Source organism: Halobacillus shinanisalinarum (assembly GCF_022919835.1).
In the GTDB taxonomy this organism is placed as follows: domain Bacteria; phylum Bacillota; class Bacilli; order Bacillales; family Halobacillaceae; genus Halobacillus_A; species Halobacillus_A shinanisalinarum.
In genome coordinates this window covers 4,198,314-4,255,704 of record NZ_CP095074.1, presented here as the reverse complement: position 1 = coordinate 4,255,704, position 57,391 = coordinate 4,198,314, and the positions used below count along the sequence as shown (strand labels likewise).

General features: G+C 38.7%; 58 protein-coding genes, 1 tRNA gene and 4 pseudogenes (2 of these 63 only partly in view). 20 read left to right on the top strand and 43 right to left on the bottom strand.

The window, feature by feature from the left end; genetic code table 11:
- The 7 genes from codA to MUO14_RS21115 form a co-directional block, all read right to left on the bottom strand.
- A protein-coding gene (codA, locus tag MUO14_RS21145) for a cytosine deaminase (protein ID WP_244752486.1) crosses the window boundary here: on the bottom strand, nucleotides 1-675 show its 5' portion. The gene continues 591 nt to the left of window position 1, outside the view; 675 of the gene's 1,266 nt are visible here — the first part of the coding sequence; its start codon is at nucleotides 673-675; its stop codon lies off the left edge, out of view.
- Between the two features lie 89 nt (nucleotides 676-764).
- The gene (locus MUO14_RS21140; protein ID WP_244752485.1) at nucleotides 765-1,694 is read right to left on the bottom strand and encodes a nucleoside hydrolase; all 930 of its coding nucleotides are present in this window, start codon (nucleotides 1,692-1,694) and stop codon (nucleotides 765-767) included.
- A gap of 23 nt (nucleotides 1,695-1,717) precedes the next feature.
- Nucleotides 1,718-2,899, bottom strand: a complete 1,182-nt coding sequence (locus MUO14_RS21135) for a NupC/NupG family nucleoside CNT transporter (RefSeq protein WP_244752484.1) — start codon at nucleotides 2,897-2,899, stop codon at nucleotides 1,718-1,720.
- Nucleotides 2,900-3,033: 134 nt separating this feature from the next.
- A complete protein-coding gene (locus MUO14_RS21130; protein WP_244752483.1) occupies nucleotides 3,034-3,951 on the bottom strand; it encodes a pseudouridine-5'-phosphate glycosidase in 918 nt (305 codons plus the stop codon).
- Nucleotides 3,935-4,909, bottom strand: a complete 975-nt coding sequence (locus tag MUO14_RS21125) for a carbohydrate kinase family protein (RefSeq protein WP_244752482.1) — start codon at nucleotides 4,907-4,909, stop codon at nucleotides 3,935-3,937. Before MUO14_RS21125 ends, MUO14_RS21130 begins: the two co-directional genes overlap by 17 nt.
- 82 nt (nucleotides 4,910-4,991) lie before the next feature.
- On the bottom strand, nucleotides 4,992-5,903 hold the full coding sequence (locus tag MUO14_RS21120) for an EamA family transporter (protein WP_244752481.1): 912 nt from the start codon (nucleotides 5,901-5,903) through the stop codon (nucleotides 4,992-4,994).
- 389 nt (nucleotides 5,904-6,292) lie between these two features.
- Nucleotides 6,293-7,387, bottom strand: coding sequence for a carbohydrate kinase (locus tag MUO14_RS21115; RefSeq protein WP_244752480.1), 1,095 nt, complete (start codon nucleotides 7,385-7,387; stop codon nucleotides 6,293-6,295).
- 197 nt (nucleotides 7,388-7,584) lie between these two features.
- Here MUO14_RS21115 and MUO14_RS21110 point away from each other — a divergent pair, with 197 nt between their 5' ends.
- Nucleotides 7,585-7,977, top strand: coding sequence for a hypothetical protein (locus MUO14_RS21110; protein WP_244752479.1), 393 nt, complete (start codon nucleotides 7,585-7,587; stop codon nucleotides 7,975-7,977).
- A 155-nt stretch (nucleotides 7,978-8,132) separates the two neighbouring features.
- Here the strand turns inward: MUO14_RS21110 and MUO14_RS24900 are convergent, their stop codons facing one another.
- Nucleotides 8,133-8,318: a DUF4372 domain-containing protein gene (locus MUO14_RS24900; RefSeq protein WP_396265859.1), complete on the bottom strand. Its 186-nt coding sequence runs from the start codon at nucleotides 8,316-8,318 to the stop codon at nucleotides 8,133-8,135.
- Nucleotides 8,319-8,815: 497 nt separating this feature from the next.
- On the opposite strand from MUO14_RS24900, the gene MUO14_RS21105 reads away from it, so the two are divergent.
- The gene (locus MUO14_RS21105) at nucleotides 8,816-8,959 is read left to right on the top strand and encodes a YjcZ family sporulation protein (protein ID WP_244752478.1); all 144 of its coding nucleotides are present in this window, start codon (nucleotides 8,816-8,818) and stop codon (nucleotides 8,957-8,959) included.
- 174 nt (nucleotides 8,960-9,133) lie between these two features.
- On the opposite strand, the gene MUO14_RS21100 is transcribed toward MUO14_RS21105, so the two are convergent.
- Entirely contained in the window at nucleotides 9,134-9,709 is a 576-nt protein-coding gene (locus tag MUO14_RS21100; RefSeq protein WP_244752477.1) for a ferritin family protein, read from the bottom strand.
- Between the two features lie 632 nt (nucleotides 9,710-10,341).
- Nucleotides 10,342-10,608, bottom strand: coding sequence for a hypothetical protein (locus MUO14_RS21095; protein ID WP_244752476.1), 267 nt, complete (start codon nucleotides 10,606-10,608; stop codon nucleotides 10,342-10,344).
- A gap of 291 nt (nucleotides 10,609-10,899) precedes the next feature.
- On the opposite strand from MUO14_RS21095, the gene MUO14_RS21090 reads away from it, so the two are divergent.
- The 3 genes from MUO14_RS21090 (at nucleotide 10,900) to MUO14_RS21080 (ending at nucleotide 14,086) form a co-directional block, all read left to right on the top strand.
- Nucleotides 10,900-11,394, top strand: a complete 495-nt coding sequence (locus MUO14_RS21090; RefSeq protein WP_244752475.1) for a DinB family protein — start codon at nucleotides 10,900-10,902, stop codon at nucleotides 11,392-11,394.
- Nucleotides 11,395-11,615: 221 nt separating this feature from the next.
- Nucleotides 11,616-13,328 (top strand): beta-N-acetylhexosaminidase, encoded by a 1,713-nt coding sequence (gene nagZ, locus MUO14_RS21085; RefSeq protein WP_244752474.1) that lies wholly within the window; start codon nucleotides 11,616-11,618, stop codon nucleotides 13,326-13,328.
- A 287-nt stretch (nucleotides 13,329-13,615) separates the two neighbouring features.
- Nucleotides 13,616-14,086, top strand: coding sequence for a hypothetical protein (locus MUO14_RS21080; RefSeq protein ID WP_244752473.1), 471 nt, complete (start codon nucleotides 13,616-13,618; stop codon nucleotides 14,084-14,086).
- A 289-nt stretch (nucleotides 14,087-14,375) separates the two neighbouring features.
- Here the strand turns inward: MUO14_RS21080 and MUO14_RS24895 are convergent, their stop codons facing one another.
- From MUO14_RS24895 to MUO14_RS21055, 5 genes and pseudogenes are all read right to left on the bottom strand, one after another.
- Nucleotides 14,376-14,639 carry a hypothetical protein gene (locus tag MUO14_RS24895; protein WP_396265740.1) on the bottom strand — a complete coding sequence of 88 codons (264 nt, stop codon included), beginning with the start codon at nucleotides 14,637-14,639 and terminating at the stop codon, nucleotides 14,376-14,378.
- Between the two features lie 1,120 nt (nucleotides 14,640-15,759).
- Entirely contained in the window at nucleotides 15,760-16,302 is a 543-nt protein-coding gene (locus MUO14_RS21070; RefSeq protein WP_244752472.1) for a hypothetical protein, read from the bottom strand.
- Nucleotides 16,299-16,729 (bottom strand): annotated as a pseudogene (locus MUO14_RS21065) (Holliday junction resolvase RecU). The gene MUO14_RS21070 and the pseudogene MUO14_RS21065 overlap by 4 nt, the downstream one beginning before the upstream one ends.
- A gap of 1,264 nt (nucleotides 16,730-17,993) precedes the next feature.
- Nucleotides 17,994-18,179: pseudogene (locus tag MUO14_RS21060) on the bottom strand (response regulator); the annotation flags it as partial.
- A 286-nt stretch (nucleotides 18,180-18,465) separates the two neighbouring features.
- Nucleotides 18,466-20,214, bottom strand: a complete 1,749-nt coding sequence (locus tag MUO14_RS21055) for an amidohydrolase (RefSeq protein ID WP_244752471.1) — start codon at nucleotides 20,212-20,214, stop codon at nucleotides 18,466-18,468.
- 602 nt (nucleotides 20,215-20,816) lie between these two features.
- Between MUO14_RS21055 and MUO14_RS21050 the strand changes: the two are divergent.
- A pseudogene (locus tag MUO14_RS21050) lies at nucleotides 20,817-21,525 on the top strand (response regulator).
- Nucleotides 21,526-22,115: 590 nt separating this feature from the next.
- Here the strand turns inward: MUO14_RS21050 and MUO14_RS21045 are convergent.
- The 4 genes from MUO14_RS21045 to MUO14_RS21035 all read right to left on the bottom strand — a co-directional run bounded on the left by MUO14_RS21045 (nucleotide 22,116) and on the right by MUO14_RS21035 (nucleotide 24,478).
- On the bottom strand, nucleotides 22,116-22,523 hold the full coding sequence (locus tag MUO14_RS21045; protein ID WP_244752470.1) for a hypothetical protein: 408 nt from the start codon (nucleotides 22,521-22,523) through the stop codon (nucleotides 22,116-22,118).
- A gap of 402 nt (nucleotides 22,524-22,925) precedes the next feature.
- Entirely contained in the window at nucleotides 22,926-23,612 is a 687-nt protein-coding gene (locus MUO14_RS21040) for a DUF421 domain-containing protein (protein ID WP_244752469.1), read from the bottom strand.
- Between the two features lie 290 nt (nucleotides 23,613-23,902).
- On the bottom strand, nucleotides 23,903-24,037 hold the full coding sequence (locus tag MUO14_RS24435) for a hypothetical protein (RefSeq protein ID WP_255822140.1): 135 nt from the start codon (nucleotides 24,035-24,037) through the stop codon (nucleotides 23,903-23,905).
- A 285-nt stretch (nucleotides 24,038-24,322) separates the two neighbouring features.
- Entirely contained in the window at nucleotides 24,323-24,478 is a 156-nt protein-coding gene (locus tag MUO14_RS21035; RefSeq protein ID WP_244752468.1) for a DUF1540 domain-containing protein, read from the bottom strand.
- Between the two features lie 1,267 nt (nucleotides 24,479-25,745).
- On the opposite strand from MUO14_RS21035, the gene MUO14_RS21030 reads away from it, so the two are divergent.
- Nucleotides 25,746-26,162, top strand: a complete 417-nt coding sequence (locus tag MUO14_RS21030; protein ID WP_244752467.1) for a site-specific integrase — start codon at nucleotides 25,746-25,748, stop codon at nucleotides 26,160-26,162.
- A 101-nt stretch (nucleotides 26,163-26,263) separates the two neighbouring features.
- Here the strand turns inward: MUO14_RS21030 and MUO14_RS21025 are convergent.
- A tRNA-Val gene (locus MUO14_RS21025) sits at nucleotides 26,264-26,336 on the bottom strand.
- A 229-nt stretch (nucleotides 26,337-26,565) separates the two neighbouring features.
- Here MUO14_RS21025 and MUO14_RS21020 point away from each other — a divergent pair.
- The 4 genes from MUO14_RS21020 to MUO14_RS21005 all read left to right on the top strand — a co-directional run bounded on the left by MUO14_RS21020 (nucleotide 26,566) and on the right by MUO14_RS21005 (nucleotide 29,060).
- Entirely contained in the window at nucleotides 26,566-27,288 is a 723-nt protein-coding gene (locus tag MUO14_RS21020) for an alpha/beta hydrolase (RefSeq protein ID WP_244752466.1), read from the top strand.
- Between the two features lie 47 nt (nucleotides 27,289-27,335).
- Nucleotides 27,336-27,851, top strand: a complete 516-nt coding sequence (locus MUO14_RS21015; RefSeq protein WP_244752465.1) for a YjcG family protein — start codon at nucleotides 27,336-27,338, stop codon at nucleotides 27,849-27,851.
- The gene (locus tag MUO14_RS21010) at nucleotides 27,851-28,279 is read left to right on the top strand and encodes a GNAT family N-acetyltransferase (protein WP_244752464.1); all 429 of its coding nucleotides are present in this window, start codon (nucleotides 27,851-27,853) and stop codon (nucleotides 28,277-28,279) included. The genes MUO14_RS21015 and MUO14_RS21010 overlap by 1 nt, the downstream gene beginning before the upstream one ends.
- Before the next feature lie 106 nt (nucleotides 28,280-28,385).
- Nucleotides 28,386-29,060, top strand: a complete 675-nt coding sequence (locus MUO14_RS21005; RefSeq protein ID WP_244752463.1) for a DUF421 domain-containing protein — start codon at nucleotides 28,386-28,388, stop codon at nucleotides 29,058-29,060.
- On the opposite strand, the gene MUO14_RS21000 is transcribed toward MUO14_RS21005, so the two are convergent.
- The 4 genes from MUO14_RS21000 to MUO14_RS20985 all read right to left on the bottom strand — a co-directional run bounded on the left by MUO14_RS21000 (nucleotide 29,047) and on the right by MUO14_RS20985 (nucleotide 31,184).
- A complete protein-coding gene (locus MUO14_RS21000) occupies nucleotides 29,047-29,952 on the bottom strand; it encodes an MBL fold metallo-hydrolase (protein ID WP_244752462.1) in 906 nt (301 codons plus the stop codon). The two genes, MUO14_RS21005 and MUO14_RS21000, sit on opposite strands and share 14 nt — an antisense overlap.
- A 420-nt stretch (nucleotides 29,953-30,372) precedes the next feature.
- Nucleotides 30,373-30,531 carry a hypothetical protein gene (locus MUO14_RS20995; protein ID WP_244752461.1) on the bottom strand — a complete coding sequence of 53 codons (159 nt, stop codon included), beginning with the start codon at nucleotides 30,529-30,531 and terminating at the stop codon, nucleotides 30,373-30,375.
- A gap of 53 nt (nucleotides 30,532-30,584) precedes the next feature.
- A complete protein-coding gene (locus MUO14_RS20990) occupies nucleotides 30,585-30,911 on the bottom strand; it encodes a DUF1360 domain-containing protein (RefSeq protein WP_244752460.1) in 327 nt (108 codons plus the stop codon).
- Between the two features lie 51 nt (nucleotides 30,912-30,962).
- The gene (locus MUO14_RS20985; protein ID WP_244752459.1) at nucleotides 30,963-31,184 is read right to left on the bottom strand and encodes a hypothetical protein; all 222 of its coding nucleotides are present in this window, start codon (nucleotides 31,182-31,184) and stop codon (nucleotides 30,963-30,965) included.
- Nucleotides 31,185-31,382: 198 nt separating this feature from the next.
- Between MUO14_RS20985 and MUO14_RS20980 the strand changes: the two genes are divergently transcribed.
- Nucleotides 31,383-31,886: a CotY/CotZ family spore coat protein gene (locus MUO14_RS20980; protein WP_244752458.1), complete on the top strand. Its 504-nt coding sequence runs from the start codon at nucleotides 31,383-31,385 to the stop codon at nucleotides 31,884-31,886.
- Nucleotides 31,887-32,502: 616 nt separating this feature from the next.
- Here the strand turns inward: MUO14_RS20980 and MUO14_RS20975 are convergent.
- From MUO14_RS20975 to mgtE, 5 genes are all read right to left on the bottom strand, one after another.
- Nucleotides 32,503-32,892 (bottom strand): spore coat protein, encoded by a 390-nt coding sequence (locus MUO14_RS20975; protein WP_244755711.1) that lies wholly within the window; start codon nucleotides 32,890-32,892, stop codon nucleotides 32,503-32,505.
- A 527-nt stretch (nucleotides 32,893-33,419) separates the two neighbouring features.
- Nucleotides 33,420-33,623, bottom strand: coding sequence for a hypothetical protein (locus MUO14_RS20970; protein ID WP_244752457.1), 204 nt, complete (start codon nucleotides 33,621-33,623; stop codon nucleotides 33,420-33,422).
- A gap of 319 nt (nucleotides 33,624-33,942) precedes the next feature.
- Nucleotides 33,943-34,509 carry a CotO family spore coat protein gene (locus MUO14_RS20965; RefSeq protein ID WP_244752456.1) on the bottom strand — a complete coding sequence of 189 codons (567 nt, stop codon included), beginning with the start codon at nucleotides 34,507-34,509 and terminating at the stop codon, nucleotides 33,943-33,945.
- 251 nt (nucleotides 34,510-34,760) lie between these two features.
- The gene (gene fabI, locus MUO14_RS20960) at nucleotides 34,761-35,537 is read right to left on the bottom strand and encodes an enoyl-ACP reductase FabI (protein WP_304654199.1); all 777 of its coding nucleotides are present in this window, start codon (nucleotides 35,535-35,537) and stop codon (nucleotides 34,761-34,763) included.
- Nucleotides 35,538-35,799: 262 nt separating this feature from the next.
- Nucleotides 35,800-37,164, bottom strand: coding sequence for a magnesium transporter (gene mgtE / locus MUO14_RS20955; RefSeq protein WP_244752455.1), 1,365 nt, complete (start codon nucleotides 37,162-37,164; stop codon nucleotides 35,800-35,802).
- Nucleotides 37,165-37,502: 338 nt separating this feature from the next.
- On the opposite strand from mgtE, the gene MUO14_RS24890 reads away from it, so the two are divergent.
- From MUO14_RS24890 to prpE, 3 genes are all read left to right on the top strand, one after another.
- Nucleotides 37,503-37,862, top strand: a complete 360-nt coding sequence (locus MUO14_RS24890) for a hypothetical protein (protein ID WP_396265739.1) — start codon at nucleotides 37,503-37,505, stop codon at nucleotides 37,860-37,862.
- Nucleotides 37,859-38,674: an FtsW/RodA/SpoVE family cell cycle protein gene (locus MUO14_RS20950; RefSeq protein WP_396265738.1), complete on the top strand. Its 816-nt coding sequence runs from the start codon at nucleotides 37,859-37,861 to the stop codon at nucleotides 38,672-38,674. The genes MUO14_RS24890 and MUO14_RS20950 overlap by 4 nt, the downstream gene beginning before the upstream one ends.
- Nucleotides 38,675-38,763: 89 nt before the next feature.
- Nucleotides 38,764-39,504 carry a bis(5'-nucleosyl)-tetraphosphatase PrpE gene (prpE, locus tag MUO14_RS20945; RefSeq protein WP_244752454.1) on the top strand — a complete coding sequence of 247 codons (741 nt, stop codon included), beginning with the start codon at nucleotides 38,764-38,766 and terminating at the stop codon, nucleotides 39,502-39,504.
- A 193-nt stretch (nucleotides 39,505-39,697) separates the two neighbouring features.
- Here prpE and MUO14_RS20940 read toward each other — a convergent pair whose 3' ends face one another.
- The 3 genes from MUO14_RS20940 to MUO14_RS20930 are packed head-to-tail and all read right to left on the bottom strand — an operon-like array spanning nucleotide 39,698 to nucleotide 42,028.
- Nucleotides 39,698-40,567: an RluA family pseudouridine synthase gene (locus MUO14_RS20940; RefSeq protein ID WP_244752453.1), complete on the bottom strand. Its 870-nt coding sequence runs from the start codon at nucleotides 40,565-40,567 to the stop codon at nucleotides 39,698-39,700.
- A complete protein-coding gene (locus MUO14_RS20935) occupies nucleotides 40,567-41,373 on the bottom strand; it encodes an NAD kinase (protein ID WP_244752452.1) in 807 nt (268 codons plus the stop codon). Before MUO14_RS20935 ends, MUO14_RS20940 begins: the two co-directional genes overlap by 1 nt.
- A 16-nt stretch (nucleotides 41,374-41,389) precedes the next feature.
- Nucleotides 41,390-42,028 (bottom strand): GTP diphosphokinase, encoded by a 639-nt coding sequence (locus tag MUO14_RS20930; protein WP_244752451.1) that lies wholly within the window; start codon nucleotides 42,026-42,028, stop codon nucleotides 41,390-41,392.
- 172 nt (nucleotides 42,029-42,200) lie between these two features.
- On the opposite strand from MUO14_RS20930, the gene MUO14_RS20925 reads away from it, so the two are divergent.
- The 4 genes and pseudogenes from MUO14_RS20925 (at nucleotide 42,201) to MUO14_RS20910 (ending at nucleotide 44,576) form a co-directional block, all read left to right on the top strand.
- Nucleotides 42,201-42,782, top strand: a complete 582-nt coding sequence (locus tag MUO14_RS20925; RefSeq protein WP_244752450.1) for a CYTH domain-containing protein — start codon at nucleotides 42,201-42,203, stop codon at nucleotides 42,780-42,782.
- Nucleotides 42,783-42,837: 55 nt separating this feature from the next.
- Nucleotides 42,838-43,239 (top strand): globin domain-containing protein, encoded by a 402-nt coding sequence (locus MUO14_RS20920; protein ID WP_244752449.1) that lies wholly within the window; start codon nucleotides 42,838-42,840, stop codon nucleotides 43,237-43,239.
- Nucleotides 43,236-44,122: pseudogene (locus MUO14_RS20915) on the top strand (ClpXP adapter SpxH family protein). Before MUO14_RS20920 ends, MUO14_RS20915 begins: the two are co-directional and overlap by 4 nt.
- Before the next feature lie 274 nt (nucleotides 44,123-44,396).
- Nucleotides 44,397-44,576 (top strand): hypothetical protein, encoded by a 180-nt coding sequence (locus MUO14_RS20910; protein ID WP_244752448.1) that lies wholly within the window; start codon nucleotides 44,397-44,399, stop codon nucleotides 44,574-44,576.
- A 119-nt stretch (nucleotides 44,577-44,695) separates the two neighbouring features.
- On the opposite strand, the gene pepF is transcribed toward MUO14_RS20910, so the two are convergent.
- The 3 genes from pepF to mecA all read right to left on the bottom strand — a co-directional run bounded on the left by pepF (nucleotide 44,696) and on the right by mecA (nucleotide 48,518).
- Nucleotides 44,696-46,507, bottom strand: coding sequence for an oligoendopeptidase F (pepF, locus tag MUO14_RS20905; RefSeq protein WP_244752447.1), 1,812 nt, complete (start codon nucleotides 46,505-46,507; stop codon nucleotides 44,696-44,698).
- Nucleotides 46,508-46,570: 63 nt separating this feature from the next.
- Nucleotides 46,571-47,719, bottom strand: coding sequence for a competence protein CoiA (locus tag MUO14_RS20900; protein WP_244752446.1), 1,149 nt, complete (start codon nucleotides 47,717-47,719; stop codon nucleotides 46,571-46,573).
- Between the two features lie 100 nt (nucleotides 47,720-47,819).
- A complete protein-coding gene (gene mecA, locus MUO14_RS20895) occupies nucleotides 47,820-48,518 on the bottom strand; it encodes an adaptor protein MecA (protein WP_244752445.1) in 699 nt (232 codons plus the stop codon).
- A 280-nt stretch (nucleotides 48,519-48,798) separates the two neighbouring features.
- Here mecA and MUO14_RS20890 point away from each other — a divergent pair, with 280 nt between their 5' ends.
- Nucleotides 48,799-49,467, top strand: coding sequence for a TerC family protein (locus MUO14_RS20890; protein WP_244752444.1), 669 nt, complete (start codon nucleotides 48,799-48,801; stop codon nucleotides 49,465-49,467).
- A 42-nt stretch (nucleotides 49,468-49,509) separates the two neighbouring features.
- On the opposite strand, the gene spxA is transcribed toward MUO14_RS20890, so the two are convergent.
- The 8 genes from spxA to MUO14_RS20850 form a co-directional block, all read right to left on the bottom strand.
- Nucleotides 49,510-49,905, bottom strand: a complete 396-nt coding sequence (spxA, locus tag MUO14_RS20885; protein WP_079529418.1) for a transcriptional regulator SpxA — start codon at nucleotides 49,903-49,905, stop codon at nucleotides 49,510-49,512.
- 316 nt (nucleotides 49,906-50,221) lie between these two features.
- Complete coding sequence (locus tag MUO14_RS20880) at nucleotides 50,222-50,803, bottom strand: GNAT family N-acetyltransferase (protein WP_244752443.1); 582 nt, start codon at nucleotides 50,801-50,803, stop codon at nucleotides 50,222-50,224.
- A 153-nt stretch (nucleotides 50,804-50,956) separates the two neighbouring features.
- Complete coding sequence (locus MUO14_RS20875) at nucleotides 50,957-52,165, bottom strand: putative glycoside hydrolase (RefSeq protein ID WP_244752442.1); 1,209 nt, start codon at nucleotides 52,163-52,165, stop codon at nucleotides 50,957-50,959.
- 164 nt (nucleotides 52,166-52,329) lie between these two features.
- The gene (locus MUO14_RS20870) at nucleotides 52,330-53,274 is read right to left on the bottom strand and encodes an ABC transporter ATP-binding protein (protein WP_244752441.1); all 945 of its coding nucleotides are present in this window, start codon (nucleotides 53,272-53,274) and stop codon (nucleotides 52,330-52,332) included.
- A complete protein-coding gene (locus MUO14_RS20865; protein WP_244752440.1) occupies nucleotides 53,271-54,329 on the bottom strand; it encodes an ABC transporter ATP-binding protein in 1,059 nt (352 codons plus the stop codon). The genes MUO14_RS20870 and MUO14_RS20865 overlap by 4 nt, the downstream gene beginning before the upstream one ends.
- Nucleotides 54,330-54,344: 15 nt before the next feature.
- Nucleotides 54,345-55,475 (bottom strand): oligopeptide ABC transporter permease, encoded by a 1,131-nt coding sequence (gene opp3C / locus MUO14_RS20860; RefSeq protein ID WP_244752439.1) that lies wholly within the window; start codon nucleotides 55,473-55,475, stop codon nucleotides 54,345-54,347.
- 8 nt (nucleotides 55,476-55,483) lie between these two features.
- A complete protein-coding gene (gene opp3b / locus MUO14_RS20855) occupies nucleotides 55,484-56,410 on the bottom strand; it encodes an oligopeptide ABC transporter permease (protein ID WP_244752438.1) in 927 nt (308 codons plus the stop codon).
- Nucleotides 56,411-56,570: 160 nt separating this feature from the next.
- Nucleotides 56,571-57,391, bottom strand: partial view of a peptide ABC transporter substrate-binding protein gene (locus tag MUO14_RS20850; RefSeq protein WP_244752437.1) — the end only. 862 nt of this gene lie beyond the right edge of the window; the window shows 821 of its 1,683 coding nt (coding positions 863-1,683); its start codon lies beyond the right edge, outside the window — the gene reads right to left on this strand; its stop codon occupies nucleotides 56,571-56,573.

Here is a 57,391-nt window from a genome sequence, read left to right as displayed (position 1 = left end):
TTCTAAATATCTAGATTGTTCATCATCAATCTCATCGCAATGGATATCAACCAATTTTCCATATTTGTTCGCTAACTCGAGGGCTTTGATCACTGAGCGTACACCGTCTTCACGGGTTAATTCATAATGGGGAATTCCGCCGACGACATCAGCCCCCATTTCGAGCGCTTTTTCTAGCAGCTCCTCTCCTATTGATTGGGTATAAAGCCCTTCTTGGGGAAGTGCTACAATCTGCAAGTCCATCCAAGGTTTGATTTCTTCTTTTACTTCCAGTAATGCTTCTAACCCTTTAAGTGTTGGCTCGCTCACATCTACATGTGTTCGTACATGCTGAATACCATGTTTCATCTGCATTTTCATCGCGCTCAAGGCACGGTTTTTAATATCCTCTTTTGTCTCGTTGACCAGTTTTTTTCTTTCAGACCAAATCTCAATCCCCTCAAACACGGACCCCGATTGATTCCACCTAGGCGTTCCTACAGTGAGTGCATAGTCTAGATGTATATGTGGTTCGACATAAGGAGGCAATACCATTTTTCCATTTAGATCGATCACGTTTTCATTACTCATCTCGCGGGTATTTGTAACCGGCGTAATCGTTTTTATTTGGTCTTTTTCAATTTCAATATTCCATCTGCCTTCTTGGCCGTAAAGCTTTGCATTTTTTAAAAGCATTCGCAATCACTCCTTTATCTTTCTTTTGGAAGGCCTCTGCTCCACTGAAAAGAAAATAGGCTTATCTGACACGATCATCAAGATAGACTTTAGTATTTCTTAAGAGCTTTCATCATGAGTTTCCAAAAACCTTCTACATCAAGGCCTATTCCAAACTTAGCATTGACCTTTCTTCCCGTGACCCCATGTAAATCAATTAGGGTTGTTCCTGCAGTAAACTCCCCTTTCGTTTCCACCGCAATATTGACATCTTTCGTCTCAAACAATTCTGGTGCCACACAATAGGCTACAGTCAATACATCGTGTACGGGTGCTCCGTCAAAATCAAACATTTCTTTATAGGTTGATCTGAAAAATGCTAATAACTCACCAACTATTTTAGCGACGTGATTATCAATTTTATTCACTTGATCGATAACCTCTTCGGTTGCTTGGGCTTGATGTGTGATATCTAAACCCATAACTACTGTTGGAATACCGCTGTCAAAGACCTTTTTGGCCGCTTCCGGATCAGCCCAAATATTAAATTCAGCTGTTGGCGTCCAGTTACCAAATGTTCCGCCACCCATAAGGACAATCTCTTCAATGTTATCTTTAATTTCTGGTGCTTTTGTTAAAGCTAAAGCAATATTTGTCAAAGGGCCTGTTGGAAGAATGGTCACTGGCTCATCAGACTCTTTTAAAAGTCTGATGATGGTATCAGAACCATGTTCCTTACTCCAGCTGCGAGAAGGTTCAGGCATCTCTGGACCATCCAAACCTGAGTCCCCGTGAATACCAGGTGCTGTTTCTCGTATTCGAACCAAAGGCTCACTCGCCCCTTTTGAAACAACGACATCAGTTAATGAAACTAAATCACAGACCTTTAATGCATTCATCGTCGTTTTTTCAATTTCTGCATTTCCAGAAACGGTTGTGATCCCCAAAATCTCTAAATCTGGTTGTACAGCAGCTAAAATCATCGCAATAGCATCATCATGTCCTGGATCACAATCCATAATAATTTTTCTAGTATTCATCACCATCCACCTCTCTATTAAAACTAAATGACTAAACCGATCATTGTACCGGAAATGACCGAAGCTAGTGTGGCACCTAATAATAGTTTTAAAGCAAATTTCGAAACATAATTACCTTGTTTTTCACTGATTGATCTGATTGAACCAGAAACAATCCCCACCGTACCAAAGTTTGCAAAACTAACTAAATAAACGGACACAATAGCTACAGTTTTCTCAGAAAGATTATTTGCAATTTCACCAAAGCTTAACATGGCTACAAACTCATTCGTAACAAGTTTGGTTGCCATGATTCCACCTGCTTGTACAGCTTCCGCCCATGGAACACCCATTAGGAAAGCAATAGGCGCGAAAATATAGCCAATAATCGTTTGGAAAGAAACTTGGAATATACCTAGAAAAATAACATTAATCAATTCCATCAAAGCAATAAATCCCAAGAGCATAGCAGCAACGGTAATCACAATTTTAAATCCATCCATAACGCTGTCCCCGACCATTTGAAAAAATGGAACTCTTTCATCTTCCTCAACCTCAATTAAATCATCATGATCCTCCAAATCGTATGGATTAATAATATTAGCTACGATAAGTGCACTAAAAATATTCAATACAACAGCTGTTACAACGTATTTTGGCTCTAGCATGGTCATATAGGCCCCAACCATCGCCATACTTACTGCACTCATGGCTGATGTACAAATGGTGTAAAGTCTTTTTGGAGGTAATAAAGGAATTTGTTTGATAATAGTTAAGAACACTTCGGGTTGTCCAAAAGTAGCTGTGGAGACCGCAAAATAGCTTTCCAGTTTTCCCATTCCTGTTATTTTACTTAAAAATAAGCCTGTATATTTAATGATAAAAGGCAATACTTTAATATAATTAAGGATTCCTATTAATACGGATATGAAAACAAGCGGTAATAACACTCCGATGAAAAACGTTGTCGCCCCTTCATTCACCAATCCACCGAATACAAATTGAATGCCTGAATCGGCAATCTTCATTAACTTTTCAAAAAACACACCCACACTGGAAATAACCTCTAAACCTATACTAGTATTCATCATGAAATAAACTAAAATGAGTTGAACAGCTAGCATAGTCAGAATACGCTTATATTTAATTTCCTTTCTATTATTACTAAATAAAAAAGCAATAACAAAGGCTAGCAAAATCCCTGTTAGTAAGAAAATAATATTCATGTTTAGCCCCTCCCCTTGGCAGCGTTTTCAAACGTTTTTTAAAAAACAACTCCTACAAAGTATGGTCGTTATCGGTTTTGTAACCATTCACTTTATAGAAGTCGCGTCTACCCGAAATAGGAACGTATCTTATATTACTTAACTTGGTTATTGAAACTAACTGCGATCTGGGTTCCTACTTTAGCATTGTGCTTGACTAATTCTATATTGGCATCAAGGCTTTTACCATCTGTTAATTCTGTAATTTTACCAAGCAAGAATGGTGTACTATCTTTACCTAAAATATGATTTTCTTCTGCTTCTTTAATCGCCTGATTGATAATTCCATTGATATAGTCTTCGTCCATAGCATGTTCTTCAGGGATTGGATTAGCGATGACGGCTCCACCCTTAAGATTTAAGTCCCATTTAGTCTTCAATGTTTCAGCAATCACATCAACTGAATCAGTAGAAGAGTGTAATTGATGTTCACTTGTTCTCGTGAAGAAAGCCGGTAGAACTTCCGTTTCATAACCAATAACTGGAACTCCCTTTGTTTCAAGGTATTCAAGAGTAAGCGCTAGATCCAGGATTGACTTGGCCCCTGCACAAACAACCGCTACATCTGTTTGAGCTAATTCTTCAAGGTCAGCTGAGATATCCATCGTTGTTTCTGCCCCTCTATGAACGCCGCCGATACCACCTGTTACAAAGACCTTGATGTCTGCTAACTCAGCACAAATCATAGTTGTAGCAACAGTCGTCGCCCCTAGTTTTTTAGTAGCAACAATTTGAGCTAAATCACGTCTTGATACTTTCGCAACATCTGAACTATTACCGAATAACTCCAATTCATCATCTGTTAAACCAATTTTAATTTTTCCGTCCATGATCGCAATGGTCGCTGGGACAGCACCGTTGTCACGAACAATTTGTTCAATCTCACGAGCCATTTTTATGTTTTGCGGGTAAGGCATACCATGAGAAATAATTGTAGATTCTAAAGCAACAATAGCTTTCCCTTCTTCTTTTGCCTGTTGTACCTCTTTAGATAATTCAATATATTGTTTCATTTGAAAATTCCTCCATATCTAATTCAAATTGTTTTGGGGATAATTCTTGTCTAACGGTAGATTTTGACAGAATGGTTTTATGTGCGTTAACCAAACCAGATTTTATAATGTGATCTAATTCTCCTCTTTGTAACCAGGAATAAATAACTCCTGAACAAAATGAATCTCCTGCGCCTGTAACATCAACAACTTCAGGTGTTTCAATAGCTCGGTAGCTATGAATCTCTCCATTTGCCCCACCTGCAATGACACCGTTTGATCCATCAGTTACAATAACGTTTTGCACTCCTAACTCTAACCACTTCTTAACTGGGTCTTTCCGATCTTCCTTATCATCAATCGTAATATTCATAAAAGCTTCCGTTTCACTCTTATTTACAATGAGCCAATTTACTCCACTCAAATCTTTTGGAAGCCGATTCATTTTAGGAGTCGAAACAGGGATAATGACTAAAGGAATATGATGTTTAGATGCAAAGGAACAAAGAAAATCAACTGTTTCACTTGGACAATTCAAGTCCAGTACAATACATTTAGCTTTGATAAGAATATCGATATTTTTCGAAAGAAGCTCAGGTGTAAGATGATCAAAAATGTCCATATCCGCTAAAGCAATAGATAAATCACCGTTTTTATCTAAAACAGCTGTGTACGAACCTGTCGATGAGTTCTCAATCTTAGCGACATAGTCTAGATTCATAAAAGGCGAGGATAACTGGTCTATATCCAGCCAGTCTGAATCATTGCCTCTTACTGAAAGCATTATCACTTCTTCGCCTAATCGACCTAAGTTTTCAGCGATATTTCTTGCTACTCCACCAACCGTCTGGGAGGATTTTACTGGATTAGAAGTTTTGCTGACAATTTCATTTTTGGCATATAATTTTTTGTCAACGTTCACTCCCCCTATACAAATAATAGGGGATTTTTGATTTTCCTCATTTAAAACGGTAGTCAAATTTTTCACCCCCCACAAACAAATGTTAATTAATTAAACATATGTTTATTATATGCTTACATTTTTATTTGTCAATGAACTCTTAAACTTCATGAACCACATTTTTTTTGCTTTTCCCCAACAATATATTCTGACTTAATGTTGGTGCACACATCCCCACAATAATGATTAATACACCCATCATTTGGGGCACAGAGACCGTTTCATTTAACAACATTACGGATACAAACATTGCGATTGGCAATTCAACTGCACTCAGTATGGATGAAGTACCTAACCCAACTTTTGGAATAGCAATACTAAATAAGAAAACCGGGACAACCATACCGAATAAGCCCAACGCTAAACCATAGATCCAAAGCCCTTCACCAAACAGTGTCCCATCCCAAATTATTTGTGGAGACTGAAAGACAACCGTTGTTATAAAGGCAAAAAAAGAAACCAATACTAAACGATTAGAAGTTGTCATCTTTGCATTTGATCTGCCATTAAAAAATAAGAATAGGGAATAGCAAAGGGCTGCTACCAATCCCCACAACCAACCTTGAATCGCTATTGTCGATAAATCGACACCAACTAAACCAGCTGCCGATATGGTTCCTACAAACAATAGAGATAGGGAGATATATTCTATCCTTCTCGGAAATTGCCGTTTTGCAATGCATGAGATTAACATACCTATCCACGTAAATTGAAATAAGAGCACGACGGCCAAAGAAGCAGGTAAATAATTTAATGAAAGTCCATACGAAATATTTGTCAGTCCTGTTAGAATACCTGCTGGAATAATATTTTTAAGATCACGTACATTCAATTTTTTCTTTTGGATAACAAAAATACAAACGGCTATAGTAAATCCGAAAACAAACTGGCTTGTGACAGCTTGGGAGGCTGAAAAACCCCCACGCATGGCCAGTTTTATAATGGTTGAAACTATACCGTAGCTACAAGCTCCAATAACTACCAACGAGGGATATAAGTAGACCTTTCTCATTGATTTTTCCCCTTTCATTTCTTAGATATCGACAGTAACTTTACCAGCATAAGTCATGTGTAGTCTTTTTATTTAAATCTCAATTTAATTTAAAACAAAAGTTTACCATAAGGACAATTGTTAGTAAATACTAAATAATCTTTTCCTCAGAACAAAAGCGCAAGCGCCCCGGTAGACACGACAAGCATAAGACAAGCGGTGCAGTGGAGTGGTGTTTCTCCACGAAGGCGATTGACTTATGTCTCGAGTGTCTGGGTGCTGGAGCTGGATGTGGCTAACTTCATGTAAGCTTATCCACATGCAAATATTTTTATAATTTCCTGGACGACAAAAAAACCGATACTTCCTTGAAGTAGGAAATATCGGCTGTTTCTTCATTCTTTTCTAAATTATTCAAAACATTTCTCAACAAGTGAATAAAGTTGATCTGCTGTCAAATCAGCATTTGTCTCCGATGTTTGCCATGTGATAGCTGACGCTGCCATCCCCAAACGTACAGCCTGTTCAAAAGAATCACCATGACTCAAGCCGAATAAAATGCCGCTTACTAAGGATTCCTCTACTCCTGTGCTATCTAGAATATCAGTCTGTAATGGAAGAAGATGCTCCTGTCTTCCATCATGAGCTGTCCACAATACTCCCTGTTTGCCCATTGTGATCATAACCTGATTTACACCTCTTTGTGTGATTAGCTCGGATGCTTGTTTGCAGTCTTCAACTGTTACAATCTCCGTTCCCGACACTGCCGACGCTTCATCACGATTCGCAATCAGTAGATCTACACCATGTAAATTAGATGGGAGCCTTCTCGCTTTTGGTGCTGAAACAGGGTTAACACATAAGGTTAGCTGCTCTTTTTCACACCTTCCAATGAGATAATCCAGGGAGTCTTCTGGCAGATTAGAATCGGCGAATATGATATGAGATGATGCTATATGCGACCAACGTGCTTCCATGAATTCAATGCTGAACTCGTCATAAATTTGCATATCAGCTACAGCCAGGATCATCTCACCCGTATCACTAAAAATAGATGTATAACTTCCCGTCTTTTCCTTGTTCATTGCCAAGCATTGGCTCACATCTACTCCGTAGCGCTTAGTTTCCTCCAACAGCCATTTTCCTTCCTGGTCATCACCGATTAGAGTAATTAATGAGGCTTCGCATCCTAGCCTGCCCAGATTCTCTGCCACATTCCGGGATATCCCTCCGCTGGACTGTTTAACGGATGCAGGGTTGGAAGTGCCATATTGGATCGGCTTCATCGTTTGTGACTTCCGATCTATATTTGCTCCACCAATACAAGTGATGCGTGATTCTTCTTTTACTATGTATGCGCGGCCAACGATTTCCCCTTTTTTCGTTAAAGTGGATATATATCCGGCCACCGCTGATCTGGAAAGGCCAAGTTTTTTTGATAATTCTTGCTGAGAAATAAATGGATTTTCTCTAATTAAAGCCAAAATTTGCTGATCCTTGACCATATACCCCACCCTCCCCTTTATTTTCACCATCTTTTTGTAATATAGAGTATAATACTTACCACTAGTTGTTGGCAACTTGAATTAAGCATGAACATTTAATTGAGGCCACAATCGGCATTAATGAAGTCCAATAGTATTCATACATGCACATCCCCCTTTTAGGTGAATATCTTAAAGAGGTAAAGGAGGAATTTTCAATGCATAATAATAACGTACACGGAATGCAATATGAAAATCAAATGCACCCAGGGGTTCAGGGTGCATATCAGGACGGTGATATAAAAGAAAAATGTAAAAAGTATATGCAATACCATGTTATGGGGCAAATGACAGACGGGTCACATGTTGAAGGTATTATTACAAATATGGACGAAAATAACGTAGAAATGTTGGTTCCTGAAGAGGTGGATGGATCCAAAGTAAATAGGCAATTTGGCTATTGGAATGATTACAACGATTACGACGATTACGACTACGACGATGGATATAATGGTTACCGAAGATATCGTCGATACCGTCGACGTCGTTTCCCCTATCGTTTTTTCAGAAGACTATTTCGCTACCCCTACTATTACCCTTACTATTATTAAATAGGGTATCAACTACATTTTATATATAATAAAAATATATTGAAACAACAAAGCCGATGATCCTTAGGGATCATCGGCTTTGTTGTTTAGTACACATATTTGCAAGGACCAGTTTCATTGCTTCTATTGCTAAGCAATTTGTTTACAATACAACCTTAGCGTTGCATAAATCTATTCTTAATTGTCGAGAGCCTTTTTAGCCTATCCAGTTCATTCAACTGGGCAATGATAAATAACTGAAGAAACTTATGAGCTGTTAACTTTTTAACGTACCGGTCAATATCTGCCACGTTAATAATCTTTAAGAATTTCTTTTCATCTACGACTTTTACGAGTTTGATGAAGTGGGATAATTTTTACCCCACTTCATATTCAACTTAACTCGAAAACCGGGTATGTATTGCATTAATATTAGTATACAGATAGACAACCTTTATAGTGAGTTGATGGGAGTAGAAACAAAGATAAGATCCTACTATCAAAAAAATAAAAAACAAGGCGCCCCAACACCTTGGATACAGAATGAGTTTAAATTAAGCATTACCGTCCTCTTTGATTAAGAAACGCTATCAGCATACCTAAGCTCAACATTATGCTTATCGCTTCAAACGGAGTCACAGTAATCACCCCAATACTAGGTATTACTCATTCTGTGCATAGTACATGCACTTTGTATTGTAACATATATTACAAACTTTTTACCGAATATTACAAAAATATATACAAATTCCCCAGGCGTATTCTCACCCAATTTTCTTTTATGAAGGCTTAGGTCTAAACAATTCCATAAGGTGTTCATATAATATTAATGTAAAACCTCGAAAAGGGAGGGATAGATATGGGCTTTGGATGTGGTGGTTTTGGCGGCTACGGCGGCTATGGTTATAAAAAAGGCGGTAATGACTTTGCGCTAATCGTTGTACTGTTTATCTTGCTTATCATTGTTGGCGCAGCAATGTTTGACGACAAAAAGTTCTGTTAAGAATTAACGAGAAATTCCGTTGTATTCTTATTAATTGTTGTAAAAAACAACTTCCGGAGGATTTATCCTGATCACTCCAGAAGTTGTTTTTTAGTAAATACATAGGAAAGTACTACGTTCGTTAAGGACTAACCCCAATTCTGAGAAATATCACCAAAAAGCTGGCTATTGACGTTAGTCTTGCTTGAACCGGCGTAATGCTTCCTGAAAAAGTTGTAGATGGAAGACATCATCCAGGCCTAATCGTTCCACTAAGTCTATGACAAAGGGATCAGTCAGTTGGTCAACTGTATCTTCATATAGCTGAATAATGGCTTTTTCCGCATCAATATTACCTTGAAGCCGGTCTTTCACATTCGTCCCGTAAATAGCCAGAGATCCGTCCCAGAATGTTTTATTTGAATCAAAGTATTTTGGGTTGCCACCCAGTTCATCAATCAATCTTGCTAACGTTCGAACATGAAATTCTTCATTTAACGTAACACATTCAAGTAATCGACTAAAGATTGGACTTTCATCCTCTGATACAAGAAATTGATAACGAAACGAATTGACCGCGGTAAATTCACTGATCGCACCTGCATAGAGATCAAGTAAAATTCTAGCTTGTTTCTTATCCTCCTCTTGTACCTTTAGGGGAGGGTAGCGTAAACCAGCTGAGCACGTAAAAAAATCGAAATCCTCTCGTCCCTCAATAATTTGGTCTAATTTTCGATCCACACGTTTTCTAAAAGACCCTTCATAAGACATAATGTACACTTCCTTTCCACTGTTTAGTGTATATTATTCTAAAAGTTATGAAGCATGCAGGTTTAAAGTATGTAGTTGTTTAACTTCAGCCCATTTTGATGAAGAATACTTATGTAAATTGTCTCCGTGATCTGAAATTCAAAGTCCTTCTTTTACATATTTTAAATAAATCGTGTATATGAAAAAGAGTTTGAAGACCTTTGGAAAGAAAGCAATCATGAATTTTTGTTTTGTGGCAAACGCTTTTACCATACTCCCCCTACAACTTGGCAGAAACGTTTCACAAAAAAACTGCCGTTCATTTCATTCTATTACAACTGGCACTACTAAAGTGTGAATATCACTTTCGTTAACTTTAAATAATTTAGCGTTTCCATACTCTAAGTCACTGGTATGTACATTTACATTACCTTGATCAATTTTCTTTTGGAACATTTTCTTAAACTTTTTTAATTGTCCAGGGTTAGATACCTCTGTAAAATTTTCAGCTTGACCTTCTATATTTATTTATATTTTTAGAAAGATCTGGACTAGCAAAACTATTGTTTGGTAGAAAGGCAATAGTTAATATTAAGATAATAGTACTTATAATCAATTTTTTACACACAAATCTCATAAAACTTCCCCCTTAATTAATTCCAGTTTGCTACCGCACAACCACCAACTGCTCCAATGTCATAGCCTACTACAGCTGCTAAACAAGCCAAACACCCAACTCCTGCTGTGAAATAGCAAGCAATACCGTATGCACCAGAAATAAAACTAGCGGCAATACCCGTTATACCCATACAAGTCAAGAATCCCTTAAAATCAAGGCCAGCCGTTGATACCATGGAGTCATCTTTACTTTCTTGATATTTTTCAGCTGTTGTAAATGGCTGATCTGTTAGCTCATTCATATAACCCTCACCATTTAAATACATCAATATATGAAATGTGCCTTTGTCAGATTCCTTAACTTGCATGTAATTTCAAGACTATATTAATAGTTTTGGGAATACCTGCTAGACTAATATAACTACAAATAAGAAAGAGTTTATTTAACAAACCAGCCAGATCGTATTGTGAAGTAAGGAAGGTAATTAGATGGTTCATCTTGAAATTGTAAGTTATGCCAGAACAACACGCCGCAAATGAATTTTGACCAAAGGGATTATCTATTAAAGGGATTAAATTGGAGGGAATAGGAAATGGATGTAAAGACACTTTTGTTACAACAATGGGCAAGCTGCTTAGATGAACAAGACTGGTTTCCACCACTTGAAAAAGTGCTAGAGAATATCACTTTTGAACAGGCAATTTGGAAACCAGCTGATGGGGCAATGAATTCCATTTGGGAATTAGTTTGTCATTTACTTTTCTATGAAAAAAGATTTCTGATGCGATTTCTTGGTGAAACAGCGAATGAACCCCAGGCAGAAAATAATAAATCTACATTTCGATTACCAACTGAGACGTTAGAAAATTGGAAGGAAACAAAACAAGAATACTTTTATGTTCATCGTGAACTTGGAAAAATACTAGCAAAATCAGAACATGAAGATTTGTATAGACAGATCCCAGGAGAAGATAATTCATTAGTGCTTGAACTGAAGAGTTTAGCAATGCACGACGCATATCATATTGGACAAATTGTATTCCTAAGTAAAATGCAAGGAGCTTGGGCAGGGAAACGAAGCTTTTAAAAAAGCTTCATTAGCTTTACAGTTATTCCATAGCGCTCGTTTATCGAATAACGCGCCCTTCTGTTAAAGGGGCCAGATCGTGGCATAAAGGAAGGGTCGGATTTTTCAGGTGGATCTTACATATTAAAATGTTATTATTCATTTTGGGGAGTGGAGATATAAATTGGAAATAACACTGCAACCGAATTATGGAATGACTATTCGCGAAGGAAGGAATTACTATGAACAAGCGCATCACCATTATAATCAGCATTGCTATCATCGCTCTTGGGGCGGCTTTCTTTTTCATCCGTTCATTGGGTGATAATACAAATGATAAACAAGCAGACCAACAACCAAAGAATCCATCATCGGGGCATGAAAATGAAGAGGTCCAGGAGCCGGAAGCAGCTTTGGACAACATATTCAACTTAGCCAAACAAGGAAAAATCCCGGACAGCAATATCGTTGTCGGTGAAACGACCACCGATGCGGTGCAAGAAACTTTTGGGGAACCGGACAAGACCACGGATACGGATGTTGGTCGTTTTTTGAACTATCCGTCACATGACATTGATGTCGGTACTACAGACGATATTGTGTCCGATATGCGTTCATCGCAGGATCAATTCACGTCGTTCGATTTTGATACAATTAAATCATATAAAAAATCCGATGATACGCGTTACTACCAAGACGAAGATTACAATCAAATCATTCTTGTCTATGAACTTTCCAACAATTATGTCTTGAAATGGGTGTTGCCGAATCCTACCGGTGATTTTGATAACCCAGATGTGGATCATATTTCATTATCGAAGAAAATAGGTGGAGATGGTGTAAATGGAGAGAAAGGTGATGATTCTGGTGATATTGGCGACGAGGGTATGAGCCTTGATGAAAAAATCGGACAAATGATTTTCAGCGGAGTCGATGGAACGGAAATGACCGCTGAGACAAAAAACATTATTCAGAAGTATCATGTTGGAGGTATCATTTTATTTGCTAATAACATCGAAAGTAAGACTCAAACCGTCAACTTTTTAAATGAGATGAAAACTGCGAATGCTGACAACCCTTACCCATTGTTGCTGGGAGTCGATGAAGAAGGAGGAAGTGTGACACGAATGCCTGATGAGATAAAAAGTTTACCGTCGAGCCGTTCGATTGGAGAGCTGAACGATCCGGGTATGTCCTTCAAGATCGGTACCATCCTCGGTGAACAGATGAAAGCACTCGGTTTCAATTTGGACTTCGCGCCTGTCCTCGACGTTAACAGCAATCCAGATAATCCTGTTATCGGAGATCGTTCGTTTGGCGCCAACCCGAAAATCGTTACACGATTGGGCATCCAGACGATGAAAGGGATCCAGAATGAAGGGGTTATTTCGGTTATAAAACATTTTCCTGGGCACGGGGATACCAGCGAGGATTCCCACTTGGAACTCCCGAAGGTCGATAAAAGCTACGAGGAGTTGTCAAAATTAGAACTTGTGCCATTCAAGAAAGCTATTTCGGAGAGTGCCGATGTTAGCATGGTTGCACATATCTTGCTGCCAAAAATTGACGAAAATTACCCTGCATCCATGTCGAAAAAGGTAATCACGGGCATTTTGCGAGAGGATTATGATTTTGATGGTGTCGTTATTACCGACGACTTGACGATGGGGGCAATTACGGATCATTATAATGTCGCTGAGGCACCAGTCCAGACAGTGAAAGCGGGCGGAGATTTATTGCTTGTTGCTCATAATCCAAATTTGATTTCCACTGTTTTTGATAAATTGAAAGCGGCTGTTGAAGATGGAGAAATAAGCGAGAACAGGATTGACGAGAGCGTCGAACGCATCACACATTTGAAAGCAAAATACCAGCTGTCGGATGAAAAGACGTCAGTACCCAATCCTCAATCGATCAATGAGAAAGTGGAAGCCATTTTGCAGAAAACATCCTGATCGTCGCAAAAGGAGTATGCTGCATTAGTTATATGAAGGGGCGTTTAAGCCTTTACAAAGGATCGTGAAAGCCTTCAATACTATCAACTAGTGGAATATTGCTTATTCAAGAAAACGGTGCATTTCTGGAGTAAGAATTCGCTCTTTATTTATGTATAGGTCCATTTAATGGAGTAACTCCTTGTGAAAAATTTGGAGGTTTGAAATAATTATTGTTAAGTTAAAGGTAAGGTACCCGGAATAAGGATTTTATGTAATTCACAAGTTTATTTAGGGAGGAATTAAATATGTACTTAAAAAGGACTTTAGTATCTGTTCTCTTGTCTTTGTCACTGGTGTTGATCGGTGGATTTGATAATGTGGTCGAGGCAAGTAGCTCATCTACCGAAAAAACGGTCAAGACAAAGGTTGATTTGGAAACTGTTAAGTATGAATTAGAGGTTGATCAAACAAAAAAAGAAGTCATTGAGGTTTTAGGAGAAGACAAAAGCGCTGTTATCAACATGTTGGACGGTTCATCAACATGGCGTTATGATATTAATACCGTTAAAGGATATTCATTTGAAACCAAATACGATATTGTTGACATTGAGGACATACAAAGTGGGGATATTCAACTTCAAGTTTTTATAGGATGGAATAAGGAGAGCAATAAAATAAATAGAATTGCTGCTTATTACTTAAACAAGAAAAATAAAAGAGTCTATGAATATCGAATGTACCCGGACGAAAGTATAAAGGAGAACCCAATCACATAAATTTGGGGCTGGGATCAGCCTTTACTCGAACTTTCAATTAAGCTACCCTGTCTAATCAATACCCAAAACGCGATACTCCGTTTTTTTTGCGATTATTACGGACTTTCTGGATGCTAAGGTAGAGATGAAGTAGAAAAGCCTCGAAGCGTTATAATTATTAAAATATCCCTCTTTACAAGAACCTTATTGTCCTTTTATATCTAAAGAATAAGAGACGCTGACATCATACTCTGTGTAAGTCTTAATAAAGGATTTAAAAAAGCCCTACCTGTTGACCTTCCATTAGCTGTTATTCATGAATAACAATGTTTTGATCTAAATTGCTTAATTCCCGTATGGGCAACAAGGTTCTTTGGGTGATTAAACTGATCGATTTCCCCACTTCGGAGATGAATCTGGCTGCAATCTTTCCGCCGATACCTGGGATCGATTGGATCAATCTATATTCTTCAAGTCCTTCTGCCAGGCATCTATCCCTTTCTCTAGTTTGGATAGATGCTCTTGGTATTGGAGAAGCATGATTATACATGTTTAGACTAACGATATGACTCATGTATAAATTACATTTGATAGGATTGCGCTTAGCTGCATCTTTTAGTTTATGAGCTTTCTCTAAACACCAGGATTGAGAGCGTTTTGCACCTCCTTAACAAATCTCTCTTGGGTGATATCATCTACTTTTTCATCCTTCACATCTTTAGAAGTGGGTAACGGCGTAAAATTGCTAATGATGTGGGTGAATATAAATCTCCGAAGACTCCTTTATACTCTGGGAATATCTGATCCAATATGGTTGAATATTACTATCCCGTCAAAGCAATAGATGTTAACTAAAATGGAAAATGAATTTGAAATAATATCAAAGAAGGGGTTAATATGAATAATTTTTATTGTGTTAATCTTTCCCTTCTATTACATAATATACGACACAGAACGGGGAATTACCTTCTGGCAGATCCATTCTCAGGTTGAGTTTTCCATTTTCTATCTCTGTTTGTAGTTGGTTTAATCGCATTGAGCAGGCCCCCATGTTATAATTATATTGTCATATTTCATTTGGTCAGGGGTCGCGCTCCTGGCTTTTTTTGTATATTTGTTCACTATAGTGTTTATAATAGTAATGGGCACAAGGTGTGCTTTTTGCTCAGATTTACATACCTCCTTGCCCGACTATCTGCTTTGTCTCAATTGCTGAAGCAAATTGCTTCGGCTTTTTTCATACCTAATTCTTTTCATTTGCATAGGATAATTTAAAGGACCGTTTAGGTGTGCTTAAACACCCTCCAATTTTCATCCTAATATTCACAAGGGTTTTTGCGTCTCAGTTACCGAAGCATTTGCTTCGGTTTTTTTCGCATAAATCTAGTAGACAAGTATTAATATTGTACTCTGTAGTTTCCTTGCTCATTTTCAAATAAGTCTGACTTGTGCCCTCGCTCTTGCTATAGTAACCACATACTATGAACTATCACCTGATAAAGGGTGTTTAATATATGATTATCATGGCGGATGTGGATCGATACGTTGGACTGCTTTTTCAGGTGGATAAGATGACGGGTGAAGGTTTTTAATAAAAATCCAACACCCTCACCAGCCATAGACTTCTTTCTAATTTTGATACAGGAGACTCTTACCCCTTGTCTTCTGTATCATTTTCAATTCTGTGCTCCTCCTCACAGATACTCAATGATTTCCTCAGGTGTAAACCCACTATTTCTATGAATGGCTATCTCAATAGGCTGCTCTATATCTCGATGCTCCTCTAACAGATTTTGAGACTCAAACCAGGAATACTTGTGAAAGCTCTGGATACATCTAACATAGTCAGACCACAATTTTCGCTTTTGAGTAAATTCCTTGCTCCTTACTCCTAGAATCTCGATCGGTGATATTACCTTTTCGGGAATCATTACTTTTAGCTGCACATACTTAGAATCATCATCTGGTTCTTGAATGTCTGTATCCACTTGTTCAGGCAAATTAGGTCCAACATCGTTAAAGAGAGATAATTGTTCAAAATTCAATTGTTCCGGATCATCATCGATGACCTCTTCATGAATTACTTGGAAGAATTCTGCCTTAGCACAGGAAAAGTGAGCCGTTGGCCGATCGAACCTTGAAACATAGAAGGCCAAAGGGCCATTTAGGAAGACAAAATATTCACGGCCCTCTTCAAGACTTGACGTACCTGTAGCATCCAGGCAAATCGCCTTCATGCTGCTCCCTCCCCAATCAATTTTTCAATCACTGGTAGATAGTCTAACGGAACCCCATTTCCTGTCCTTATTTCTGCAACTGCATAGTAATTAAAGTCTTCAAAGGGAATGGACTTTCGTCCACCTAGCTTAGCGTGCTCTACATAGTGCTGCACCACGGAAAATGGCACAAGGAAGACCTCCTGAACTCGATTAGAAAGAAGCAAAGCGCTCCGGCTCGATCCGCCTGGTATAAGTAATCCATCTGATGCTGATGTATATTTTTCAGGGGAAACCGTTTCTCCCTAGTCGACTTCGCCTCAAAACAGATTGCTCGCCCCTTGTACACACCGTCATAGTCTACCGTTGACTTAGATTCATAAAATCCACTCAGAACCTTCGCTCCTTTCGATTTTATGACCTTCACAGGAGTTGGGCGTTTATTGATAACGGCTAATCCCTTAAGATTATAGGTATCATTGGTTAGGTTAATTACTCAACTTCCGCGCTCCACTAAAAGTTGAATAAATAAGATATAAATATTCATGAGTAAAACCCAGTCATTACCCAGTCAAAATAAAATACAATAACTAGGATCCACTGTGGATCTATTTAAAATAAAAGAACATTATCATAGGTGTATTAAAGCATTTTTTTAAGGTGAATATAAAATGTACATTGTAGAACCATCCTCAAAATAATGAAGGCCTTCTTGGAATCTACATTCTCTCGATAGCCTCCTAAAAGTTGTAATAATATATGCTGAAGCATTTTATCTTTTTCCTTTCAAATTTATAAAGCTTTTATCTAGGAAGGTCAATTTTTTTTTGACTAGTTTTAGCATAAACATACCAATACTGACCATTAAAGTCATTAATTAAAGAACTCATATCTCCTAGTTCAAAAAATTTAATAATGGTTCTTTTGCTATCTCCTCAATGTTTACTTGAACTCTTCCTTTTCCTCCAACCATTATTTCACTGATTACGTAGGGAATGAGATCATTATTAATACTAAGTTTCTGAACAAACCTATATTCTTTATGATTTCCAGAGCTTACTGTATCAAACACCCCAAAAAAGTATAGTGTTTTGAAAAAGCTACTAACACTTCTTCTAATAACACTTCTATCCCCATACTCTTTTTTTATATGGTCTATAAATTGTGAAACAAGGATAGAGTAACCTAAGTTATATCTTGCTGATAACAATTTAATAATTTTGAACCACTTCTACTTTTGAAATGATAACCGCCAAGTACAAAGGTTTTATTTCATTTAAATTGTAAGATCTAGTCAGGTTAACTAGTGGATCGAAGGGCAGTGTCTTTCTCGCGATCCTCTGAGCATTCCTGATTTAATACTTAGAATCAGCTCGCTCGAGCACGATTTCTTCCAAACGATTCTGCTTTACGATATCGACGTAAGATTCCCTGTTCCTAAACATCCATCAATTAAGATTCCAGTAACTCCTTCCTCTCTGATAAAGGAAGGTGCGTCACTTTCTTTTCCTCATGTTAGATGACCTCGAATACACTGAATTGGATGCAATGTCCGGAGTAGAATTGAAATGACATCCTCCAGCTGAAGTTCGTTACTTCTTCTATATGTACCACAGCGTAAACAGATCCTGGAAGTTACATCGATTTTATACCCCTTCTATGGCTTATCGTAAAGTAAAGCTTCTCCGCTGTTTTATGCATAAACCTTCTCAGACAATCTTGTGACAAAACTGTCCCGTTCTCCGCAGAACTGCTTCAACGTGTGCTACAAGTTCTTGTGAATCGAATGACTTTGTTAAATAATCATCAGCACCTAATTTTAACCCACCAATTTTAACATCAGTACGTGCTTTAGCCGATAGCATGATAATCGATACTTCATTTCGTTCCTGTTCCCGGGCGGTGCGAACTCATTCTCATTCCAAACTAAAGAGTATCGTAAGCCACTTCATCTGCTCACACGTAGTGAGTGTGAAATATTGCATCTACTGGCTAAAAAAACTGGGTCGAAGTGGTTTGACAGATAAAAAAGAGGCAATGAAAGAAAACTTCCCTCCATTACCTCTTTTTAATAAATTAACCCTTCAGGTCATTCATAAACAACTGGTGTTTTAACTAAATAATTGGTCTGTTAAATCAATAATTTAATAAAACTTTCTCTCTAGTTATTAGGGAAAACCTCCATTACTTTTCACTCTTATACACGGTCTTTCCGTTAACGATCGTCTCAAGAACTTTAATATCTTTTATTTTTGTAGGATCAATTGTTAACGGATCTTTTTCTAACATAACGAAGTCCGCAAATTTCCCTTCTTCAATAGATCCCTTGATATCCTCCTCAAAGTTTTGCCATGCTGCATCGATTGTTACCGCTCGAAGGGCAGTCATAGGATCCACCCGCTCATCCGGTCCAAGTACTTTGCCACTACGTGTGAGTCGGTTGACCCCAGACCATACAGCTTGTAACGGACTCATTGGAACAACCGGCGAATCTAAATGAATACTGTAACGAATCCCAAGCTCTGTAGCTGTCTTAAGAGGACTGATATTAGCGGCCCGTCCGGGTCCCATGAAGATGTCTCTGTGCTGATCACCCCAGTAAAAGGTATGCGATACGAAGAATGATGGGCTAACACCCAATTCTTTCATCCTTCGCAATTGATCTTCGGTAGCCATTTGAGCATGTTCAATTCGTAACCGAGCGTCCCTCTTACCAAACTCTTTTTGTGCAGCCTCGTAGGCGTCGAGAATGTCCTCTATCGCCTGGTCACCGTTACCATGGATTGCAATCTGATATCCTTGTTGATATAGTTCCTTCACACGGCTGAAAAGCTCTTCTTTCGAGTAATTCGAGTATCCCCGATAGTCTTCAGGATAGTTTGTCCCCTCTAGAAACTTGTAATACGGTTCCTTCAGATAACCACTATAGCCCTGTATAGACCCATCGTATACGGATTCACCGTACGCCCCTACTTTGAGCCATTCATTACCGAACCCAGTTAGTATACCGCCTTTCTGAGCAAATGTTGGGAGTTCACCCGATTGCATTGACGTTATACGGATGGGTAGTATGCCTTCCGTCCGCCAGTTTTGAAGATCCAGAATGGTCTGCTTGGAACCATGTGCGATCACAGAAGTAGTGACCCCAGCTGCCGTGTAAATGTCCATTGTCTTTTTGGCGGCTTCCATTTTTTGATCTTGTGTAAGCGGAGGTAATAGACTTGTAACGAGGCGCATCGCATTTGGTTCTTTAAGAAGGCCAGTCGGTTCACCGGTTTCCGGGTCTCTGACAATCTCAGCACCTGGTGGATCTGGAGTATCTTTGTTAATACCGGCAAGCTCGAGAGCCTTACTGTTGGCAACACCCATGTGTCCGTTAGCATGTTTTATCCAGATAGGATGGCTTGTAGAAACCCGGTCGAGATCCTCTTTCGTTGGATGGCGCTGTTCTGCTAGCAAAGTTTGATCATATCCCCCACCTTGAATCCAGTCCCCCTCAGATTTCGACTTACCTTCCTCCTTTAACGCTGCGATGAGATCGTCTACATTTTCAACGGTTCCAACTGGTGGGCCTTGTAGGTCGGCTTGAAACAGCTTAGCCGATCCTGAACCAGGTAAGTGACTGTGAGCATCAATAAAACCCGGCAACATGACTTTATTGTTTAAATTAACGGTTTCAGTATGACGTCCTTTCAATTTGCTAATTTCTTTATTCGTCCCAACTGAAATAATCTTACCATCCTTGACAGCCACCGCTTCAGCTATAGACGAATCTGAATCCATTGTGATAATTTTCCCATTGTAGTAAATGCTGTCAGGAGCAATAGGGTCAAGCTTTTTAGGTAGAGTTCCCATAGAAAAACCTACCAATGCTAACATTAAGACTAAAGAAAGTATAACCATTTTTTTTGCGCTTAAAAGATTCCTTTTCAAGAAATTATCCACCCTTCTTCAACTTGTTAAAACTCACCTCAATGATGTGATTGATTAAACCTACTGCCAATTCTTCTTTAACCCCCCATTATGTTGTCGCTTACATTTTGGATACCTAAACTTTCTACACAAACAAATAAACTCAAAAGTTCTTTCTTTATGATAACAAAAAAATTAACAATTTTCTAAATATTACATAAATAATCATAATAAAAATTCTAATAAGTGTTATTAGTATGTTTTATGAATGGCTACTTTTTTAACCTTCTTGCTTTCAGAGGAAAGGTTCGGTTATGTAAGGTTAGAAGATTTATAACGTTTTACCGTAAACTCACGATAATACAGTTCCTACCATATAAATCCCGGAAATTAGTACATTTTATACCTTGATATTTTATTTTGTTTGTACAGGTGTAATCTGTTTGAACAAATGAATGTGGCCACTATTTAATTTACATACAAATCTTTCAATGATTACCGTAGTGAAGCGTTTATAATTTAAACATAGGGTTAGGGTATGGATATCAAATAGATAGAGAAATTTAGAGACCTTTTCATTTGTAAAAAATAAACAACCACCGGAGTAATAGGAGGAGAGCTAGATGACAACTAGTCTTATATTGATAGATGACCATAAACTATTTCGTGAAGGTGTAAAGCGTATTTTGGATTTTGAGTCCAGCTTTGGGTCGTTGCAGAAGCCGATGACGGGCCTGAAGCGCTTGACCTCATAGAAAAAAATAACCCTGATATTGTTTTGATGGATATAAATATGCCTAACATTAACGGTATAGAAGCAACAATAGAGATTAGAGATCGCTATCCAGACTTAAAAATTATCATGCTTTCTATTCATGATGATCAAAACTACGTAACCCATGCCCTGAAAAAGGGAGCTCAAGGATACTTGTTAAAAGAAATGGATACTGATTCCTTAATAGAAGCGATTAAAGTAGTCTCCGATGGTGGGTCCTATTTGCACCCGAAAGTCACCCACGGGATAATGGTAGAATATCGCCGCCTATCAGAAAACATAGGGGTGAACCCATTCCTACCGATAGAGTTCCGTAAGCCGCTTCATCTGCTTACACGTCGTGAATGTGAACCAACGGTAATAGTAACCGTGTTTTTTCTGAATCACTTTATATTAGTGAGAAAACCGTTAAAAACCATGTAAGCAACGTCTTACAAAAATGCACGTCAACGACCGCACAGAGGCTGGTCGTTACCACCATTAAAAATGGCTGGGTCAAAGTAGTCTTATATAAGAAACCAGGCAATGGAGGAAGGTTCCTCAATTGCCTTTTCTAAGCTAGATTACCTGTAACCATTTATTAGGAGCTACTCCAAGTACGTCTCCGCTTTTTAGACTAACCCTACTATGTATCGAGTCTTATTACTTCACATTTTTCTACTAGCCAGAAATAATATACTAATTAGACTGAAAGCACATAAGGCTACTACAGGGCACGGATTACCTCCACCACTTGAAGAACATACGTGTTTTTGCCCGTATCTTCGATTAAATTCAATAAATTGGGGTATATTTTTATAAACTAGAAATTAGCTACTCAAGGGGGATACCTATGCCTAAAAAGTTGTTTGCCCAATGTGAGCATTGTCATCACTTATTTTTATCCAAATCTATTTAAATGGATGAACAAACCTTCCAAAATTCAACTATTGAAATCAATACTGAACCTTCCCGTTTGCCTAGAGAGAACAAAGGTTGACAAAAGTAATTTAGAATTTCATAAATAGGTTCGTGCGAAATAACATTTGGATATTTTCTTCCTAGCTCCCTTAAATCGTCGTAGGAAAGAATGCTGTGACTTTATTGCTTAAATATTTGGTTTAATCTTACTATGTATCTCATATAAGGGATATGGATTCTTTCTAATTTAGGATCTTGGCATTTTTAATTTTTCTTCTTGTTCTTTATATTCGATAAAACCAAATCGACGTAAATAGATCGCATTAAGAGCAAGCTTAAACCTTATTTCATCTAACGTACCAATTAGTTTTAAAAGTGTTACCGATTCATTATTATCAAATAGGAGAACGGCTAAACGTGCCAATAACCCTATCCCAACACTAAAATCTTGTTCTTCAAACATCTTGTTTGAGTCAAATACCCCTCTAGTTGTATCAAAATATGGGTTTGCTTTACGGTATAATTCTTCTTCGGCTGCCATAAGAAAAATGACACTTAAGTATTTTTTGTTTGTTTTATAAGTTTCCTGCTCCATCTTTGAACGTAATCCATAAAAGTAGTCTTCATGCTCTTGATCCAAGAAGAGATTAACCATATAAAAAACTCCTTTAAAGTAGAATTTGAATATATAATACCACTATTATGTATGTAGCTTTATTTCCAAAAATAAATACCATTTATTTCTTCTGAAAATTCAAACACATTTTTCTTATTTCTTCAACATTACTATAGATAACCCTTATAGTGAACACTCTAGTATTAGGGTGATTACTGTGACTCCGTTTGAAGCTTTATGTACGTTAGCAATACAACACGCAAAGTAACCTATTTTAACGCAGCATTATTTAACCTATTCCTAGACAAGAAAAACGTCACTCAGCCGTGGTCATGACATCATTTTCTCTCTTCAGGGGGTCTGTTTCAGTCATCTTATCGTTTAAAAAGGGTAAAGGTAGCATCCAACGATTATTCCGCCACAAGCAGACAAGGGGCTGATTTATGTTAAGGACTTCCCACGTCCATCACCTGTATCGATCGTCAACAAGCTGTCATGATCTCGAACGGCTCCATAGAAAATATTGGTCTGATCCGGATAACCAGCTGATGCCAGTTCTTTTTTTAACCATTCTTCGTTTTTGTTGATGAGTTTCAAATTTTGATGTTGAATTTTCCCTTCGATGATAACCGCAATCGGAAGCCCTTGGTATACCGTTTCAATCTTTAGCTGCTTGGGGGTGACAGGTGCAGCTTCTTGTTTTGGAAGAATACTAAGCTCACCGTTTGGTTCTATAATGGCATAGTCAATTAAGGCTACATCTGGATACCCTTTTTCCCGAATACTGGACAACAATTCAGCTAGCGCAAACCGAGAACGTTTTAAGTTTGCCTTAATAAGCTTCCCATGTTTAATCACGATCGTTGGTTCTCCGATAAAAATCTTATCTAACCAGTTGAAAAGCGTAAGTTTAGAAAAAGCGATATGAAGTACACTGACAACAATAAGGCCTACAATCGCGTAGGTAAGGTTTTCTGTCATCAAAGGGCCAATAGCCAATGTGACCACAAATAAAATACCCGCTAAATCATGAGCCGTTAATTGAGCAAAGGCTGACTTTCCCATGATTCGTATGATAACAATGGTTAGGATATATAATAGAATGGTCTTTCCTATAAACAAAAACATAAACTTGACCTCTCCTTCGGAAGTTTCCATCTATAGTATGCGCTAGTCTAATGGAAATATTGGATTCAATGTAGCCCATTGATACAATCAGCGTCATCATTATACTCTGAAATTACTTTGAAAAATAGATTCTCAGTCCGATTATTATCCACTTTTCACCTTGCTAACGGTACAAAAAAGTATCGTAGAATTATTAAATTTATCGCGGAGCAACACCTGATGGATAATATATCCAACCTTAACTGTATATTTTACAAGTATCATGGAGTGGCCTTATATAGACCCGGTAATTATTGTTGGCTTTTATAAAGCAAGGTTTGTTCAACCATCCACTTAATGAGTTCCTTCTCTACTTCCTTTAATTCACGCTTTAGCCTTTGTTTGAATTCATTCTCAAGGTTTTTATATAGTTTGTTTGTGTCCATTTCCCCTTCCAACATCCTTGTACATAATATAGTATTTGTTGTTTTTAAATGTAGTTCATTCTCCCTGTTCTATCAATGTAACATTTATGCTCATATTCCTGTTATTACAACAAGAAGGAAAAGTTATCACTCTAAGAACCACCCTAATTAACACTTTGTTCCTTATTTCTTTTAAATGTGATTACATATATACTCGACCAACTATGAGAATGTATTAAAATACCGTGAATACAGCACAAGCTGTATTCACGTATTTTCACATGTTAAATAAGAGACGGATATCATTTAGCTTTTTGCTTCAAACGTTTTGCAATCCGTTTCCTCTGTTGTTCTGGCTTTTGCTTGTTTGTGAGTAACCACGTATATCCGATCGGCGTTACAAACATTTCCCTCGCCCCAATATGTGCAGTTGTTTACCTCACAAAGTACATCTTTAGCCATATTAAACACCTCCCTCTCCTCTATCATTGACAACAAAACCTAAAAAAATAATAAAAGAGCAAAGTTGTGATAATCTGATCATTACTCCTTCCCTATCTCAGGCCTCCCCTATGTTCGCCCCATCACCGTTTGTTGGTCACTCGCAATAATTTGCGTGAGCTGATGAATGCTTATTGGCCGTGGAAAAAACACTCAACCCATCTTAAAAATTAGGCTGCCGGGGCCTTTAAACTGGGGAAATGAAGAAAATCAAACAGGTTGGTACCAAATCGATCAACCTGCTTCTGTTACAGGAACACAGGTCAGGAATAATTGGTGATTCCCACTTTGTCATTCGCGTACCGTAATTATATAAAAAATTCAGAATTTTTATTGAATACGCTTACATTTTACTTTATAATTTCATTAGAATGGTTCAATCATGAAATCAGAATAAAGAGAGGATTAAAGGAATGAAGCATATATTGTCTTGTAGAGTTTCCCTTCGATCATTGACTATGGTCAAGACTGTAGAGTTTTATCGACTATGTCGGAAAGTTAAAAGCAACATATACTTGTTTAATCATGAGATGACGTGTGAAGTAAACAGTCTAGCAAAGCTCATTTCATTTATCTTAACTTTAAAAAACCCAGATTCCCTCATTATTATTGAAGGTAAAGATGCCACATCAGATCAAGAATGTATAAATCATTTTTTAAATCTTCAAACAAGCCGATGCCCTGCTTAGTGAACTATGCCCCGATAAATAGACACTTAAAAAAGTCCGTTTATCAGCTTTTTTTATAGCAAAGGTACTTCAGTTTTTTTGGGAAATGGAACAATATATTTCCATTTCCGGTCAATGTAGGAAGTTCCCTCGACATTCTTTGAGCTTTTGAAAACATTGATGATGCTGGAGAAAAATTAGATTAAATAGTAAAAGGATCCGTAACAGTGAGGATTCAAAATTTTTAAAACTCGTTAAACTGAAACGACAACAGCGTAACCTTTGATCAATTAGAAGAATCAAAAAACCTATCCCAAGTAAACCTTAGCGATAGAAAGACTTAATAATTGTAATTTAGTGGCTGGGACATAACTAGCCGAAAATAGTAAAAAAGGGTTCCGATCATCAAAATTCGATGATCGGAACCCTTTTTTGTTGAATGAATCTCATGCTTGGTTGGGTGGCTTCCGTTCCTGGCCGTGTAATTTCTCAAGTTCACGGCCACGAAGGCAAAACCTAATTCATTTTCAACGTTCTCGTTGCCCCTAACGGATATACCATTGAAACACAAATTAAAACGAATTGATTGGGATAAAAATCAGATTCGCATCGATCAATCTATTGTCAGAGGTGAGAAAGGACGTGCGCTTATCAAGGATCCAAAGTCCTTCACCTCTACTCGGGTTGTAACAGTACCTACATCTGTTATGGTTTTAGTCAAAGAACTGTACATGGAGAATCTTCGTCTGAAGATGAAGGCCGGAGAGTATTGGCAAGAACATAATCACTCATGGCTCTTTTGTAATGAAGATGGTACCCACTTCTACCCCACTACTCCAACGACCTGGTGGCGGAGATTCACCAAAAGAAAAGATATTCGTATAACGATGGATACTTATGGACATGTGTTAGAAGCAGCTGACCAGGAAGCAGCCAACAAAATTGATAATCTATTTTCGAAGCGAAAAGAAGTCTAATTCAAAATTCCGGCAACAACTCGGCAACAAGTGCTGTAAATAAAAGAAGTGACGCGGCCTCCTCCTGTTAGGAAACCGCGCCACTCCGGCACTTTGATGGATGATTCCGATTGGGCTCGAACCAACGACCTCCACCCTGTCAAGGTGGCGCTCTCCCAGCTGAGCTACGGAATCACATTATGTAACATTTTGTTGTAAGGACAAGTACTAATATACATGGCTATCGTATCGATGTCAACGATTTTTCAGTGTTTTTTATTTTATGATAAATTTCTTGCCTTTCAAAATGATCGATTCTCCTTTTTTTCAAAATTATATGATAAAATAGAAGTGATACGTTTACATGATTTACGAGGCGGTAATTTCCATTAGCAAACTTGCTCGGATGTTAGGAGGTGGTCAAATGGGGAGAGACGGTACGATGCAGGAGTACAGCATCAATAGCCAATATTTAAATGAAGAAATGACGTTAAAAGTGTACACACCCAAAAACTTTTCGCCACTATACAAATACCATTTCTGCATTATGCAGGATGGAAATGACTACTTTCAGATGGGACGGACTGCAACTCTGAGTGATCAGCTTCATGCAGATAAAGAGATTGAAAATACGATTTTTATTGGCATTCATTATCATGATAAGTTTGACCGTCGGGATAAGTATCATCCTGATGGAAAAAAACAAGGTGACTATGTTAACTTTTTAGTAAGGGAGGTTGTTCCTTTTCTAGATGAAGAACTCCCAGGCTTTTATATGGGAAATGGACGCACACTTGTTGGCGATTCATTAGCTGGTACACTGGCACTAATGACAGCCACACGTTTTCCAAATGTATTCGGTAACGTCATTATGCAGAGCCCATATGTAGATCCTCACGTTATGGAGGTCGTAAAAATGGCGCGGGATCTATCATCGCTGTCGATTTATCATACGATTGGAAATAAGGAGAATTCGGTATCAACCACAGATGGGGCAACAAAGGACTTCTTAGAACCCAACCGCCGTCTAAAAGAATATTTATCACAGCAGCCTTTATCTTATATTTTTCATGAGCTCGACGGTGACCACACATGGAAGGCGTGGCAACAGGATTTAAAACGAGCTTTACAAACGATATTTGGCTAATTGCCGCAAGTAGCGTGTAAATGAATGAATCAGGAGGGATTAATCGAATGAAATATGGTATAGCAATTTTTCCATCAAAAAAAGTACAGGATGAAGCAAACTCTTATCGTAAACGTTACGACCCACATTATGCTCTGATTCCACCGCATATTACTGTTAAAGAACCCTTCGAAACAGATGAAGAGGAACTTGAAGCAACGATTATTCCTGAATTAAAAGAAATTGCCAAAAGTACAGCTTCATTTTCAATAAAAATATCCAAAGTAAGTTCTTTCTCACCTGTTACCAACACTATTTACTTAAAAGTTAATCCATCTGATGAAATTGTGGAACTCAATCAGAAGCTACACGAAGGAATTATCCCTGATAATAAGGAGTATTCTTTTGTGCCTCACATCACGATCGCTCAGAAGCTTTCTGATGAGGAGTTTTCGGATGTGTATGGGAGTTTAAGTATGGATAGTTTTGATATTGTAGACAAAGTTGACCGTTTTCAACTTCTTTATCAATTGGAAAATGGAGCTTGGAGCGTATATGAAACTTTTCGGCTTGGTGAACACTAATGCTTGCCGATATTCGGAAGGTAACAAATTATGAAGAACTTAGCGACGCCTACCATGTTCGGCGTAACGTTTTCATAAAAGAACAAGGGGTTTCGGAGACTGACGAGCACGATACTTTCGAGGAGCAAGCAACACATATCGTTGGTTACTTTAATGGAGAACCGTTTGCAGCTGCTCGACTCAGATTTATTGAAGATTATGCAAAGCTTGAAAGAATTTGTGTAGCGAAACCCCACAGAGGTCATTCCTTTGGCAAGCAAATCATTCACTACATGGAAACAGTGATTAAAGATGAAGGGTATTCAAAAGCTAAACTTAACTCGCAAACTCATGCAGAGGGTTTTTATGAAAGTCTCGGGTACCATACTGTCTCGGAAGAATTTATGGATGCCGGCATCCCTCATGTAACGATGATTAAAAATCTATAAACAAATGATCTGCCTGTTCTAAAGGGCAGGTCTTTTTTTGTATAAAAGTCTTCTTTCTCGTCTAAAATGTTAGCTAGACCAAAAAGTTTGAGGGACAGGTGATGGTATGGAATATTTTCAAATGTTCACAGATATTATATTCGGGTTCATTGCCCTTTTTCTAATAACAAAAGTACTCGGGAAAACGCAAATCACCCAAATAACGGCTTTTGACTTTATCTCCGCATTAGTTTTAGGAGAACTCGTTGGGAACGCGCTTTATGATGATGAAGTTAGTATTGTCAAGATTGCCTTTGCGGTGATCCTTTGGGGTATTCTTATTTATATAACTGAAATGATTACCCAAAAATTAAAAGGGTCTAGAAGCTTACTTGAGGGCAGTCCCTCCCTTGTGATTCATGAAGGGAAAATTATGAAGAAACAACTGAAGAAAAATAAGCTGGATATTAACCAGCTCCAGCATTTATTACGCAGTAAGGATGTTTTTTCTATAAAGGATGTCCAATTTGCGGTTCTTGAAACGGACGGTACGATCTCCGTATTGAGGAGATCTGACAAACAGACTCCGACAAAGAAAGACCTGAATCTTCCTTTATCAGCCGTTTCATTGTCTAGCATTTTTATAAGTGATGGTGAAGTTCTCTGGGATAACCTCAGAGAATCAGGGTTCGATGAGAGTTGGCTGGAGACAGAATTACGCAATCAGCACATTTCTCGTGTAGACCAGGTGCTTATGGCCGAATATACACCAGGGGAACAACTTTTTGTCATGCCTTATTGAATGGAAAAAACATCCATCTGTATTCATCTATCTTATCATTCACCCTATCCTGTTTCTTCAAAGCTACTAAATAAGCTGTGACAGCCGTTTTAAATAAAAGCCATTGAGAAAATTGCTGAACGTTTACACTATAGTAACTGCACATAGCTGAAACCATTTGTTCATGGCTTACGCCTTCAGGGTAATTTTGCAAGTAAGCTTCCATCCACTGTAATAATTCGTTATGGTAATGAATATTAGCCTTGACTGTGTCTTTGAAGTTTTCTTCATATAAACCATGTCCTGGCAAGGCCCCATCACAAGGAATATTCAGAAGCCTGTCTAAGCTTTTAAGTGTTGCATCTGTATCTGTCACATAAGGGATTTTATGATTTCGCAATTGCGATTCACTAAAGTAAGAATCAGCCGCAAATAAGACTCCTTTTGTAAGAAGAGCGAGTTGATGATAGCTATGTCCCGGCAATAAATACGTTTCAACATGAAGGGACCCGATTTGCAATGTTCCTTCAGTTACAGCCTGATCCACATGCATCTTCGGACCTTGCAAAAATTTGTTTTGCAGCTCTGGTAAAGGGTCATTTCCGCCAAACAAATACAGAGGTTCAAGCAGTGGATTTTGTAAAATAGCTTCTTCGAACACAGGGGTAATTGTTTTTAAGTTAAACTGTTCTTGAATGTAAGCAGCGCCACCATAATGATCTGCATGGGCATGAGTAATAAAAAGATGCGTCAACGGAAGCTCTCTTTTCTTGAGTTCCTTAAGCATCTTTTTTACTGAGGATGGATCAATCCCTGTATCAATCATAAGACCTGTTTCCCCATCATGTACATAACCAATATTAACAGCACTATTATAGTAGTAGCAGTGAGCGTTGATTTGTTCAAATGACATAACAGAACCCCTCATTTTATAAAAGAATTGAAAATTATTAGAAAAAACCTTTTACTATATCTTTTCGCTAAAATGAAGCCCCTTTCCTGTAATCCTGGAATAATATTTTTCCTGAAGACCCGGAGGAACATTCAGATTGCGATAATGAACGGTAGCAGGGGTATATAAATTCTGTTGCTTCTCTGTGTATGCTTTTCGTTTCTCTGCACTGGGCTCGTGGTCATCTTTTAATTTGTGATCCAACGCCACTTTAAAAGCAGGTTCTAATAAAAAAGGAGAGCGCTTGGTTTGTGTGGTTCTTTTCTGATAGTCCATATATTGATAATGTGTAATCGGAAGAATATACCCGATAATAAACCTCCTCCCTTCTTATTAGATTCATACCCTATTTTAAATAATGTATTCCTCGCCTTTGTTCATTTATTCAAAATAATGATCCAACTTTTTCATTTGTTTGTTCAGTTCACTTTCAAGCTTCATCATTCTTTTCGAGAATCGTTGTTCCCATGCATCAAAATCATGTTGCCATCCATTAAATCGCTTCTCCGGTTGTTTAATGACGCCATTTGAGCGTCTCATTTCTTCATCTATTTCTCCTAACAATTTAATGAGGGGTTTTCGTTTTTTTACAATTACCGTTCACTCCATTCATAAATAATTGATTGCAGACCAGCTATAGCCAAAACTAAGAGTGCCACCTCTCCATAAGGAACAACTAGGTATATTCCCGTCATTAATAAAGCTGACCAGACTCCCACACACCACTGGCAACTAATGAGTTCACCGATCATCCCCTCAGGTTCAAGCCATTCCTCTTTATAACCATTGTTATCCATGGTTGTAACGACTTTTAAAAAGGGCTGCCGTGCCCATTCAAAAATGAGATCATCAACAATAAGGTGTGTAAAGCGAAAACTGGCAAAAATTAATATCAGTAAATCGAACCATCCAATATCCATCTCTAACCCCTCCCTCTCTCGTAAGAAAAAGGCCACTACCAGGTAGTGGCCTTAAAATGAATTAGAGCCAGGAAAAGCCTCCGCGGAAACTTGATTCGTCATCATGATGTTTTCTTTTGTCGTCCTCTTCATCACGGTGCCTTCTACGCCCCCAAATAATGGATCATTACGCTTATGATCATTACGATCATCGTCTTCCTGCGGTTCAACATAAACATTATCTGCCTTTATAATCAGGTCTTTAACATAGATCACTTTTTTCTTCTCAGACATTTACTTCATCTCCTTATTAAAAGTTCATTGATATTTTATGGTTGATTTCATTACTCTGTATAGTCTATAGCCCAATCCTTATGAATTCGATGCCAATTCTTATAAATCAGTCAGCTGCCCACACCGTAAGGGCATAATTACATAGTCTATTAAGGACATCACGTCAATACGTTTGGAAATTAGAAAGGAGATAAACGCATGGGTTGTAAAGAGAAAGAAAGAGAAAAAGATTATGATTTCGATAAGTGCGACTTCGAAAATTGTGTTTGCGATATTCTTAGAGATATCAAAGCAGCACAAGACGAAGTAGCTGGAGACAACTGTTGTGATTATGGATGCAAACAGTCGATCGATGATTTGGTAGGCGGTGCCATGGGAGGCAACGGTCGTGACACAATCCCTGTTATCTTATACTGTGAAGGAACATGTAAACCTTTTAAAGGTTTCGGAGGAAAACGTTGTGAAGATGATTTCAATAATTTCGATGTAAAAGAAAGCTTCTTCTTCCGTGTAAAAGATGTAGATGACGATTGCTGCGCAACATTGGAGTTGCTTCTTTCACCAGAGACTGGTTCAGATTGTGGCTGTGAATGTCCTGCAGAGCAAGAGACTAGAGATCTGAGTGCTACAGGAATTTGTATAACAGTCGATTTAAAATGCTTCTGCCATGTAACTTGCTTGCCTGCAATTTCTGCACTATAATTATCCAAAAAAAGCAGATTGTGATTATACACTTATAAAGGTGACTTCGGTACTGAGCCGTAGTCATCTTTTTTATCATTGTGGTAGTCTTTCATTATAGTATGTCTGTTCGTTACTTCCATGGCTTTTATTTTTTCTGAGTTTAATTCCCTAGTTATTAAGCTTACTTAAATACCGAATAAATCATGACTGATTTCATTTCAGATAAGCTGAATATGCAAAAACCCAGCATCCTACAAGTTCCTCTTTTGCTTAATAATCTATTCTATGAAAAATTGAAAAGCAGATGGCGGTGTTTGTACGACATCTTATCAAAAAAGGCGCTTGTCTAAGAGATTACAACCAAACACCTATTCTTTTTCTATTGATGCTGCCACCATGAGAAACAGGATAATTGTTTCAAGGCCTCATGCTCTCTCGCTGCCTTTATCGTTCGAAATTCAACCCTGCTAATGTGCCAAGTACGAAAAAAGTTAGTATATACACTCTCCCTTTTCAACTATGAATAAAAAAACAAATAAAAAAGAGATGCCTAACTTTAAAAGTAAGGCATCTCTCTAAGATAGAATGAGCCCTCATCTTTGAGAACACACTATCATTTCACAACTCTATATCATTACAAAATACCTAATCTAATCACCAATGCAACCAATACTTGTAGTGCTACTTGAACATTAACTGCTACATCTGAATCGTCTGTCGTTACAGTTACTCCACGTGAATTTTCAATATAAGTTTGTTGTCTATTTACCTGGCTTGATTTTAATTGTGAATTCAGGTCTTGTGTTATCGTGTTCGCCTTCTCACTATCTGCAATCGATATGCTGACAATTAGTGCAATTGCAGCTTGAATAGCCACCTGAATATTTACTGCTACCTGAGTATCAGATGTGCTTACATCGATATCACATGAATCCTTAATAACAATGGATTCAAAGGATTGTTGGACATTTTTCAATTGAGCATTCGCATCTTGGTTGATAGTATTACCAAAAGGATGGTCCATTGTTGGGTCTAGGGCGTTCCATTCACATGGTTTTTTAGGGCATTCTCCCTTATCCTTCTTACACGTGTCCTTATAACACTTATCGTCCCACTTATCTTTACAACACGTATTATCTTGGTACGCGTCTTCATAACACGTATCGCCGCACGTAACTGGTGATTGTTTTTGAGGTTTACAAGCTTCTCTTTCTAAATTCATGATTTGGCATTTTCTATCATAACTTGACATTGCCATATTACCTCACCTCCTTCTTGCTATTTAATATATCTTACGTTGGTAGCTCCAAAGGGGAAGGGTGATTGTCTCGCCATGTTCACCTATTTTCTAGCTTCATTAATCGATTAGAAGGAAAAGATAAACGATGCACGTAAAAATTCGCAGCGGTAGATGAAGCGAAGAGTAAATTAAGAGGTTAGCCTACCTTAGGCCAACAGACTTCATCAAGCCCAAACGTCAAAAACCCAGATAATCGGGTGAAATTATCCGGGTTAGTTGCTCCTAATAACCATGCTCACAAAGGGAGAATATTATTCTTTTTTATCTTTGTCTTTTTTCTTAGTGAATGCGTCGACACTTTCCTGTAGGTTATTGACGATTCTTCTTAATTCTTCTTTTTCTTTAGAGTCTATTTTTTGTGGGTCTAACTTTACCCCATGTTTTTTTAAGGTTGAGCCAACGATCATATCTACAATTTGACTTGAGACGTTCTCAAAATCCTTATTTTTACTCAATAAATCCACCTCCTATTTTATTCTTATATAGTATATGTTTTACGAATAATAAGAGTGTTACTGATAATAGTCTATTTTCACCTGTGTGACCACCATTTACTTCTCACTAGAGTGGAAGGGTTTCTTAAGATTTCAACAAAAACTATCTCAAAAGGTTGATCCATCTTTTTAGGAGGATTGCACAAACTTTTCTTCGAACTCAAAAGGAAAATAAAAAAGATGACCTCGGCTAAGGACCGAGCTCACCTTCTCAGTGGATAATTCTTAATCTTTTTTATACTGCTCATATTAGAAGTTAAGTGCGGCATTCCTCTATGTTCTAAAAACCTAGTAATCGAATGGATTGAATATTCTCAAGTGCGACTTCGTTATGAAACGGCTTCTGAAATGTCTTCATATAAACCATACCCTTGTCATACCTCTGTATATACCCTCGGAATTGTCCTTCCTCTGATGTGCTTACTTCACACTTCATTTTAGGAACTTGGGCCGGCAAACTAATAAAATAATTTACTTTTTCTTCAATTGTCATGTCACGGAACTTCTGGCGACGATCACGGTTGCTTTCCGCCTTCTTGTTTTTTTCATTGTGATTAACCTCAGCCTTTGCTTCTTCAACCTTTTGTTGTGGTTGTGGTTGTGGCTTTTGCTTTGTATTTTGACTTTTGGGAGTTCTTTGGCGTAACTGTTTCTCAAAACTTGAATATCGTTGACTTGTAGGTTCATTTTTGGGTTCGCTTTTTGGTTCGCTCTTCGGTTCACTTTTCGGTTGGTTCTCTTTTGTTTCACTGTGGTAGCTCGTTTGCATCGATATTTCGACTGGCTCTAAGTGAGGCTGTGTAATATACAGAACAGGAGGCTTAGCGTTTTTCCTTCTATTTGCCATTAGAGATCTCTCCTTCTTCATTTGGTCGTCATTCTATGTATATGCCTATATAGCATTTCATGTGCACAAACTGGTATGCCCTATGTTCATTGTTTAGGGGATCATTATAGGACACTAGCCACTCTAATCAATATTCACCTAAGTTGTTTTTATAAATGTCAAAACAGCCCGAGATAATATTTGCGCATTCGATTTTACAACTATAAAAGAGGCCTGGTTCTAATGCTACTCATTAGAACCAGGCCTCTTTATTAATAACCTACGATATTATATCCGGAATCACAGTGAATCACTTCACCAGTAACCCCTCTTGCCAGGTCACTCATCAAGAAATAAGCTGTATCGCCCACCTCTTCTTGTGTAACAGCACGACGGAGCGGTGCACGCTCCTCAATTTCAGTTAAAATTTTGTTAAAATCGCCGATTCCCTTCGCCGACAGCGTTCGGATCGGTCCTGCAGAGATGGCGTTCACACGGATCTTATGTTTTCCAAGGTCATTCGCTAAATACTTCACACTAGCATCCAGACTCGCTTTAGCTATCCCCATGACGTTGTAGTTCTCGACTACTTTTTCTCCGCCGAGGTAGGTAAGCGTAACAATCCCCCCGCCTTCAGACATGACTGGCTTGGCAGCTCGTGCTACAGCAGTTAGTGAGTAAGCACTGATGTTGTGTGCGGTAAGAAATCCATCACGACTCGTGTCCAAATATTCTCCTTTTAGTTCCTCACGGTTTGCGAAGGCGATACAGTGTGCTAAGCCATGGATTACTTCTACATCATTTTGAATCGCTGCAAACGTTTGGTCAATCGCCTCATCATTCGTAACGTCACATTCGTAAAATAATGATTCAGGTCCTTCAAGTGTGTTCGCTAAGTCGCGGACAGGTTTTTCAAATCGCTCGGAAGCATAAGTGAAAATCAGCCGCGCTCCTGCTTTATTTAAGGATTGCGCAATCCCCCATGCAATACTGCGTTTATTGGCAACACCCATGACAACATAGGTACGCCCTTCTAAAGATCCTATCATAAACAAATCCTCCTTGAGTTTTTCTACTAAGTATTATGGTTTGTTATTATTACCTGCTGCTATTTTATAACACATAATTTGAAATTACAATTCTTGATCAATAGTCTCTACCCGTTAGATAGGCGGTTAACAACCGATTGCCGTGGTTTCCAATTACGCACGGTGAAAAAGTTTCTCTCCGCAATCCCCTGCTCAGGATAAATTAGCTGAAAAATAAAGAAATCCCGGCTCCTTTGTGTGATAAGGACCCGAGATTTTTTAGTTATATAAGCAGATTCATAAATGCTGTGGCCATCCCGAAATAAATCAAGATTGATATAATATCATTGATCGTTGTAATAAAAGGCCCTGAAGCAACGGCCGGATCAATATTAAAACGATGCATCACAAGCGGCACAAGTGACCCTGCTAGTGTGGCTACAATTAAGGTTGCCATAATCGACAGCCCTACTAATAGTCCTAGAAAAAAGTTATTTTGCCAGAAATAGACCACAAGTGTAATGATAACTCCGCAGCTTATCCCTGTAATCAGACCTGTCCCCGCTTCCCGCATAATCATCTTAAACTTACCTTGCTTATCAATCTCACCTGTAGCAATTCCGCGAACAGCTACAGCCAGCGCCTGTGTTCCCGTGTTTCCAGCCATTCCGGCAATCAATGGGATGAAAATAGCTAAAATCGCTACCTGATCTAGAGTATTTTCAAAACGACCAATCAAGCTTGCTGTTAAACTTCCGAGAAACAGGAGGATAACAAGCCACGGCAGCCGTTTTTTTGCCGAAGCAAATGCGTTTTCATCAGGAGAGTCTACATCGGAGATCCCGGCAAGCTTAGAATAATCATCGCTTGCTTCTTCTTCCATGACATCCATAATATCGTCAACGGTAATAATCCCAAGTAAGTGGTCTTGAAAATCGACAATCGGCAAAGCAAGAAAGTCATAGTCCCGCATCATCCGGGCAATTTCCTCCTGATCCTCGCCAACAGGGGCAGAAACTACTCGTTCACTCATTACATCAGATATATACCAGTCTTCTTCTGATATAATAAGATCACGAAGAGAAATAACACCAACTAAGCGTTTATCTTCGTTAACGACATAGGTGTAATAAATCGTTTCCGCATCAGGCGCTTCTTTTCTTAAATGAAGCATTGCCTCACGTATTGTCATGCCCGCTTTCACGACAACGAATTCAGTCGTCATAATTGAACCGGCTGTTTTTTCCTCATAATGAAGCAGGTCTTTAATTTCATCTGCAGAACTGTCATCCATGATCGTTAGGAAACTGGCCACTTTATTTTTATCTAATTCATTAAGAATGTCGACCGCATCATCTGTAGACATCTCAGCGAAAACTTGGGCGGCAAATCTAGGGTCCATTTCAGTGAAAAATGGTTCAATTTCTTCAAAGTCCATATGTTCCATAACATCTGCAACTTCTTCAGGGGATAAGTACGTATAGATTTGCAGCCGAACGTCATCAGCTACCCCTTCAAAGATTTTTGCCTGGTCATATGGGTGAAGTTCAAGAAATTCAGCTCTAAAATGGTCTATCTGATCATTAAGAAGAGCATCTTGAATCGTTTGCCAAACATCCCGGCGTTCTTGATCGTCTAAGTGTTCCATACGTTTCCCTCCCTTTCGTACTTCAAAACTTGTTTTATATTAATTGCACGTCACACTTTTGTCAATGAAAGTCGATTCTTTTTCTAAAATGAAAAACGTGACTTAAAAAAAATCGTTGAATGTTGTACACTTACTATTATAGTGCGTGTTCAAAAAGTTGCCAAATTAGAAACAAGAAGTTCGAGGCGCGAAATTTTTGAGGACCACAGCGTATGTTTCTCATACGTGAGGACCGGAAAAACCGAGCAACGAAGAAATGCACCGTTTATCATTTGGTGACTTTTTGAACATCCTCTTATACATGATTTAACAGACTGATTTAGAGAAAGGGAACATACATGAATGAAAATCAACATACCTCACCAATAGACTATACGATCATCTTCGTTGTTATTGCGCTCGGAATAGCCAGTTGCTTCACTTTATATACGTTAGACCCACTTTTAGGACCTGCTGATCAAGGTTCTTATCTGAAACAAATGATTTGGTATCTATTAGGCGGAATAGGTGCCGCCGTTGTTATGATCATGGATTACGACCGCCTTCATCATCTCGTTTGGTTTTTATATGGATTCGGTGTCCTCATGCTTTTAATGCTCTTTTTCAACTTTCCCCCACAAATGATAGTTTCTTCAGGGGAGCAACAAGTTGGTTTAAGCTTCCCGGAGGTGTCACCTTACAGCCGGCTGAATTTGTGAAGGTGTTTTTGGTTATTACATTGGCGCACATCATTGTTATACATAATGAAAAGCATCGGGCGAAGACAATTAAATCTGATTTTTTATTACTGGGAAAATTGGTCGGTATTTCTCTCCCGCCTATGGGGTTAATTGCTGTCCAGCCCGACCTTGGCTCCTTTCTTGTTCTCGTCGCCATTACTAGCTTTTTAATTCTTATATCAGGTATTCAATGGAAAATTCTAATTTCCATACTTACAACGGCTTTATTGTTCATTGGGGTCACTATATTAATGTTTTTTTTAAATTTTACTAGTGTCACAAACTACTTAGAAGAATCTGTATTTGCCCACGTAGATTCACGATTTTATGGGTGGCTACAGCCTGAACAGTACGCACAAGGTTACGGTATGCAGCTGATTAAATCGATTACCGCGATTGGTTCTGGACAACTTACTGGTAAAGGGATACGAAACTTTGAAGTGTCCGTTCCCGAGCGTCATACGGATATGATCTTTACAGCAGTGGCGGAACAGTTTGGTTTTATAGGGGCTAGCTTAGTATTAACCTTATTCTTTTTACTTTTATACAGGATGATTCAAATCGCATTAGAAAGTAACGATTCTTTTGGCAGCTATATCATTGTAGGGTTCGTCGGTATGATCACCTTCCAAGTGTTCCAAAATATCGGGATGTCCTTACAATTACTCCCTATCACAGGATTACCCCTTCCTTTCCTAAGTTATGGGGGGAGTTCTACACTTGCCTATTTGCTTGCGATTGGAATCGTATTGAATGTTAAATCTCGAACTAGAACGTATATGTTTGAATAAATGTACAAGAAGGTGGAGAAGCTTTTTATGGCTCCACCTTTTTATATATCCGTTAGTATGCTATGTAAAAATAAATGAGGGGGATGTGAATGAAGGTAGATGTGATAGGTGATGTTCATGGTTGTCATGATGAACTTACTTCTTTATTTAATAAGTTAGGATATCAGTGGAAAAATGAGCTGCCTCTCCACCCTGATGGCCGCGTCCCTGTCTTCTTAGGCGACATCACAGACCGAGGCCCCCGCTCGATTGACATGATTCGGCTCGTCCATCGCTTAGTTATTGATCAGGAGCTTGCCAAATATGTTCCTGGGAACCATTGCAACAAATTATACCGGTTTTTTCTTGGCAATCCTGTTCAAGAAAAACATGGACTGGAAACAACGGCAGCTGAATACCGCAACCTTTCAGTAACCGACCGGAAAAGTATTAAACAAATGTTCACTAATTTATATGAAATGGCCCCTCTTTACCTGGAACTTCCTGAACTAAAAGCAGTCGTAGCCCACGCTGGCATTCGAGCAGAAGATATTGGGAAGAAGAATAAACAGATTAAATCGTTTGTTCTTTATGGAGATACTACAGGAAAAAATCTTCCTGATGGTAGACCAGAGAGGAGGGACTGGGCTCAAACGTACAAAGCGGATACTTGGGTGGTCTATGGGCATACACCAGTATATGAGCCCCGATTCGTCAACCGAACAGTAAATATTGATACAGGTTGTGTATTTGGCAATCAACTCACCGCTTTCCGCTTGCCCGAAGAGGAAATTGTTAGTGTTCCTTCATCGATGCCGCTTGTAAAAGAAAAATTCAGTTATCATGCATAGAAAAGCCAGCAGCTTAGATGGCAAGATCAGGTGGATGTCTAAACTTGGGAAGAATCCCCGCTATTTTGGACAGGATCTCCTGGAATTTAGTTAGAATTTTCCGACTTTGGTCAGAATCACCGTAATCTCAGGTTGACTTCACGGTAAAAATAAAAAGCAGTCCCTATTCATTCAGAAAAGGGAGCTGCTTTTTTTATTCTTGTTTCGCCCATGATTTTGGCGGAGTGGACTGAAAACTGAGTTCTTTTCCCGAAGAAGGGTGTACAAACGTTAACTGATGACAATGCAAGGCATGTCCCTCCCCCTTATGAGATTCACCATAAAGCGTATCTCCAATAAGTGGATGACCAATTGAAGACATATGCACTCTAATTTGATGCGTCCTCCCTGTCCGCAAATCTAGATGCACTAAACTTGAAGAATGAAAACACTTCTCTACCCTATATTCGGTCAGCGCTTGTTTTCCAGTCGACGAAGTTTCACGCTCTATAATTGAGCCTGCTCTTCTCCTTATTGGAGAGCAAATTACGCCCGTCCGAGGGGCTGGGCATCCTTTAACAAGTGCGGTATAACACCGTTTGATAGGACGCTCTTTCGTTAGTTTTCCGTGGCTGTATTGATGTTTTGCAACTAAGAGCAGGCCGGACGTGTCGCGGTCGAGTCTCGTTACAATGTGCACAGTATAGTCGTAACCCTGCGTGTCATAATAGTGTACAAGTCCATTTGCCAACGTCTGGGAAGGATGGTTAGCCGAGGGGGATACTGCCAACCCGGATGGCTTATTAATAATTAGTACGTCATCATCCTCGTAAATAATCTCCAGCGGGATAGGTTCAGGAACAAGCACATCTGCACGTTTTTCTAGTGGAAACAGAACCGTAAGCTTATCTTCGCTTGTAAGTCTTGTCCAAATAGGTGCTGGGCCATCATTGACTAAAATCAGCCCTTCTGCCTTCACTTTTTTCATAAGCTGCCTTGAGAAAAGTACTCCATCCACTAAATAATCCTTTACTGTTCTCCCTTCAAACTTTTGAGGAATGAACCATGTCTTCTGATAAGGCATTAGGAGGAATAATCATCGGATACAAAAGAATCGTGTACCCTTTTCCAAAATGGGAAAGGCCTGAAACGTGCGAAACGCACCCTCTCTCTTGCGACTCGGCATTGAATGGATTTTACATCTTTATACGTTCTTGTAATGTGATCAATCGTAAACAAAAAGCTGCGCTCATTCAATGGTTTTAATAAGCATGTGTGATGGCCTGGTAAGATTAACGGTGAGCCAATCGTCCGAAACACGCGGTTATTAATCGATGCCATCTCAGCAATTTGGATCGCCTCAAGTGAGGGATGAAGGATAGCTCCGCCCAGGGCTTTATTATAAGCGGTGCTCCCTGAAGGCGTAGATATACAAAGCCCATCTCCCCGGAATGTTTCAAAGTGATCTCCTTTTATATCAATATCAAAAACCACAGAACCTTCTGAGGTTTTGATCGCGCACTCATTTAATGCTAAATAGCGATCCTCTTCTTCACCACTCTTTGGCCTAATAATCACTTCAAGCAGCGGGTACTCAACAACTTGAAAGGGGGTCCGAGCAATTTCGATGATCAGCTTCTCAAGTTCCTCAGGCATCCAGTCTGCATAGAAACCCAAATGCCCTGTATGAACACCAATAAAGGCCGTTCGATCAAGACGGTGTACATAAGTATGAAAGGCCTCAAGTAACGTTCCATCTCCCCCAACTGAAATCGCAAGGTCGGGTTCCTCATCATCATACTCTAATTTGAATTCAGTCAGATAGCTTTTAATTTTTGTGCGAATCTCATTTGATTTTTTGTCACCTTTTGAGAGTATAGAAAACTTCATTTGTTTGGCCACCCCTCTACGATTTCTTAGTTGGTCTCTTTTGATCTTCTTTACGATTGAAAATTTTCTGAGCCTCTTGAATTTCGTGTTTAATCTTTGACATTTCTTCATCTAGCAAAAATGCAGCTTCTGCTGCCCGTTTTAAACGTACTTTTATATCTGAAGGAATTTTTCCTGCGTACTTATAGTTAAGGGAATGCTCATTTGTCGCCCAGAAATTCATCGCCAATGTGCGGATTTGTATTTCAGCTAACACTTTTTTCTCCCCATGAATTGTTTCAACAGGATATTTAATAATCACGTGATAGGATCGATAGCCGCTTTCTTTTTTTTCACTAATATAATCCTTTTCCTCAACGATATCGAAATCCTTACGATTGATTAACATATCAACAACAGAATAAATATCGTCTACAAATTGGCAAACGACTCTTACCCCGGCAATATCCTGCAGCTCTTCTTCCATGTCTTCAGGGTCGATGCCCCTTCGGCGAGTTTTTTCAATGATACTTGTCTTCGGCTTTACTCTTCCAGTGACAAATTCAATAGGAGATTGCTCGCGCTCGTATTCAAATTGTTGCCTCATTCCTTTTAATTTAACCTTAAGTTCGTCAACTACTTGCGTATAAGGTGCTATAAAAATATCCCAATTCATTCGAAGATAACCACCTTTATGTATCAATCTGTATCGTATATATGTGTGTTTAGACTCAAAAACATTGTATCACAATCTCACTTTATCACCAGAATTTAACTCAGGTGATCAATGGCTAACTTTTGCAATTCTAACCTAATATAAACCATAATTAAAGAAGAGGTGACACATTATGGCTCAAGAAATCGAAATTGAATTTAAAAATTTATTATCCGAAGATGAATATCAAAAACTGTATACTTACCTGTCCTTCGAAACAGTTGAACCGATCGAGCAAACGAATTATTATTTTGAAACAGAGGATCTCAAACTGCGAAGTAAGGGTGCAGCTTTAAGAATACGGCAAAAGAATGATACATGGACAGCAACCTTAAAGGAACCCCATCCTGATGGTCTTCTCGAAACACATGATCAATTGCCGAAAGAAACAGCGGATCTCTGGATGAACAATCAATTTTCGGATGCTCCCCACGTAGAGAAGCAATTAAATAAGCTCGGTATTTCTCCAAGCGACCTACTTTATATCGGTTCTTTAACTACTCACAGAAAAGAACGCCAGTACAAAGATACGCTTGTCGTTTTGGATCATAGTTTCTATTACGATGAATCTGATTATGAGTTGGAATTAGAAGCATCATCAAAGCAACAAGGTGAAAAAATATTTGCTGAACTTTTAACGACCTATCAAATCGCTAAAAGACAGACAGAAAATAAAATAAAAAGGTTCTATCAGGCTAAACTAAAATCAGAATAGTTGCCGTTCACGTTCAGCGTTGCTAAAATGAATAAACAGACAAGGAAGGGATCGTATGAATGATAAGCCTGGCAGCATTTACGAGGCTATAGGTGAAGATAAGATCAATGTGCTGGTGGATTGCTTTTATAGTCACGTAAGCAAGCATCCAGATCTTATCCCTATATTCCCGGAAGATTTAACGGAAACCGCCCGCAAGCAAAAACAATTTTTAACGCAATTTTTTGGAGGTCCCCCTCTATATATACAAGAGCATGGCCACCCTATGCTAAGAGCACGACATCTCCCTTTTGTGATTACACCTAAGAGAAAAGACGCCTGGCTGTCCTGTATGGCAAAAGCTCTCGAGGAAGCTGATATTCAAAACCCATATCGTCAAGCCATGTTCGAACGCTTAACGATGACAGCCAATCATATGATGAATACACCAGAAGATGAGAAAGGAGAATCGATGTGAGTTGGAAAAGCATGAGCAGCTCTTCAGAGAAACAGGAAACCGCAAGCGGGTTTTTTGACCTTCTAAAGCGGCCCATTGAGATATATGTTTTTATCGATCCCCTCTGTCCTGAATGCTGGTCACTTGAACCGTTCTTAAAAAAGCTCACGATCGAATATGGACGCTTCTTTACCATCCGCCCAATTATTAGCGGCAATTTAGCATCATTTCAACAATTAAGATCAGAGAAACGCGAAATTCTTAAGAAAGTATGGGATAAAACAGGTTCACGCACTGGGATGTGTTGTGATGGAGACGTATGGATGGAAAACCCCGTCTCTTCCCTTTGGTAACTGCTTTAGCTGTAAAAGCAGCCGAACTCCAAGGAAAGAAACCAGGTATGCGCTTTTTAAGAAAAGTGCAAGAATATGTATTCCTGGAAAGAAAGAATATATCAGATGAAAATGTTTTGATTGAATGTGCAAGTAAAAGCCACTTAGACGTAGATGAATTTCAAAAAGACTTGCATGCTGATGCTGCACGAAAAGCACTTCAATGCGATTTAAAATTAACGAAGGAGATGGATGTGGACTCTACACCAACCATGGTCATCTTCAATGAATCCGAAGAGGATGCGGGCCTTAAAATTACTGGACTTTATTCATATGATGTTTATGTCAAAGTTTTAAAAGAAATGCTTCAGAAGAACCCAAGGCCTGCTGGGAAGCCTGAACTGGAAGATTTCTTATATCATTATCGATTTGTAGCAAATAAAGAAATTTCCGTTGTCTATGATTGGACGGAGCAGCAAACAAAGAAAGAATTGAAGAAGTTAGTATTGCGGCAAAAAGTTCGCGAAGTTCCTGTTAAACACGGGACATTTTGGGAGTATATCAGTTCTTAACTTGTTACAGTGCAGAAGTATGAATAATGAACGTATGTAGGAAGCATTAGCACATGACTGCTAATGCTTCTTTCTACTTTTTTAGGGGTATTGGCAGATCAGCACAGTCAAAGTTGTGAATTTATTCACTAATTAATTATATCAACCCATACATAGATAAACAAGATTCACCTGGCATTGTTCACAATGTTGTCAATAGACATAGTTTTGATTTGAAAGAGCTGTTCTGATTTTCAAATTAGCTAATAAAATAGTGACAAAGGAGGTTTCTGTAATGAAACGATGGGTAATTTTGGGCTATATCCCTTTATTTATTTTGTTAATCATGTTCCACATCTTTGGATTAATGTTTCTGTTTCCATTATACATTACTGCCCCTCTCCTTTTCGTTTCCATTTATATGTTTATTGCTCTCATTTATCATCGAAAAAGGTTTCGTGGGTTTATAAAATGAATTGTCAGTAAGTTTTAATCTTAAAAACCAAAAAATATCCCGCATCACCATGAAGTGATACGGGATCATTTACTTTTAAAAGGTTACAAGCCACAGAATAATTCTTAGAAGCTCGTTCCTTACTTGAGAAGAAGCTGTTCCATCTCATCAAGTTTTTCCTCAAATACGTCCAATGCTTTTAAGATTGGCTCTTTTGAAGTCATGTCTACTCCTGCTTTCTTCAACACTTCTATTGGATAATCACTGCTCCCTGCCTTCAGAAAACTCATATAACGTTCAACGGCAGGCTCCCCTTCAGTTAAAATCTGTTCCGCCAAGGTTGTCGCTGCTGCATATCCAGTGGAATACTGATACACGTAGTACCCCATATAAAAGTGAGGGATTCGGGCCCATTCCAAGCCAATCTCTTCATCAATGACAATATCATTTCCAAAGTATTTTTTGTTTAAATCGTAATAAAGCTGTGTCAGTTTATCGGCTGTCAATGCTTCACCTTTTTGAGCCTGGATATGGATTTCATGTTCAAACTCCGCAAACATTGTTTGGCGGAAGACAGTACCCCGGAAGCCTTCTAGGAAGTTATTTAACAGGTAAAGCTTCTCTTTTTTATCATCTGTTTGCTTCTGCATATAATCATTCAATAATGCTTCATTACACGTTGAAGCCACTTCCGCTACAAAAATAGAATAATTCCCATAACGATAAGGCTGATTGTTATGGGTGTAATAACTATGCAACGAATGACCAAGCTCATGGGCCAAGGTAAATAAATTATTCACGTCATCCTGCCAGTTCATTAAAATAAATGGATTTGTTCCATAATGTCCGGAAGAATAGGCTCCGCTGCGCTTCCCCTTATTCTCTTCAACATCAATCCAGCGGCTTGAGAGCCCTTTTCGAACGACGTCCACATAATCCTTCCCAAGCGGTTGAAGTGCTTTGAGAACATGTTCTTTTGCCTCATCATAAGATACTTCCATTTCGGCATCTTTCACTAGCGGCGTGTACAAGTCATACATGTGAAGCTCATCCAGTTCCAGTACCTTTTTCCTTAATTCCACATATCGATGCATAAGCGGTAGACGTTCTTCGACAGCTTCAATTAAATTATCATACACCTTCTCGGGAATTTTGTTGCCGTCTAAAGCTGATTCACGAGCACTCTCATACCTTTTAGCTTCCGCAAAAAAATTGTTCTTTTTCACGTGACCGCTTAAAGTGGAAGCAAACGTATTTTTAAACGAACCAAACGTATCATACATCGCTTTAAATGCATTCTTTCTCACTTCTCGGTCTTCTGACTTTAGGAATCCAACATAACGTCCGTGGGTCAGATCCACCTCATTTCCCTTTTCATCTTTAATGGAAGGGAAAGTTAAATCGGCATTGTTTAAAGCTCCGAAAGTTTGAGAAGGGCTTGATGCTACTTCAGAGAAGCCTGAGAGCAGTTTCTCTTCCTCTTCACTCAGCACATGTTCTTTTTTTCTCATAATTTCATTTAATGTATGTTCATACTCCTTGAGCTTGGCATGTTCCTCCATATATTGCTTCACAGTTTCCCCTGAAAGTGACAAAATCTCAGGCACGATAAAACTCATAGAGGAGGAAACCTGTGTTAACAAGCTTTCTGCTTTTGCATTCATTTCCTGATAGTGTGAATTAGTTGTATCCTGGTCACTGCGCATATGAGCATAAGTGAATAACTTCCCTATTTTATTTGAGATACGGTCCTGTATGGAGAGCAGTTCATACAATTGATCTGCTGAATTTCCAAGTGTTCCTTTAAAGGCTTGTACTTCAGGAATCAGCTTTTTAATTTCTTCACGTTCTTTATACCATTCATCATCGCTAGCAAAAATCGTATTAAGATCCCACGTTAATTCTTCTGGGATCTCTCCTCTTTTTGGTAATTGTTTTGTTGTAGATGCCATATACATCCTCCTTCTAAAATTCGCTACCTTAAAAAGTTCTCTATTTTGAATCAAAATCCCTTCCTACAAAAGTACATTCGTCTCTGATCTTAAAAAATCCATGACCTTTTTATCTTCCTCCAACGCTTGATCAATATGAGTTGGAAATTGGATCTCCTTTCGTTTAACCCATTCCCCTGAACCCACTTTTTCAACAAAACCCAATTTTCCAAGCAGAAGAATATACTCATGGATAGGATCAGCCTGGTACTGATTAATTGTCGTACACCTCACCTTTTGCTCATTCTTAATTACGTCACCGATTGGCTTATCCAAAAAATGATCAAGAATAAATCGTGTTTGCCACATATAAGACTTCATATGATAAATAGACTGAGATGGAACAGGCAGAAAGCAGACAGAAGGGATTAAAGTAAAGTGTTTTCCTTTAAGGTAAAGGTACTGACGCCATTGACGCTCCTCACTTCCTACTCCTCTATGATAGGTCGTGCGCAAGTGGTACATTGATTTTTTCCAAATGTTCAAGTATGAAAAAGAAGGATAGGAAGCAGAAGTAAATAGTTGAGGAAATGTGAATGATTTAAGGCTATAGAAGCGAGGGGTTGCATAGCAGAGGGTGGTTGAGGCTCCCTGGATATGATCTGCAATAATTATAGTCTGAGCTTTTACATCTAAATAATACATCATGAAATTATTATGAAAACGGTACATTAAAGACCTGTGAAAAGAGGTGTGTAATAATTGGTGCTTGCCTTTCTGTCGATACTGGTTTTTTCCTATGATCCATAAAGGAAAAATTCCGGCGTCATGAAAACTTTGCGTCCGTTTTTCAATAATATCAGGTGGAATAGATGAACACTGAAATTCAATAGCAATTCGCTTATCACCCACTGTAAAAAACAAGTCCGGCCGCTGGTTAGTCCCTTTCAGAAAGAATTCCATTGCAACATCATATCCTTGTCGATTCAGCCACTGGTAAAGCAGCCACTTCCCGGATTCATGGTACTCACTTTCTCCCAGGTGTTTCCGTTCACAATTACTACTCGGAAAGTGAGCAAAGTGGGCTGTGTGCAGCCTGCCGGAGCGGATTTGTAATGATTCCTTGCAAGTCGGGCAAAAATATGTTTTCTCTTTTTTTAATTGTTCGATATGCTCCTTTGAAAGCTGATATAAAGAACTAAGCTTGCCATTGTCGTCATAAGCATACAACAAGTCTTTCACCTCCACTCTATATCATTCTATAGTCAGTCACAATATCCTCTTTTTTTGCACAAAAAAAAGCACACTTCATTCAGTGTGCGTGCATAATAAGCTACTCCGGAAAATAGTCTTTAATTTGCATTAAAGCATCCTCAGCGAAAATTACTTTACCATATTCTTGCAGACGATAAATTGTAACAGAAGACTCATGTCCGTATTCCATTAGCTGACTTAAAATATTTTCTTGTTCATCATCACTCATATTTTCGTCATTGAATTGAATATATAAATAGTAGGTGTCCTCAAAATGAATAAGCGAATTGTCCATATTAGAATCGTTTGTCATATAGTGACTTAATTGGATAACATCTTCAAATTCACTGAATCGTAAAGTAAAGTTCAACGGTTCAAAGGCACCTTCCTGTAATTCATCTTCTTCATTGTTTTCCTTATCGTTTTGTTCTGTTTGGTTATATTTATCATCAAGTAAAGATTCTAATTTCTCATCAACCGGCACATCAATCGAATTACCCTCATCACTCGGGAGTTCGAGCTTTTGACCATCTTGGGAAACCTGCGCTTTAGTGACGATCACTTCTAGCCCCTTGTCCATAGCTTGGACTTGGATCCAAAGCGGTCCATCAGCTTGAAAATTTTCTTGATCATTCACTTCATCCATCATTTCCCAGAAAAGTTGCTCACTACGCTCTCGATTATACCATATTTCTTCACGGTCAAATCCTAGCCGTTCAACGTCATGATAAGAAACATAAAATTTCACCGTATTTTCATTAATGCGTTCGATTTCCATGTGTCTCTCTCCCTTCTATCTGATTATCTGGCGGAAGGGATCGTTCACCCTAAATCGCTTATTAATACCTTACCCTTTAGACAAAAACTTCAACCATAGTGATGTTTAAGGATCGCAAAGATCGATGTACTCTTATTGTATGACAGGATACCTTAAATGGAAAACAAATTGCTTTATTTCAGCATATGACCACAAGCAAGCTTATGGTTTGATTTTCGATTGACTTTTTATTTTAGCTCATTTTCACCTGTTTGTCACTACATTGTAGGAGGATTTTCTAATGAATTGGGACTTGCTTGAGCCGATTTTTATTATCATATCAATTGATCTTATTTTAGGTGGGGACAATGCCGTTGTTATAGCCTTAGCAAGTAGGAACCTCCCTAAACATCAAAGAAATAAAGCCATTTTTTTGGGGACGGGTTTAGCTATAGCTGCACGCGTTTTGTTAACAACCGTAGCCTTATTTTTACTGCACATCCCGTTTTTACGATTAATTGGTGGGATCCTTCTTTTATATATTGCGATTAAATTGCTGACTGATACGGATGATTCACAAAATATTAGTGGCAGTGATAATCTTTTCACAGCTGTTAAAACAATAGTTTTTGCTGATATCGTGATGGGGTTTGATAACGTGCTCGCCATTGCAGGGGCTTCCCATGGAAGAATTATGCTCGTTATTATCGGACTGCTTATTTCTGTACCGATTATCATTTTCGGAAGTCGTTTTATATTAGTTTTGATGGACAAGTTTCCGATCCTCGTTTACATAGGAGCTGGAATTCTTGCTTTTACTGCAGGGGAAATGATTCTTGAAGATCAACGAATCATGTTGTATGTAGGAGCCAATTCCATCGTTCATCTTTTATTCCCAATCATAACTGTTATCCTCACAATTGGCTTAGGATATTTGCTTAACAAAAGATCACCTGCCACTACAGAATAAAAAAAAGCTGCACCTCCCTCTCGTGAGGTGCAGCTTTTAAATTTAATTAACTAAACGTTGTGCTTCTCTCAGCTGAAAAGTACGTACGCTTCTCGGTAAGAAACGTCTGATTTCATCTTCATTGTAGCCTACCTGCAAACGCTTATCGTCAATAATAATCGGACGGCGTAATAAGCCGGGATTTTCTTGAATAAGATCGAATAAATCTTGCATAGGTAATTGATCAAAATCAACTTTTAATTTTTGGAATACTTTAGATCTTGTAGATATAATCTCTTCTGTTCCATCCTCAGTCATCCTGAGAATTTCTTTGATTTCATCAATTGTTAACGGCTCAGAAAAGATATTTCTCTCCGTGTAAGCAATATTATGCTCCTCAAGCCACGCTTTTGCTTTTCGGCATGATGTACAACTTGGTGAGGTATAAAGTGTTACCATACAGAAACTTCACTCCTCAAAAATGTATTATATTCACTAAATGACTACTTATTAGTTTAAAATTAGTATAATCTAATCTTATATACTTACTATATCACACATGTCAACTAAAATCTATAACACATTAATAAAAAATAGCTTTAAACCACTTAATACCCAGCTATTTAACCAATCTGTTGTAGAGGTAATACCACAAACATTCATTAAATAAACCTTTATTAATCATTAAAAGTACCCTCAACAAAATTATCTATTTTCAACTACCTTCAATGATTGAAAATCCCCGCCACAATCGGCCGGGGAGGATAATCAACTTTTATTTCTTTAAATCTTTTAGAATATCATCTGATTCACGGTCCTCATCTAGTGTTAATACCTCATCAACGGGCTGATAGGACCTCCCATAAAATTCGCTATCTTTGTAAGTGTGAATTTCTTCATACATTCTCTTCATTTGTTCGTAAATACTTTCTTCAGATGCATCATTTGGAGACCAATAGAGGATTTCCATTGGATTGTTTTCATTCGTGGCTAGAGATCTTCTCGTGTACCCAATGGATTGAGCATGTGTGAAGCCCTCTCGTTGATAAAAGTGTAGTCTTTTCGCCGAATCAGTATCATCATAGTCTACCGGTTCTACTTCTAGAATAATCGGTTTTCCTTTCGCTTTCATCTTTTCAATGATCTGATGACCTAATCCTTGTCCGCGAGAAGCAGATGATACATAAACGTAATCAATAAAGATAAACGAATGAAACTCTGCGTACATTAACACATGATGTTCACCCTCATCCTTATAGTACACATCGCTTTTCTCTTTTAACAACGCTTCCATATGTTCTTGGGATTTCATTTCCTCTACAGGGAAATATTGATTCAACTTCTCATACCAGTCCATAAATCTACTCCCTTTTTTTATGATCACTTTCATTATACCGAATAATCACACAATTGTTAAATTCTCAAAGAAACTTTATTTTAATATTACCCGAATTTGCTATTCATTAATCAAAAAAGCACTGGTTAACCCAGCGCTTTTTCTCATCTTATACTACGGTGTATAATCTACATTTGCGGTATAATTATTCCTAGCATTCCAAATTAAATACTCATTTATACCATTGTCCTGTAATGCCTTAATTTGTTGTTCCACTTCAGTTTTCCCATATTGCTTGGTGGCTCCTGAATATAGCCAAGGTGCCTCAAAGTCCTGTATCCATGGTCTTGATGTTGGAGGATCTTCTAATTTATTCAGCACAGTATTTTCAACTTTGGCATATTCATTAATTGTTTTGTATGGATGCTTATCCGGCACATCCATCCCAAAGAATGGTCCCCAATGACTTGGGTAGATCATGGATGAAATGACATCAACATGACTTGAAATTTTTGAAAAATTCTGCCCGATATTCGGTGCCTCTTCAATTGTAGCCGCATAGCCAAATATATCAACAGAGACATCAACATCGTATCCACTTAGCTCTTCCTCAGCAAACTCAACAAAATCTGTTACAGCTTTAACACGTTTATCTACGTCACTCAACTCTAAGTCAGCATAATCACCCTGGCTATAATCTAGAACATCATCACGCGAACCGAACCCTTCAGGAAAACGAACATAGTCAAACTGAATTTCCTGGAATCCAAGCTCTGCCGCCTTTTTAGCCACTCCTAAGTTATACTCCCATACTTCCTTCATAAACGGATTTGTGAAGGCCTCTCCTTTGCCATTCACCCATACCTCTCCATTCTTCGTATAGGAAAGCTCAGGTCGTTCCTTAGCTAACAATGAATCTTTGAAAACGACCACTCTAGCGATCGGATAAATTCCTTTTTTTTCAAGCTCTTCAAGCATGGCTCTAGGGTCGTCAATGAATGGCTCAGCTATATCCTTATAGGGCGAATCCTCAGGTGGTGCAAAGGTAATATTGCCGTGATCTTCTTTCACATCGATAACCATCGAATTTAAATCTGTTGTTTCTACTAAATTCGTCAATTCTTCCATATTTGAACCACCAGCTGATGGTCCTGTCACATAGATCCCCCGAACGGCCTCAGGGTATGTAAAATCCAAACCAGAGTCATAAACGAAGCGAGCAGCTGACTCTGGAGATTCCAGCGGCGCCAGTGCAAGTTGTTTTCCAGTGAGCATTTGTACTTCTTTAGAATCCTCTTCTGCTGCACTTGCATTATGTAAAGAAAATACCAAAACTAGCAAAAGAAGACTTGAAAAGAAAAGTACGAGTTGTTTTTTTCTCATTTTATCCTACTCCTATTTTATGTGCTCTCTTAAGTATATAAGATGACTAGTCGTTATGAACAGTACTTTTTGACAACTTATGATAATTTTTTTCATATTGTTCCTAAATTTCCACATAAAGAAAGACCTTGCTTTATCAAACGCAAGGCCTTTTCTCCGAGTAACTAACTCTTCACACTAGTACCATGTTCTTTTTTGTAATGATCAAATTCCCTCGTTGTACATAGAACCCAGTGCCCTGGACGGACTTCTCTAAATTCTGGTTCTTCACTTGTATCATGATCACTTGGATCATAAGTGAAACGCTCACGAGAACGTTCGTATTCTGGATCTGGTAATGGAATCGCCGATAGTAACGACTGTGTATATGGGTGCATCGGATGCTTGTAAAGATCTTCAGCACTTGCAAGCTCAACCATTTTACCAAAGTACATCACACCAATTCGATCACTGATGTACTTGACCATAGAAAGGTCGTGGGCAATAAACAAATACGTTAACCCATGCTCATTTTGTAACTGCTTCAGTAAATTAACCACCTGTGCTTGAATCGATACATCCAATGCAGAGATTGGCTCATCAGCAATAATGAAACTTGGATCTACAGCCAGTGCCCTAGCAATCCCGATACGCTGCCGTTGCCCACCACTAAATTCGTGAGGGTAACGGTTGGCGTGCTCTTTATTTAGACCAACCGTTTCTAACAGTTCATGAACACGGTTTTTTCGTGCTTTTTCGTCACTCGCAAGATTGTGAATGTCCATTCCCTCTGCTATTATATCCTCAACCTTCATACGAGGGTTTAAAGACGCATAAGGATCCTGGAAAATCATTTGCATTTCCCGGTTGAACTTCTTCAGTTCATCCCGTGACTTTTTACCGTGAACATCTTCACCGTCAAACAATACCTGGCCATCTGTTGCATCATAAAGGCGGATAATCGTACGTCCCGTTGTTGACTTTCCACAGCCGGACTCCCCAACAAGTCCAAATGTTTCCCCTTTATAGATATCGAATGTCAAGCCATCGACGGCTTTGACTACACTATGTCGACCTGTCTTAAAATGCTGTTTTAAATTGGTTATTTCTAACAGTTTCTCTTGACTCATACACGATCACCTTCCGTAGACATAGACGATTGAGCCATACCCTCCATACGTTTTTTAATTGATTCTGGGGGATCAACATCTGGTGCATTCTCATGCAGCAGCCATGTTGCTGCATAGTGAGTATCAGATATTTTGAACATTGGCGGCTCCTGCTCTAAGTCAATTTGCATGGCATACTCGTTACGAGGGGCAAAGGCATCCCCCTTAGGCGGGTCAAGCAGATCCGGCGGAGAGCCTGGAATCGCATAAAGCTCTTCATCAGCGCTATCTAATGATGGCATGGAACCGAGCAGTCCCCACGTATATGGGTGTTTAGGGTTGTAGAAAATATCGTCAACCGTTCCCACTTCTACAATGCGACCGGCATACATAACCGCTACACGGTCAGCGACGTTTGCTACTACTCCAAGATCATGGGTAATAAAGATTGTTGCAGAATCAGTTTTCTTTTGAATATCCTTCATCAGTTCTAAAATCTGTGCTTGAATCGTAACATCGAGAGCAGTCGTCGGTTCATCAGCAATAAGCAGCTTAGGATTACAAGCTAAGGCTATGGCAACAACCACACGCTGTCTCATGCCCCCTGAAAATTGGTGGGGATATTGTTTGATACGACTTTCAGGGTCAGGAATCCCCACAAGCTCAAGCAGTTCGATGACACGCTTACGTGCCTGAGTTTTATTCATCTTCTGGTGCTTAATAAGCCCCTCCATAATTTGACTCCCAACTTTCATGGTCGGGTTAAGGGAAGTCATTGGATCCTGAAAAATCATCGAGATTTCTTTTCCGCGGATCTTCTGCATTTGTTTCTCGGACATTTTTGCCAGATCGCGTCCTTCAAAAAGGATTTCTCCTTCTTTAATTCGACCAGGAGGCATAGGGATCAGCTTCATCAATGCTTTCGTTGTTACAGATTTACCAGAACCCGACTCTCCTACAATCGCCAGAGTTTCCCCTCTCTTTAAATCGAAATTAACCCCACGTACAGCTTGCACTTCACCACCATAGGTGTCAAAGGATACATGCATATTTTTCACTTCTAATAATTTTTCCATGATTACACCTACCTCCTATTCGCGCATTTTCGGATCAAATGCATCTCGAAGTCCGTCAGCTAATACATTAAACCCAATCATAATTAATGAAATAACGACTGCCGGGAATACTAGAATATGCGGATAGATTTGCAGGGATGCGAACCCATCATTAACTAGTGTACCTAGTGAAGCCATTGGTGTTGGGAGACCAAGGCCAATGAAGCTCAAGAAGGCCTCAAAGAAGATTGCACTTGGTATGGTAAACATCGTGTTAATAACGATTAATCCCAATACGTTCGGAATTAGATGTTTTCTTAAGATACGATTGTCCGGCGCACCTAAAGTTCTTGAGGCTAGGACAAATTCTTGGTTCTTCAGTTTAAGAATTTGCCCCCTGACTATCCTGGCCATCGATATCCACGCGGTTAAGGCTAAGGCAATAATAATTGATGTTATCCCAGGGTCCAATATCAAGATCATCAAGATAACAATGACCAGGTTGGGAATCCCAATTAGAATCTCGATTACACGCTGCATATAGTTATCAACGCGACCGCCGTAATAAGCAGAGATCCCACCGTAAGCAACCCCAATCAACATGTCAATGGCTGTGGCTACAAAAGCAATAAAAAGTGATACCCTCGTACCATGCCAGGTTCTTGACCATAAGTCACGGCCAAGTCCATCTGTACCAAACCAATAATTTGTTTGCTGATCTTTTGCTGCATAAACATCATATTCAGCTTCAACCTCAGCTGGCTGTCCATTGCTCCCGTCATTTATAATAGTTGTCTGAATATATTCTTCCTGATTACTATAGCGCATTAGCGCCTTTTCTTGTGCTTCTTCGACAGTTTCTGCACTTTGGACAGAACTTAAGGTCCCATCAAAACCTAACCATCCTAATCCATCAATCTTTGGCGGCATCTTTGCTACGGATAAGTCTTGATCATATTGTCCAAAGTCATTAAGATACGGACCAAAAATAGCCAACAGTCCTAATAATATTAATACGACGAGTCCAACCATTGCCCCTGCGTTTTTACGCAATCGGATAAATGAATCCTTCCAGAAGGATAAAGCCGGACGTGTAATTTTTTCACTCTCATTATTTTTTAAATCTACAGGTACAAATAAATCCTTGTTCGGTTTGTGATTATCCATAATAGGTACTACTCTCCTTCTGACAGTCGGATTCTAGGATCAATGACTCCATATAACAGGTCAACGACTAGGACGATTATGACAAACAGGAATGAAATTAATAACGTTGTACCCATTATAATTGGGAAGTCGTTAGTGTTAACTGACTTAACAAACTGTTCACCAAGACCTGGTACAGCAAAAATATTTTCAATTACTAGCGTCCCTGTTATTAAACCGATAGCTAGTGGTCCTAGAACGGTAACAAGTGGGATCAAGGCGTTTCGCACCCCATGTTTAAACACAACACCAAATTTATTTACACCTTTAGCTCGTGCTGTTGTAATATAGTCTGACCCCATAACCTCAAGCATTTCTGTTCGCATAAAACGGGCCGCAATCGCCATTGGAAAGATAGCTAAAGCTACTGTCGGCAATACCGTATGCTGCCACGTTCCCCACAGGGCAACTGGAAACCATCCTAGTTTTACGCCAACAAAATACTGAAGAATCCCTGCAAATACAAACGAGGGAATCGATTGTCCAAGTATGGCTGTAAATGTAGAGCCATAGTCGAGTGGACCATTATGGTAGAGAGCTGAGACCAACCCGAGTAATACACCTAAAATAGAGCCGAAAAACATCGCTTGGAACCCTAATTGCATGGATGGCCCAATACGTGTCATAAGAATATCTGTCACTTCACGATTATCAAATTGGAAGGAAATCCCCATATCCCCTTGTGCCAAGCCCACCATATAATTGAAATATTGCACAGGCACCGGATCGTCCAGCCCATACTTTTCTAAAACAATTTGCTGCTGTTCTTCTGATAACTTATCCGCAGCACTTAGGGGTGTACCAGGTAGAAATTTCATTAAGAAGAAAGATAATGTTGCGATCAAAAACAATGTTAATATCATATATACCAAACGTTGAAGTATATAACGTGCCATACAAACACCTCCTGGGAAATAACGCTATGCTATATCACGCGGAATTAACTGAAATTTGTCTATTATTAGAATATTCTCTTTACAGGGAAAAAGAGAGCATACGCCAACTCTTTGGACATATACTCTCTCCCCTATTAGCTAGCCTATATACGGGTAAACCTTATTTACCTTCGATATAAGCATATTTGTAAGTGAAATCAGGACCCATTGGCTGAATAAATACGTTCTTCACGTAAGGTTTCCAAAGTCGTGCTCTTGCACGCTGATAAAGAGGTGCAAGTACTGCATCTTCTTGAATCAGCATTTTCTCAGCTTCAAGGAATGTTTCAAAACGAGGAACAGGGTCCATTGCAAGCTCAGTGTTCGCTTTCTCTATTAAAGCATCATACTCTTCGTTGGCGTAGCCTGTATGGTTGTTGCCACCGTCCGTTACCCACATGTTCAGGAATGTGTTCGGATCGATGTAGTCAGGACCCCAGCCAGCATTTTGCAATTCATAGTCCATATTCTTATCACGTTCGATACGAATTTGGAATGGAACACTTTCGACGTTAACTGTTAGACCCTCAAGTTGTTCAAGTTGGTCTTTGATATAAGCATCAAGGTTTTGAGCCACTTCAGTATCACCGCCAAGGTAGCCAAGCTCTGCTGTTTCAATGCCTAACTCTTCCTTAGCTTTCCCCCAAAGTTCTTGTGCTTTTTCTACGTCTGTTTCCACTAGTGAACCGTTAATTTCACGGAAATCTTCCCCACTTTCAGGGTGCTTAACAAAGTTTTTAGGAATGTCACCGCCAGCAGGGATGGAACCATTGTTAAGAATCACGTCTACCATGGATTGACGATCAATAACCATTTGAATCGCTTTACGTGCATTTACATTAGACAAGATTTCATTTTCCTGGTTCATCTTAAGATAGAACAAAGTTGGTTCTTCTTGTACACGGTACTCTTCTGACGAACGATACTGATCAACGAATTCCG

What these genes read in the sequence shown, in the direction of transcription:
- MUO14_RS21130 (WP_244752483.1), bottom strand. Translation starts at nt 3,951, where the DNA reads ATGAAACAATATATTGAATTATCTAAAGAGGTACAACAGGCAAAAGAA.
- prpE (WP_244752454.1), top strand. Translation starts at nt 38,764, where the DNA reads ATGAAGGTAGATGTGATAGGTGATGTTCATGGTTGTCATGATGAACTT.
- MUO14_RS20980 (WP_244752458.1), top strand. Translation starts at nt 31,383, where the DNA reads ATGGGTTGTAAAGAGAAAGAAAGAGAAAAAGATTATGATTTCGATAAG.
- MUO14_RS21135 (WP_244752484.1), bottom strand. Translation starts at nt 2,899, where the DNA reads ATGAATATTATTTTCTTACTAACAGGGATTTTGCTAGCCTTTGTTATT.
- MUO14_RS21035 (WP_244752468.1), bottom strand. Translation starts at nt 24,478, where the DNA reads ATGGCTAAAGATGTACTTTGTGAGGTAAACAACTGCACATATTGGGGC.
- MUO14_RS21010 (WP_244752464.1), top strand. Translation starts at nt 27,851, where the DNA reads ATGCTTGCCGATATTCGGAAGGTAACAAATTATGAAGAACTTAGCGAC.
- MUO14_RS20920 (WP_244752449.1), top strand. Translation starts at nt 42,838, where the DNA reads ATGAATGATAAGCCTGGCAGCATTTACGAGGCTATAGGTGAAGATAAG.
- mecA (WP_244752445.1), bottom strand. Translation starts at nt 48,518, where the DNA reads ATGGAAATCGAACGCATTAATGAAAATACGGTGAAATTTTATGTTTCT.
- MUO14_RS21115 (WP_244752480.1), bottom strand. Translation starts at nt 7,387, where the DNA reads ATGGTCAAGGATCAGCAAATTTTGGCTTTAATTAGAGAAAATCCATTT.
- MUO14_RS21100 (WP_244752477.1), bottom strand. Translation starts at nt 9,709, where the DNA reads ATGTCTTATGAAGGGTCTTTTAGAAAACGTGTGGATCGAAAATTAGAC.
- fabI (WP_304654199.1), bottom strand. Translation starts at nt 35,537, where the DNA reads ATGATAGGATCTTTAGAAGGGCGTACCTATGTTGTCATGGGTGTTGCC.
- MUO14_RS24890 (WP_396265739.1), top strand. Translation starts at nt 37,503, where the DNA reads ATGAATGAAAATCAACATACCTCACCAATAGACTATACGATCATCTTC.
- MUO14_RS21040 (WP_244752469.1), bottom strand. Translation starts at nt 23,612, where the DNA reads ATGTTTTTGTTTATAGGAAAGACCATTCTATTATATATCCTAACCATT.
- opp3C (WP_244752439.1), bottom strand. Translation starts at nt 55,475, where the DNA reads ATGGATAATCACAAACCGAACAAGGATTTATTTGTACCTGTAGATTTA.
- MUO14_RS21045 (WP_244752470.1), bottom strand. Translation starts at nt 22,523, where the DNA reads ATGGTTAATCTCTTCTTGGATCAAGAGCATGAAGACTACTTTTATGGA.
- MUO14_RS21070 (WP_244752472.1), bottom strand. Translation starts at nt 16,302, where the DNA reads ATGAAGGCGATTTGCCTGGATGCTACAGGTACGTCAAGTCTTGAAGAG.
- MUO14_RS21090 (WP_244752475.1), top strand. Translation starts at nt 10,900, where the DNA reads ATGGATGTAAAGACACTTTTGTTACAACAATGGGCAAGCTGCTTAGAT.
- pepF (WP_244752447.1), bottom strand. Translation starts at nt 46,507, where the DNA reads ATGGCATCTACAACAAAACAATTACCAAAAAGAGGAGAGATCCCAGAA.
- MUO14_RS20880 (WP_244752443.1), bottom strand. Translation starts at nt 50,803, where the DNA reads ATGGACTGGTATGAGAAGTTGAATCAATATTTCCCTGTAGAGGAAATG.
- MUO14_RS24435 (WP_255822140.1), bottom strand. Translation starts at nt 24,037, where the DNA reads ATGGACACAAACAAACTATATAAAAACCTTGAGAATGAATTCAAACAA.
- nagZ (WP_244752474.1), top strand. Translation starts at nt 11,616, where the DNA reads ATGAACAAGCGCATCACCATTATAATCAGCATTGCTATCATCGCTCTT.
- MUO14_RS21015 (WP_244752465.1), top strand. Translation starts at nt 27,336, where the DNA reads ATGAAATATGGTATAGCAATTTTTCCATCAAAAAAAGTACAGGATGAA.
- MUO14_RS20910 (WP_244752448.1), top strand. Translation starts at nt 44,397, where the DNA reads ATGAAACGATGGGTAATTTTGGGCTATATCCCTTTATTTATTTTGTTA.
- MUO14_RS21105 (WP_244752478.1), top strand. Translation starts at nt 8,816, where the DNA reads ATGGGCTTTGGATGTGGTGGTTTTGGCGGCTACGGCGGCTATGGTTAT.
- mgtE (WP_244752455.1), bottom strand. Translation starts at nt 37,164, where the DNA reads ATGGAACACTTAGACGATCAAGAACGCCGGGATGTTTGGCAAACGATT.
- MUO14_RS21020 (WP_244752466.1), top strand. Translation starts at nt 26,566, where the DNA reads ATGGGGAGAGACGGTACGATGCAGGAGTACAGCATCAATAGCCAATAT.
- MUO14_RS21000 (WP_244752462.1), bottom strand. Translation starts at nt 29,952, where the DNA reads ATGTCATTTGAACAAATCAACGCTCACTGCTACTACTATAATAGTGCT.
- MUO14_RS24895 (WP_396265740.1), bottom strand. Translation starts at nt 14,639, where the DNA reads ATGAGTCATATCGTTAGTCTAAACATGTATAATCATGCTTCTCCAATA.
- MUO14_RS20875 (WP_244752442.1), bottom strand. Translation starts at nt 52,165, where the DNA reads ATGAGAAAAAAACAACTCGTACTTTTCTTTTCAAGTCTTCTTTTGCTA.
- MUO14_RS21140 (WP_244752485.1), bottom strand. Translation starts at nt 1,694, where the DNA reads ATGAATACTAGAAAAATTATTATGGATTGTGATCCAGGACATGATGAT.
- MUO14_RS20990 (WP_244752460.1), bottom strand. Translation starts at nt 30,911, where the DNA reads ATGGATATTGGATGGTTCGATTTACTGATATTAATTTTTGCCAGTTTT.
- MUO14_RS21110 (WP_244752479.1), top strand. Translation starts at nt 7,585, where the DNA reads ATGCATAATAATAACGTACACGGAATGCAATATGAAAATCAAATGCAC.
- opp3b (WP_244752438.1), bottom strand. Translation starts at nt 56,410, where the DNA reads ATGGCACGTTATATACTTCAACGTTTGGTATATATGATATTAACATTG.
- MUO14_RS21005 (WP_244752463.1), top strand. Translation starts at nt 28,386, where the DNA reads ATGGAATATTTTCAAATGTTCACAGATATTATATTCGGGTTCATTGCC.
- spxA (WP_079529418.1), bottom strand. Translation starts at nt 49,905, where the DNA reads ATGGTAACACTTTATACCTCACCAAGTTGTACATCATGCCGAAAAGCA.
- MUO14_RS20995 (WP_244752461.1), bottom strand. Translation starts at nt 30,531, where the DNA reads ATGAGACGCTCAAATGGCGTCATTAAACAACCGGAGAAGCGATTTAAT.
- MUO14_RS20935 (WP_244752452.1), bottom strand. Translation starts at nt 41,373, where the DNA reads ATGAAGTTTTCTATACTCTCAAAAGGTGACAAAAAATCAAATGAGATT.
- MUO14_RS20965 (WP_244752456.1), bottom strand. Translation starts at nt 34,509, where the DNA reads ATGGCAAATAGAAGGAAAAACGCTAAGCCTCCTGTTCTGTATATTACA.
- MUO14_RS20940 (WP_244752453.1), bottom strand. Translation starts at nt 40,567, where the DNA reads ATGCCTTATCAGAAGACATGGTTCATTCCTCAAAAGTTTGAAGGGAGA.
- MUO14_RS20865 (WP_244752440.1), bottom strand. Translation starts at nt 54,329, where the DNA reads ATGGAAAAATTATTAGAAGTGAAAAATATGCATGTATCCTTTGACACC.
- MUO14_RS20925 (WP_244752450.1), top strand. Translation starts at nt 42,201, where the DNA reads ATGGCTCAAGAAATCGAAATTGAATTTAAAAATTTATTATCCGAAGAT.
- MUO14_RS20930 (WP_244752451.1), bottom strand. Translation starts at nt 42,028, where the DNA reads ATGAATTGGGATATTTTTATAGCACCTTATACGCAAGTAGTTGACGAA.
- MUO14_RS20870 (WP_244752441.1), bottom strand. Translation starts at nt 53,274, where the DNA reads ATGAGTCAAGAGAAACTGTTAGAAATAACCAATTTAAAACAGCATTTT.
- MUO14_RS21080 (WP_244752473.1), top strand. Translation starts at nt 13,616, where the DNA reads ATGTACTTAAAAAGGACTTTAGTATCTGTTCTCTTGTCTTTGTCACTG.
- MUO14_RS20985 (WP_244752459.1), bottom strand. Translation starts at nt 31,184, where the DNA reads ATGTCTGAGAAGAAAAAAGTGATCTATGTTAAAGACCTGATTATAAAG.
- MUO14_RS20890 (WP_244752444.1), top strand. Translation starts at nt 48,799, where the DNA reads ATGAATTGGGACTTGCTTGAGCCGATTTTTATTATCATATCAATTGAT.
- MUO14_RS21095 (WP_244752476.1), bottom strand. Translation starts at nt 10,608, where the DNA reads ATGAATGAGCTAACAGATCAGCCATTTACAACAGCTGAAAAATATCAA.
- MUO14_RS20975 (WP_244755711.1), bottom strand. Translation starts at nt 32,892, where the DNA reads ATGGACCATCCTTTTGGTAATACTATCAACCAAGATGCGAATGCTCAA.
- MUO14_RS21120 (WP_244752481.1), bottom strand. Translation starts at nt 5,903, where the DNA reads ATGAGAAAGGTCTACTTATATCCCTCGTTGGTAGTTATTGGAGCTTGT.